Below are 57,514 nucleotides of genomic sequence, written 5' to 3' on the forward strand. Positions count from 1 at the left end.
CACTCGGTGCCGCCTACCTGGCCACATCGCTCGGCCAGACATCCCCGGTGATCGCGATCGCACGGGAGGTCCCCTGGGGCCAGACCATCACAGCCGCGGATCTGGTGGAAGCGCGCATACCGGTTGATGCCGCGTTGGAGCCCATCCCGCTGGCGCAACGCGACCAGGTGATCGGCCTGGTGGCGGCGACCACCCTGACGCGAGGGTCCCTGCTGACCCGTGACGCTCTGACCGATCAGCGGTTTCCGGCTCCAGGCCAGCAGCTGGTCGGGGTCGGCGTGTCACCGGTGCAGCTGCCGACTACCGCTCTGCGCCCGGGCGATGACGTGCTCCTGGTGCCCTTGGTTGCCGGCAGTGCGCCGACCGCCGGCGTGACAGGGGCGTCGCAGGTGGTGGAGGCAACCGTCGTGGAGACAGGCTCGCCGGGGACCGACGGCCTGCGCGTGGTCGATGTGCTCGTCGACTCGGCAGATGGGCCGGACGTCGCCGCCCGCGCGGCTGCGGGTCTGATCGCCGTCGTCGTCGTGGCCGGCGAGTAGGGGGCGGCTGCCGTGTTGATCGCGCTGTGCTCAGCCAAGGGCGCCCCCGGGGTGACCACCAGCGGGCTGGCCCTGGCGCTGACCTGGCCGCGACCGGTGGTGCTGGCCGAGTTGGACCCGGCCGGCGGCGACGTGCTGGCGGGCTACGGCCGAGGCGAGTTGTCCGCCGGCGGGCTGGCCGATCTGGTGCTCGCGGCGCGCCGCGGCGGGCTCGCTCGGGAACTGGACGCCCAGCTACTCCACCTCGACGCCGAGGGCCACACGCGACTCCTGCCGGGCCTGGCTGATCCCGCTGGCGCACGACACGTGGACTGGGACCGCCTCGCCACCCTGCTGACGACGATGGACGGCGGCACCGTCGACGTGCTGGCCGACTGCGGGCGGCTGCGCGCCGAGTACTTTCCGAGTCCGGTGGCACATCGGGCTGCCGCCGTGGTGCTGGTCACCGGCTCAACGCTGCGCGCCGTGCGCGCGGCGACACACGCGCTCACGGAGCTGCGAGAGCGGGACGGCGGCCCCGGTATGCAGGCCACGCTGGTGGTCGGGCCGGGGGAGCCGTACGGCGAGCGGGAGATCAGCGATGCGCTCGGCGTACCGGTCGTCGGTTCACTGCCGCGCGATGGAAAGGCGGCGGCGGTGCTCAGCGACGGCGCACCGGCCGGCCGACTGTTCGCTCAATCCGCGCTGCTGCGGGCCGCCCGAACCGTTGGTGCCCGATTGCTCGAGTCCGCCGCGGCCCACGAACTCCGGATGACGCCGCCAGCGATGCCGGCGTCTGCGTCGCCGGCCCCCGCTGGAGGTAGCGGTGTCCGCTGATCTCACCACCGACGGTCTTCGGGGCGGAGCGGCGTCTCGGAGTCCCGACGACTCACCGGTTCCGGTGGACTGGGCGCTGGTGCGGCGGCTGCACGAGGTGACGGCGTCCGGGCTGGCCGGAGAGCTCAAACGCCGTCCGTCGCTGAGTCCGGCAGCACAGCAGGAGCTGGCTCGCACGTTGATCCAAGACGGGATCGACGAGCTCGTCCGCGAGCGGATGCACGCGGGGCCAGCGGTGCCCTCGGCGGCCGAGGAGCGGGCGATCACAGAGGCCGTGTTCGCCGCCCAGTTCGGGCTCGGCCGACTGCAGCCCTACGTGGACAACCCGCTCGTGGAGAACATCGAGGCCCACGGACACGACAACGTCTGGATCGGCTACGCCGACGGCCGGGATGTCCGGGTCGCGCCGATCGCGGACTCCGACGAGGACCTGGTGCGGCAGTTGCAGCACATCGCCGCCCGGCTGGGTCGTGCGGAGCGCACGCTGACCACCGCCAGCCCCCTGCTGACCATGCGGCTGCCCGACGGGTCGCGGTTGGCCGCGGTGATCGAAACCGTGCCACGCCCGCAGCTGGTGATCCGCCGGCACCGGATACGCAACGTCGACCTCGACGACCTGGTGGAGCTGCGGGCGATCGACCAGCCGCTGGCAGAGTTCCTGCGGGCGGCGGTGCGGGCCCGCAAGAACATCGTGGTCACCGGGGGGCAGGGCGCCGGCAAGACGCTGCTGCTACGCGGGCTGGCCAACGAACTGCCGGTCGAAGAGAACCTGGCCACGATCGAGAAGCACTTCGAGCTGCTGCTCCACGAGCTGCCCGACAGGCATCCGCGGGTGGTGCCGTTCGAGGCCCGGGAGGGCACCGGCGAACGTGGTTCGGACGGCCGTCGGCTCGGCGAGGTGACGCTGACCGAGCTGGTCGAGCACGCGCTGGTGATGAACGTCAGCCGGGTGTGGCTGGGAGAGGTTCGCGGCGACGAGGCCTGGCCGCTGATCGAGGTCATGGAGGCCGGCGAGGGCGGCTCGTGCTGCACCCTGCACGCCCGCTCGGCCCACCACGCCTTCGAGCGGCTGGCCAACCTGTGCATGCGCGGACGCGCTGCTGTGAGCCCCGAGCACGCATACCGGTCATGCGCGTCGGCGATCGATCTGGTCGTCCACATCACCACCGTCGACGAACGGTGGATCGGCGGAGAGCGCCACCGGTTCGTCAGCCAAGTCGTCGAATGCAACGGTGTGGGCGAGGGCGGGCGCCCGGCTGTTACCGACGTGTTCGTTCCCGGCCCGGACGGCCGGGCCGTGCCTGACCACGACCCGGTGGCCCTGGCCGACTACGTCCGGGTCGGGTTCGACCCCGACTGGCTGCGCCCTGGTCGCGGCGGGCACTGGGCCGCCGCGGTCGGAGGAAGACGGTGACCGGCGCGGCCCTGCTGGCCGGCGTGTGTGGGGCGCTCCTGATCGGGGGCTTTCTGCTGGCCGTGCACGCGCTCACCAGCCAATCGGCACCGGCCCGGCCGCGGCGCCGCAGGCTCCGTCCGACAGCTCCAGCCGACCGCGCGACGCGGCGGCAACCGGCGGTATGGGTGGCCAGTGGAGTGGCGGCCGTCGTGGTGTGGCTGGCCTCCGGGTGGCCGGTCGGCGGCCTGCTGGCCGGCCTGGCGGTGGTCGGTGTGCCATGGCTGTTGGCGCAGTTCTCCGCCGGAAACGACGCGGTGGAACGGCTGGAGGCGCTACAGGAGTGGGTGCGGCGGACCTCCGACGTGCTCGCCGCTGGCGGGGGCCTGGAACAGACCCTGATCCGGTCGGCTGGCACAGCGCCGGGGCCGATCGAGGCGGACGTGGCCACGCTGGCGTCTCGGCTGCAGGCGCGTTGGCCGACGTCGCGGGCGCTGTTGGCGTTCGCCGACGACCTCGATGACGCCACCGGCGACCTCGTCGTCGCAGCGTTGCTGCTCGGCGCGGAGTTGCGCGGGCCGGGGCTGGCACGGGTGCTGACCGAGTTGGCGCACAGCCTCAGCGAAGAGGTCACCATGCTCCGCAAGGTCGAGGCCGACCGCGCCAAGCCCCGGGCCAATGCCCGCTGGCTGCTGCTGATCACCATCGCCGCCTCGGGGTTGGCCGCACTCAACGGCGACTACCTGGCTCCCTACGGCACCGGCATCGGGCAGCTGGTCTTAGCAGTCATCTCCGCGCTGATCGTGGGCTGTCTGCTGTGGATGCGCCGGCTCACCGTGCCGGCACCAAGTCCACGCTTCCTGATTGATCGGGAGGGCGGCCGGCGTGCGGAGCTCGAACCGGAAGAGGTGCCGGTTCGATGAGTGGCACTCAGGTGATGCTGGTTGGCTCGGGGGCGCTCGCCGGGCTCGGCGGGTTTCTGCTGCTGCGAGCGGTACTGGTGGTCGAGCAGCCGCAGCTGTCCGAGGCACTGGCTCGTCTGGATGGGCGCGCAGTGCACACGCCGGTCGCGCAGCAGGCGGCGGGCGACCAATGGGCGCGAGTGGCCGGGCGCGCGGGGGTATGGATTGGTGTCAGGCTGAGCGGCGCCGGGCTGCGGGTGCCAGGTCAGGCGCTGGCGCTGATCGGCTGGACGCCAGAGGGATACGCCGCCCGCAAGGTCGGGTTGGCTGCCTTCGGCGCGGTCTTCGTGCCGTTGCTCACCGCCGTCCTCGGCCTGGCGGGCCTCCGGTTGCCCGTAGTGGTGCCGGTAGCAGGGTCCCTGGCACTGGCCTTAGTCCTCTTCTTCGTCGTCGATCTCGTCGTCCGGGATCAGGCTGCCGAGGCGCGGGGTCAGATGCGTCGTGCTGTCTGTTCCTACCTGGATCTGGTCAGCCTGCGCCGCGACGCCAGTGAGGGCCCGACCATTGCCCTGGAGCGGGCCGCCGCGCTGGGCAACGGCTGGGTGTTCCGGCGGATCACCGAAGCACTTGTCGCCGCGCGGCTGGCCGGCCAGCCACCGTGGGACGGGCTGCGGCGACTGGCCGCGGACACCGGCGTCGGTGAGCTGACCGACGTCGCCGACATCGCGGCGGTCGCCGCACAAGAGGGCGCCTCCATCGCCCCGACGCTGCGGGCGCGCGCGCAGTCACTGCGCGTGCAGTTGTTGGCCGAGGATGAGGCGACAGCCAACACGGCCAGCGAAAAGCTGACCGCCCCGGTTGCCCTGCTGTCGATCGCCTTTTTGCTGCTGTTCCTCTATCCCGCCCTGGCCCGACTCATGGCCAGCTGACCGAACGCCCACCAGTTGGAGAGAAGACCGATGATGCAGCTGATCAGCACTCTGACAGTCCTGGGCGCAGTGCTGCGCGACCGGCTCCGTGCAGCCCGCGACGAGCCGGAGCGTGGCTCTCTGTCGGTCGAGCAGGTGATCATCACGGTCGCCCTGATCGGCATCGCCGTCGCCCTGGTGGTGGTGATCGCCAACGCGGTCACTTCCCGCTCCGCCCAGATCCAATAGCTGACTCATGGCCCGTCCAGTCCGCCCACGCGGTCCCACACCGCCGCCCCGAGGCCCTGCCCGTCGCGGCGGAGCCGAGGGCACGGCGTCGCGGCGGCTGTCCCGAGAGCGCGGCGCGGCGTCAGTGGAACTGGCAGTCGCCTTTCCCGTGGTGCTGCTGCTGATCATGACCCTGATCCAGGGGGCGCTGTGGTTCTACGCGCGCTCGATCGCTCTGGGGGCGGCGCAGGAAGGCGCCCGCGAAGGGCGGGTGCAGCCCGCATCCACCGACCGTGCCCAGTCTGCGGCCGATGGCTTTCTCGACCAGGCCGCACAGGACCTGCTGACCGGCCGAGACGTCGCGGTCACCGGCTCGCCGCCCAGCATCGAGGTCACCGTGACCGGTACGTCGCTCAGTCTTTTCCCCGGCCTGTCCGGTTGGTCAGTGACCCAGACAGCCGTCGGCCCGGTGGAACGGGCGACCCCATGAGCGTCCAGATGGGAGAGCGCGGTTCGGTGTCGGTCGAGCTGGCGCTGCTGGCGCCGGCGCTGCTCCTGCTCTTGTCTTTCGCCGTCGTCGCAGGACGAACCCAGGTGGCCGAGGGGGCCGTCGAGGAAGCCGCCCGCGCCGCCGCCCGGGAGGCCTCCCTTGCTCGCGATGCCGCCACGGCGACCGCCTCGGCCGTTGCACTGGCACAGGAGACGTTGGCCGCGCAGAACCTGCGCTGCCAGAGCATCACCGTCGACGTTGACACCGTCGGGTTCCAGGCAGCGCCCGGGCAGCCCGGCGACGTGACCGTCACCATCACCTGCGTCGTCGGCATGGCCGACGTGCTGGCCCCGGGCTTACCCGGAACGGTCACTGTGCAGGGCGAGTTCACCAGTCCCGTCGACGCCTACCGCGAACGATGAACCTCCGACAGCGGCTTTATGAGCCGGCCTCCGAGCGCGGCTCGATCAGCAGCTTCCTCGCGGTCCTTGTTCCCGGGCTACTGCTGATCATCGGATTGGCTGTCGACGGCGGCGCCAAAGTTGCCGCCACCCAGCGGGCCAACGCAATTGCAGACGAGGCCGCCCGCGCCGGCGGCCAAGCGCTCGACATCTCCGCAGCCCTCACCGGGACTGTGCAGGTCGACTCGGCGGCGGCGATGGCCGCGGCGCAGGGCTACCTCGATCGGAATGGCGTCGAGGGGCTGGTGACCCTCGTGGACGGCGACACACTGCAGGTGACCACGACGATCACCGAGCCCACCTCCTTCCTAGGCCTGGTCGGCATCTCGTCCCTGACTGTTGAGGGCTCGGGCACCGCTGACCTGATCACCGTCGCCGGCCAGAACGGGGGAGCGGGCCCATGACCAACTCACTGCGAACCTCCGACTTTCGGGTTCGATCACTGGCCATCCTCGTGCTGGTGTCAGCGGTCGCCGGCGTACCGACCGCACTGTGGCGACTCGGCGGCACCTACCTGCCCGACGAACTCCCGTCGTGGGCGCAGACCACCGCGGCGCTCAGCGGACCGGATACCGGCGCCGTCTTCCTGGGTCTGCTCGTAATCATCGGCTGGGCCGCGTGGGCAGTCTTCGCACTTTCCGTCGCCGTCGAGCTCGCCGCCCAGATCGGCGGCATACCCCCCATCAGATTGCCCGGTATGGGATCGCCGCAGCAGCTGGCAGGGCTGCTCGTGGCCGCCGTCGTCGGCATCGGCGGCGCACCGCTGCTTGCCGCCCCGGCGCATGCCGGTCCGCCCGTGGTCGCCGAGCAGCCATTCCCAGAGCTGCCGTCGGTGCCCGAGCCCGTACATGAGACCTCGCCGACCGCGCCCGCGGCGACGGGGCCGACCTACACCGTGCAGCGGCGCGACACCTTGGGCCGCATCGCCGCTCGGTACTTGGGCGACTGGACGCGCTTCGAAGAGATCCTCGACCTCAACCGGGGTCGGCTCCAGCCCGATAGGGGGATGCTCACCGACCCAGGGCTGATCCGGCCCGGCTGGGTTCTCGCCCTCCCGCCCGACGCCACACTCCGCGAGGCAAGGTCGACCGCCAGTGAGCTGATGGTGCAACCCGGCGACACCCTCGCGGACATCGCCGAGCAGCACGGACTGAGCAGCTGGAAGCCGATTTTCGACGTGAATGCCGGCGAACTACTGCCGGGCGGCGGCCGGTTCACCGACCCTGACCTGATTCGACCCGGACAGCTTCTCGACGTACCAGCCGAGGGTCCGTCAGCCCCCGCCCCGCTACCGCCGGTCGATCCCGAGCCACCAGGCGAGGAGGGATCGCCGTCGGCGCCGCGGCCGGAGGGGCCCCCCACCGCCCCCGCCGACCCCTCGCCGGTGCCGTCTCCGGCGTCACCGGAGAGCCCGTCCCAGGAAGCGGAGGAATCGGCAGCCGATGGCGATGACGCCGACGAGGACCAGTCACCGTCGGAGCTCGCAGCCGTCCTCGCCGGCAGCGGGGCGTTGCTCGCGGCTGGCCTTGGCACGGCTTGGCTCGCTCATCGTCGTCAGCGCCTGCGCCGCCGCCGTCCCGGCCGCAGACTTGCACCCCTTCCGCGGGAGTTGTCCGACACGCAGATGGCCGTGACGTCAGCTGCCTCTTCGGGCCAGGCCGACTACGTCGCACTCGATCGCGCCCTGCGAGAACTCGCCGTGCTGATCTCGGGGGACCCCGAGGGACAGCTGCCAGACATCGTCGCCGCCCGACTGGACAACAACCGCCTGGAGCTACGGCTGTACGTCCCCGCCGATCAACCCCCGCCCTCACCATGGACCAGCGACGACACCGGCCACTGGTGGTCTCGGCAGCTCCACGCGGACGCCGGCGTGCACGGCGGAACGGCTCGTGGCCGCCTGGCCCCCTTTCCGACGCTGGTCACGATCGGCAGCGCCCGGGGATGGCGCTGGCTGCTGGACCTCGAACGCGTGCGTGAGCTGTACATCAGTGGACCGGCTGACCGCCTCGAAGACTTCGCCCGGCACCTGGCCGCCGAGCTGGCGGTCAACAACTGGTCGGACCTGCTCACCGTCACCACCGTCGGCTTCGGCGAGGAACTCGTCGACCTGGCCCCCGACCGGGTCCACTCGGTCGCCGACCTCGCCGATTCTCGGCTTGAGGACGATCTGCGCGAGGCCACGGGGCGCCGCCCCGAGGACGTGCTGAACGCCCGCCTGCGCGCGGTGGCCGGGGACGGGTGGATGCCGCACATCGTTCTCGTCCCACACCCGCCGAAGGCCGCTGGGGAGCAGGACGGTCTCACCGCCGCCTTACGGGATCGCCGGGAGCGCGGCACCCTGGCAGCGGTGCTCGGCACCGACTCGACGCAGGGAACGGGCGGCTGGGCGCTCACGCTCACCGTGGACGGCTCGCTGCTCGTGCCCGCACTGGACTTGCAGGTCCTGGCACCGCAGCTGACCGCCCAGCAGGCGCGCGACATAGCCACGCTGCTGGCCTTCGAGCGCGACACCGATGACGAACCTATGCCCGCCGCCGAGGGCGACCGGACCTGGCAGGCCCACACGGACGCCGCCGGCGCCTTGCGTAGCGACGCCGGCGTGGGCCGATCGACTGAGCCTCAAGAGACGAGCTCCCCGCCGCGGCCGCGTCAACAGCGGCCACAGGCCGTGGAACCCACCCACGCGACTCTGCCGCACGTGGCCGGGGCCTCCACATTTACCGGCACCGTCGTTCGGACGGAGGGGGTTGTAACCGTCGACCGGGCCGTGGCGGCCGGCTTGCGCAAGCGGATAGAGGACGATCTCGAGCAACTCGACCGTGACCTCGCCGACTGGTGGGACCCCGGCTGTCGGCGGCCCCGGCTGACGTTGTTCGGGCCGGTCACCCTCCGCGCGCACGGCGACGAGGCCGCTGTCATCAAGTCGGGACTGCGCCGTCGCTACGAGGAAGTCGTGGCCTACCTGGCCACCCGCCCGCATGGCGCCACCGTGGAGGAAGCGGCCACCGCCCTGCAGCCCGCCCGGGGCGGCAAGACCGACCCGGTCAGCTCGCGCGCCTATGTGCACCGGATCACCGCCGGCGCCCGCGCTTGGCTCGGCACCGATCCCTCGACCGGTCACAAGCACCTCAGCTCCGGCCACCGCGGCCGGTACACCCTGACCAACGTCATGGTCGACGCCGACCTGTTCCGCGAGCTGCGCGCACGCGCCAGTGTGCGCGGCGACGACGGCATGCCCGATCTGCTGTCCGCTTTGGAGCTGGTTTCTGGCCCGCCGTTCGCTCAACGCCCCACCGGGTACGAATGGCTGGGCGGTCTGGAACTCACGCTCACGGCCGCCATTTGCGACGTCGCCCACCTGGTCGTCACGACAGCACTGGCCGACGACGACCTCGACGCAGCCCGCACAGCCGTCGCCACTGCGCTGCTTGTCGCCCCCGACGACGAGAACGTTCTGCTGGACGCGATGTGGGTCGCCTATCGCGAGGGCAACCGCGCCGAAGCCGAGACCTACGTCGCCCGCATCGTCGACGTCCACGACGGCGATGACGAAATGGATCTACCCATGAGCACCGCCGAGACCATCAACCGCGCCCGCCGGCACTACCTTGGCCGGGCCTCGTGATACTTGCTCGAATACTGAACGGCGGCGCGACCCGCCGCCCTCAATCCGTTGCCGGCGGTGCGGACTGGCGTGCGACTTTCGCCACCTCAATCCGGCGGTCTCCCGCAGACCATCGGTCCGCTTCATAACCCGCCCAGCTTGGTGGGTGACGCCTTGCATGGGCACAAGCTTCGAGAAGACCCCGCCGGTCAGGTGAGCAAGTCGACGGTGACCTGAACCGCGATGACGCCGGCGACGACGAGGACCAGCCAGGCGAACCAGCGGCGTAGCCAGTTGGTATCGAGGGTTGCTCCGAGTCGTCCTGCGGCGAGGGCGGACACGACGGCTGCGGCGGTGAAGGCGACAGTGACCGGCACGTCGAGGGTCATTTCTCCGGCGTGCGCGGCGAAGCCTGCCGCCGAGTTGAGGGACACGATGACCAGGGACGTGCCGATCGCGGTGGGCATCGGCAGGCCCAAGGCCAGGACCAGCACCGGGATGATGAGGAACCCGCCGCCGACGCCGAGCAGACCGGTGAGGAACCCGACCACGAGACCGCCGGCCAGCGTCCGTGGCAGGCAGCGGCGCCAGTTCACCCGTCCGCCGTCGATGGCACAGGCGGTGCCGGTGGCCGGCTTCTCCTGCAGCATCCGGACACCGGCCACGACCATCAGGACGGCGAACAGCGCCAGGGTCAGCTCATCGGGCAGCACCCGGTTCACCGCAGCCCCCGTGAAGGCGGTGGCCGCGCCTGCCGCGCCGAACAGCAGCCCGATCCGCCAATTGATCTGGCGCTCTCGCAGCCGGGGCAGGACCGCGACGACCGAGGTGACGCCGACCACCAGCAGCGACGTGGCGACCGCCTGCTGCAGATCCTGCCCGGCCAGGTAGACCAGCGCCGGCACCGCCAGGATCGAGCCACCCCCGCCCAGCAACCCGACGAGGGCGCCGATGACCAGGCCGCTGCCGATCGACAGGGCGATCATCGGGCTGCCGGCGCGGTGGCGGGTGGCATCAGCGGCGGCCGAGCAGCTTGCCCAGCCAGCTGCCGGACCGCTCGGGGCGGGGGTGGCCCGGGCACTGCTGGGCGCTGGGGACGCGGGCCATGACCTGGTCGACGTGCTGGCCGCAGCCGGTCCACGTGGTCTTGCCGCAGGTGCTGCAGGGGACTGCTCGGCACATGGTGGATCTCCTCGTGGTCGGTGGTGGCGGTGGCCGTACGGCCATCGGGTCAGTCGTGCGCGAAGCGGATGTTCGGCAGGATCCGGGTGAGCCACGCCGGGCTCCACCAGGCGGCCGCGCCGGTGAGCCGGAGCAGCACGGGCAGCAGTACGAGGCGGACGAGGAATGCGTCGAGCAGGACCGCGACGCCGAGGATGATCCCCATCTCCTTGGGCGGCAGCGGCCCGGACAGGGCGAAGGTGAAGAACACCGCGACCATGACCGCGCCGGCGGCGAAGATGACCCGGCCGGAGGAGGCAAGTGCGCCGATCATCGCCTCGCGCGGGTCGCCGGAACGCTCGTAGTGCTCCTTGGCGCTGGCGAGCAGGAAGACCGTGTAGTCCATCGCGATCGCGAAGATCATCGCGAAGAAGAACACCGGTGCCCAGGCGTCGAGGAAGCCCTGGCTCTCGAAGCCGAAGAAGCCGGCGCCGAAGCCCTCCTGGAAGATCAGGCGGGCGACGCCGAACGCGGCCGCGGTGGAGAGCAGGCTGGCCAGCGTGCCCAGGAGCGAGATCAGCGGCGCCTGCAGTGCGATGAGCAGCAGCAGGAAGCCCAGCACCAGCACGACCCCGATCACCAGGGGTGTGGACTCGTCCAACTGGGACTTGAGGTCGAGGTTCTCCACCGGTGCGCCGCCGACAAGGGCGGAGTCGGGCAGGTCCGCGCGCAGCCGGTCCACGAGCGTGGACAGCGCCGGGTCCGACGGGTCCATCGTCGGGACCGCCTGGATCATCGCTGGCTCGGCGCCGTCGGGGGCGGGCATCGCCGGCAGAACGCCGGCAACAGCGGGGTCCCCGGCGAGGACGGCGCCGGCGGCCGGGGCGTCGGCAGTGTCGACGACGATCTGCAGCGTGCCCGGCGCGCCCTCGCCGAACGCCTCCTGCACCTGGTCGTATCCGATCCGCGCGCTGGCGTCCTCGGGGAGAACCTTGATCGACGGCATCGCCGTCTTCAGGCCGACGATGGGGGCGGCGAGGGCGAGCAGGACGAGCAGCGAGCCGATGCCGTAGGCGAGTGGGCGCTTCCACAGCCGTTCCCCCCACGCGGCGAAGCGTGCGGAGCGGTGCTCGCCTGCGCGTGCCCAGGGCAGCGCGATTCGGTTGATCTTCAGGTCGAGCTTGTGGAGGACCAGGGGGAGCAGCGTGAGGGTGGCGGCGAGGACGAAGACGACGGCGAGCATGATGCCGCCGGCCATCGACCGGAACGACGGTGAGGGCACCAGCATCACCGCTGTCAGCGAGACGAGCACCGTGGCGCCCGAGAGCAGCACAGCCTTACCGGCGGTGTCCATGGTCTCGGCGATCGCGCGGACCGGGGACGCGCCCCCGCCCATCCGGGCCGCCCGGTAGCGCACCACCAGGAAGAGCGCGTAGTCGATGCCGAGTGCGAGGGCGAACATCATCGCGAAGTTCATGGCCCAGATGGAGACCGGGACGAGTTCGTTGATGAGGACCAGAGACCCCGCTGAGGCGACCAGGCCGGCCAGGGTGAGGAGCAGTGGCAGGCCGGCTGCGACCAGCGCGCCGAAGGCCAGCACGAGGATGCCGAGGGTCACCGGCCAGGACAGCATCTCCGACTTGAGCATCGCGTCGAGGTTGGCCTCGTTGAAGTCCGACCACAGCAGGGACGCCCCGGTGGGGTTGACCTCCACCGTTCCGGTGGACAGCGCCTGCAGGGGCGCCTTGAGGTCGTCGGCGACCCGGACCATCTCGTTGGTGTCGGCGCCCGCGCCGGCGAGCAGGACGGCGGTGGTGCCGTCCGGGCTGAGGGTCGCACCGGGCTGTGGCTGGACCACCGTGCCGATCCGTTCGTCGCCGGCGAGCAGATCGGTGGCCCGTGCGAGGACGTCGGCTCCGGCACCCTCCGTGACCGGCCCGTCGGAGCGCTGCACGACCACCTGGATGGCGGAGCTGGCGTTGCCCCCGAAGTGGTCGACCGCGAGCTCGCGGACCGCCACGGACTCCGAGCCGTCGGCCTGCCAGCCGGCGCCGGACAGCGCGGACTCGACGCGGGGCGCGAAGAAGCCGAGGCCGACGATCAGCAGCAGCCAGACGACGGTCGTCGTCCGGGCGTGTGCGGTGACCCAGACCCCCAACCGGCCGAGCGGGCCGGGGCGGAAGAGAGTGGAGTCGGGCTCTGGATGGCGGCTGGGAGCCGTCGTGCTCACTGGTCGGTCGCTTTCGTCGAGGGGCGGTGATGTGGCCGGGCGGTCAGCTGGTGGCGGAGTCGTCGTGCAGACCGGCGGCAGCCGCGCCGGAATCGGGGTCGCCGTAGCCGCCGTTCACCAGCACCGGGCGGCGGCCTGCGCGGGTGAGCAGCGAGGCCGCGATCGCAGCGCGATAGCCGGAGCCGCAGTACACCCAGACGTTTCCGTCGGGGACCTCATCGATGCTGCCGGGCAGGTCGTGGATCGGGACGTGCCGGGAGCCGCGCACCCCGCCTCCGGCGCGCTCGTCGGCGCGCCGGGCGTCGAGCACCACCAGGTCGGGGTCGGCGGCCATCGCCGCGGCCAGTCCGGTGAAGTCGCTGACCGGGTAGGAGCTCAGCTCCCGGCCGGCGGCCAGGGCCTCGGGGCTGCCGACCGCGGCGCCGGCGAGCCGGTCGATGCCGATGCGGACCAGCTCGCGGCGGGCGTCGGCGACCTGCTCCTCGGTTTCCCCGATCAGGGTGATCGGCGCGCCGAAGGGAACCAGCCAGCCGACGTAGGTGACGAAGTTGGCGAGGGCCAGCTCGAAGTTCAGCGCGCCGGGCAGGTGACCGGCCGCGAAGGCCGTCCGGCTGCGCAGGTCGATCACCCACTCGCCGGCCGCCAGCCGCTCGGCCAGCTCCGTGGGGTCCACCGGCCGCGGCATGGATAGGTCCACGGGCGTCGGGCCGACGGCGTTGCCGGGGCCCATGTGGCTGTACCAGGCCGGGATGACGGTCAGCCCGGCGATGAGCTGGTCGACGAAGGTCTGCTCGTCCTGGGTGAGGGCCGGGTTGACGGCGACCTGCTCGCCGACGGTGGAGGAGTCGCCGCTGGTCGGGGTGGCGGAGCAGAAGCTGCCGAAGCCGTGCGTGGGGAAGACCGGGGTGCCGTCCGGGAGCTCGTCGGCCAGCCGGCGCACGGAGTGGTACTGGGCGTGGGTGAGCTCGTCGGTGTGCTCGGGGCCGACCAGGTCGGTGCGGCCGGTGGAGCCGTAGAGCATGGAGCCGCCGGTGAACACGGCCTGCACGTTCCGGTCGGCGTCGGCGAGCACGTAGCTGACGTGGTGGTGGGTGTGCCCGGGGGTGTGCAGCACGCGCAGTCGCATCGATCCGGCCTCGAGCACGTCGCCGTCACCGGCGGGCACCCGCTCGTACTCGACCGTGTCGCCGGCGGGGACGACGTAGTCCGCGCCAACGGTGGTGGCGAGCTCCAGCCCGCCGGTGAGGTAGTCGTTGTGCAGGTGGGTCTCCACGACGAGCGCGATGTGGACGGCCCGCTTTTCGGCGAGCGCCAGCACGCGGTCGATGTCGCGCTGCGGGTCGACGACCACACCGACGCCGTCCTCGCTGATCAGGTAGCTGCGGTCGCCGAGGCCGGTGGTCTCGATGATGTCGATCTGCATAGGTGCTCCTAGGTACGGTACGGGGCAGGGGTATCTGCGAGACAAATGGATGGCTGTCGTCAGACGGTGGGGCGACCTTCGGCGAGCCACTGCGTCATGCCGCCGTCGAGGTCGGCCACGTCGTAGCCCTGGCCCGCGAGGAACTGGGCGGCCTGCGAGCTGCGCCCACCACTGCGGCACACGGTGATGACCGGACGGCTGCGATCGAGCTCGAAGGCGCGGGCGGACAACTGGCCCAGCGGGATGTGCGTGCTGCCGGCGATCCGGCCGTCGGCCAGCTCGCTCGCCTCGCGGACGTCGAGCAGGACGGCCTCGGTGCGGTCGGCGGCCTGGGCGGGGGTGAGCTGCGGGATCTGCGGGTTCATGACAACTCCAGGAGGGGTCAGGCGAGGGAGAGGAACAGGCGCTCGAGCTCGCGCAAGTCGACGTCGCGCGTCTCGCCGTCCTCGTTGGTCGAGCAGTAGCGCATCCCGGTGGAGACGACGGCGAAGCCGGCCTTGCTCAGCGCCTTGGAGGCGGCGGCGAGCTGGGTGACGACGGCCGAGCAGTCCCTGCCGTCCTCGATCATGCGGACGATGCCGCCGATCTGACCTTCGATGCGCTTGAGCCGCTTGACGACGTCGGCGAGTTCGCCCTGGGGGATGTCCACGATCTCAGGATACATACCCCCGGGGGTATGTATCACCAGTCAACGCAGCGGGACCACGACAAGGGCGAGGTTTGGTCACTTCGGCGACCCGGGCCCCCGCCCCTCGCGGGATGGAGACGGCGGATCTGGGGCCGCCCCCGGCGGGCCCGTGAGCGGCGGTAGCGGCGCCTCCTTCGGTGCCTCGACTGGCGCCGGGACTCGACGGACGCAGTCGTCGTCTGGGGCGCAGACGATCACGCGCCATCAGCAAGCCATCCGATGGCCGAGTTGGCCGAAGGCGCGCTGCCGATTCCAGCATCCCGCACTCACGGGTGAGCCATAAGCGGCACCTCCGGGGAGCGAGAACCTCCAGTAAGGCACCAGTACTCGAATCAGGGGCCGGTCCGCCGACTCTCTCGCAATCGAGACTGATCAAACGGGCAGCGGCCAGCTTGCGGGTTGATTACTGGAGAGCGACCGGGGGTCGTTCAACACAGTCGGCGGCATGAAGTTCAGGCAAGTGTCGCCGGCGAACGAAGCCGCATCCAGTTCGATCAATGGGCCCGGGCGCGGGGGCGTTGGCTTCGTTCCTCCAGGAGTGACGCGGTCGATGACAATCGAGGCGATGCGTGCGGCCGTCGTCGCGATTCGCGCTGGCGTCTTTGACGATATCGAAGCAACGGACATCGTCGCGGAGGCGTCGAGAGCCGTGGTCGTTGACGGAGTTGACCGGGAGGTTGGCGTCCACCGTCCCTGGTTGGACGGTACCGCGGGAGGGTCTGTCGCGTTGGTGCTGGCCGCTCACGGTGGAGCGGGCGCATCCACCGTCGCCCTGGCGGTCGCCGAGGCGCTGACGGACAGCGGTCGGGTGCACCTGCTCGACTTCGGCGAGCCCATCTGGTCGGGGTTGGCGGCGGCGGCGAGCATCGAGCTGGGTTCGGAGGGCGCATTCTGGTGGCGCGGCCGTCGTGGACGCCTCGACCTCTCCCGTCTCGCTCGACACCGAACCGACGGAGGACTGCCGTCCCCGCCAGAGCTCGACGGAGGGGCACGGCGACTGGTTGTCGACGCCGGATGGGCGCTAACCACAGCGCTGCTGCAAGCCTGCTCGAACCAGGTGATCTTGCTCGGCGAGCAGGTGGTCGTGGTGACCCGGGTGACGGTCCCGGCAGTTCGGCAGACCGAACGCGCATTGACCGCCGTCGGCAACGAAGCGGTAGTGGCGGCAGTGGGGCCGGCGCGCTGGCCCAGGGCGGTCGAGGCGAGCTGCGGACCACGGCTGGCTGAACTGCGGGCGCTCGGTCGCGTCGTACGGGTACCGATTGACCGGCGGCTGGAAGTTTCGGGCCTCACCGGTGATCGGTTGCCCGCGGCGGTAGCGGCGGCCGGCCGCTCGCTGGCCGTCCTGCTGGCGCCCGCGACGTCGCGCGCTGAGCAGCGCCGTCGGGCGGCCTCGCCGCAGACGGAAGCGGCGGGGGAGACCCGATGACGCTTCGGTGTCGCGGAACCGCAGTGGCGGCACTGCGGGCTGCCTCGATCGTCGCGCTTGCTGTCTGCGGGCTGGTTTGGCTGAGCGCGGGGCCTGCAACAGCTGCACCGGTGGACCTGACGGCGGCGGTCTGCCCGGAGGCGCCACCCGGGATGCAGACTTTTGCCGACGACGTGACCGCCTGGGTGAAGTGGGGCGTGCTGGCGCTGATCGGGATCGGCGCCGTCATTTCGCTGGGGTCCATCCTGGTCGGCCGGATCTTCTCCCACCCCCACGCTTCCCGGTACGGGGCGATGGGCGTCGCGGTGGTCGTGATGGTGGCCATCACCTACACGGTCATCCTCGTGATCCTAGATTCGATCACCGGCAGCGGGTGCACCTGATGCGCGGCCGGAGAGAGATCCAGGTTGGCGGAGTTCCGCCGGCGTGGAGTCCCAGAAAGTTGCTCTCGGTCCTGGCCGCCTGCGCGGTGGCGGGACTACTCGTGCTGGCCGGGCTTGTGTTCACGCTGGTCGGAGCCCTGAGAGGCGACGATCCGACGCGGCCACAGGCTCAGCCCGACTCGAGGACAACGTCGTCTGCAGCCGTCACGGAAGGAGACGCCCTCGCCGCCGCTCCCATGCCAAGCGCCGCCCCGGAGGCGGCTCTGCCCGGCCCGGTGTCGAACCAGGTCGCGGCGGTCATCGAGGTGCCGCGAGCCACCGCCGTCGGTCCGGCCGACGTGCCCACCGGCTTCCCTCGCACGCCGGAGGGGGCACTGGCGCAACTCGCGGCGATCGACGTGACGGCGATGCAGTCCGGCTCGATGGACGGCGTGCGTCAGGTGATCGCCGAGTGGGCCCTTCCAGGTGGACCCACTTCCGAGTCGTGGACCGGCGTCGACGGAATGGCGAGCCTGTTGTCGGCGGCCGGCCTGTCCGGTGCCGGCTCCCCTCAGCTCGCGATCGTCGTCCGCCCGGTGATGGGACTCGTCAAAGGGATGAGCGGCCCGGAGTTCGCAGTGGTGTGCGTGAACTTCGAGTTCACCGTCACGGTGGAGCAGACCTCGCGAATCGCCATCGCCGACTGCCAGCGCATGGCTTGGACCGGAGGCCGTTGGCGTATTGGGGCGGGAGCCGAACCGGCCCCCGCGGCGGCAGCCTGGCCAGGCACTGACGCAGCGATCGCCGTTGGTTGGCGGGATCTGCGCGATGCCTAGGGTCCGACTCGGGCGACGCCGCTGGTGGCCGCGCGTGCGCGGACTGGTTGTCGTCCTGGCGCTCGCGGCGGTGGCGTGGCTGGTGATGGCTGCTCCGGCCTCGGCCGACCAAACGGCGGTGGCGTTTCCCGCGGCTCCGGCGGCAGGGTTCAACGCTCTGCCGTGTCTGCCGATCAACCCGTTCTGCGTGGTCGGCGAGGCAGCCGGTGCTGTCGTCGCCGATGTGTGGACCGACGCCATGTTGGCACTGTGGGACGCCGGCTTGTGGATGCTGAGCCTGGCTTTCTCCGTGGTCGATGCCCTGGCCACCCCTGACTTGTCCGCCGGCGGTCCGTTGGCGGGGGTCTATCCGGTGACCTTCGGCATCGGTGCCACCGTGGCGGCGCTCATGGCGCTGGTCCAGCTGGGCGTTGCGGCTGTGCGCCGAGACGGGCAGACGCTCGGCCGCCTGTTGATCGGCCTGCTGCAGTTCGGTCTGGTTTGGGCCGGCTACGTCGGCGTGGCGGCGCTGCTGGTCACTGGCGTCTCCGGGCTGACCACCGCGCTGCTGCGCAGCCTGCTGGACATCGAGAACATGGCCTCCTTCGACCCGTCGATCAGCGTGAGCCGTGACCTGGTCGACGGCACGGTCGCCACGGTGCTCGGCGTCTCATCGGTCTTTCTGCTGGTGCCCGCAAGCGTGGGCTACCTGCTTCTGATGCTGGTCCGCGAAGCAGCGCTGATCGTGCTGGCGGCGACATCGGCGATCTCAGCCGGTGGCCTGCTGGCACAGACCTCGAGCGCCTGGTTCTGGCGGAGCCTGCGCTGGTTCCTCGCGGCGCTGCTCGTCTCCCCGGTCGCGGTCCTGGTTCTCGGTGTCGGTGTGACCATCACGGAGGGCGTCATTACCGGTGCCGAGGAGACGAGCACCGAGGCCGCGGTCGGCCTGGCCGTGGTCGGTTGCCTCCTGATCCTGCTCGGTGCGATCTGCCCGCTGGCACTGTTCCGGCTGCTGGCGTTCGTCGATCCCGGCACCTCCAGCGGAGCGGCTCTGCGTTCCTCGCTGGCCGCCTCCGGCGGAGTCATGGGCGCGCTGCAGAAGGCCGGTGGCGGGCGAGCGGCCGTGGCCACCGCGGCGGCGGGTGGCGCATCCGGTGGGGTGGCCGCCTCGGGGGCGGCCGTCCGAATGGCCGGGGACCGGGCGCAGGGGGAGTCGACCGCCGACACCGCGACGCAGGGCAGATTTGCCGGCGCGCTGCGTGCGCTGAGCACCGGCACCTCAGGGGCGGGGCGGCTGGCAGCGGGCGTGGCGGCTTCGGCGGCAGACGTGCTGTCGGGCGCCGGAGTCGGACACGCACACCCTTACTACGGGCCGCCGCTGCCCGCCCGGGTACCTGCGCGCGGCAACGGCCACCCCGGAGGGACGGTGCCCCCCGGCGAGCACGGCCGAGGGCCCGGTCCCGATGACGGCGGACCCGGGCAGCCTGGCCCGGGCGGGACGACCGAGAACGGGCACGCTCAGTACCCCGGAGGTGGCCCTTCTGCGCACTGGCCCGCCGAACGCCTCGACGGTTTGGCACCTGACCGACCCGGTGAGAGCGGCCCGACCGGCCCAAGTCAGGACGACGCCCGATGAACGCCGTTCGCTACGGCGACTACTCCCGCGACGTCTCGGGCTGGTTCCTCGGCATGACCGGTGCCCAGCTGGCCCTGGTCACTCTCGCCGGCGTTCCGGCGCTGTTGGCCCTGAACGCGCAGGCATGGGGGCTGTTCGTGCTTTGGCTTCCGGTGTGGGCGCTGCTGGCCGCCGTGCTGCTGGTCCCCATCCGGGGCCGCGCGGCCGGCCGCTGGTTCGGCGATCTCTGTCTGTACGCGATCGGAGGAGCGATGGGCTGGACGGTGTTCGGCGCTCGAGCCGCGTCAGGGACGGCCGAGGACTTGTCCGCGGCGGACCTGCCGGGGGTGCTGGCCGCCATCCGCACCCACGATGGGCCGCCCTACGGCCAGCTGTTCACCCGCCCGGTGATCGTGCAGGACTGCGCGGCGAGGACCTGGGCGGCGGTGGCCCAGATCGCCCATCCTGGGATAGGACTGGCCGAGCCGGACGAGCGAGACCGGATGGGTGCCGGGCTGGCGGAGCTGTGCGAGCTCGCCGCGCGCACCGAACTGGTCGACGTCCTCGCCCTGCAGGTCCGCACCGTGCCCGACGACGGCGCCGAGCGTGCCGCCTGGGAACGAGCCCACACCCGCACGGACTCTTCGCCTCTGGCCGTCCGGGTGAACGCGCTGTTGGGTGCCACCCTCACCCCGGCTGCGGTGCGCACGGAGGCCTTTGTGACCGTCGTCGTCGGCGAGGTACGGATCAGCCGGGCTGCGAAGGAGTCCGGCGGCGGGGTGGACGGCCGCGCCCGGGTTTTGCACGGCGTGATGGCCGAGGTCGAGAGCGCACTGCGCGGCCCGGTTGGCTGCACCACGGTGACTTGGTTGGACTCGGCCGCGCTGGCCGCCGTGGTGCGCACCGGCTTCGCCCCCGGCGACCGCGGCGAACTGATCGCCGCCGACCTCGCTGCCGACGACGGCGCCCAGCTGGCAACCGGGGTGCCGATGGCCGCAGCCGGACCCACCCAGGCCCGGGCCGGGGTACGGCACTACGTGCACGACGCGTGGGCATCGGTCACCGACACCATCCTGCTGCCCGACTCCGGGGCAGTGCTCGGCGCACTGGCCCCTGTGCTGGTGCCCGCGACGGCAGGGGAGCGGCGCTGCCTGACGGTGTTCCTCGCCCCGCTGCCGCTGCACCGGGCCACCCGGCTGGTCGGCCGGGAGGAGATGAGCGCCACCACGGGCAACGAACTCCGCGCCCGCATGGGCTTCCGCCAACGGGCCCGGCAGCGAAGAGATGCAGAGCGGATCGGCGCCGCCGACGAGAAGCTGGCCGCCGGGCGAGCGCTGGTCCGCCCGGCCGTCGCGGCCTGCGTCACCGTGCCCGCCACCTGGCCGGTGGACGAGCACGGCCGCCGACTGGACGCCTCGATCCGTGCCGCCGGTTACGTACCTCTGCGGCTGGACCTGGCACAGGACTCCGGCTTTGCCGCAGCCGCCATCCCGCTCGGCGTGGGGCTGCCCGACCGCAGGGGCCGACGATGAACCGCCGCATTCACCGCGAGGGCCGGGACATCGCCGTCCTGCTTGACGACTTCGGCCACCGACTGCCCGCCGCACCTGACACACCGACGGCGGTGCGGGAGCGCGGGCCGTTCACGGCGTTGGTGCCCCGCCGCGGCCCGCGCGGCCGCGGCCGGGGCCGCGCTGCGACACCGGCGCCGCTGTCGGTGTGGCGGATGACATCGGAGCAGACACCAGTGGTGTGGCCCCTGATCGCCAGCAGTGGACTGCCACCCACTGGAGCGCAGATGGGCATCGATCTGCTGTCGGGCGGAGCGTTCTACTGCGACCCGGTCGGCTGGGTCACCGACGACGACATCCCGGTCACCAACCCCAACGTCGTCGTCTTCGGCAAGCCCGGCCGCGGCAAGTCGGCGACGGTCAAAGCCTTTGCTCTGCGGATGCTCGGCTACGGCTACCGCACTCTCGTCCTGGGTGACACCAAGGACGAGTACGAGCCGCTGTGCCGAGCGCTGGGCGTGGAGCCGTTCGTCATCGGCCACGGACTGTCGGCGCGGGTCAACCCGCTGGCCTTCGGCCCGCTCGGGCACGGCTGGGACCGGCTCGACGCCGCTGAGGCACGCCGCCGTGAGGCCATCATGTTCGCCCGGTGGATCGTGCTGATCCGCGGCCTGGTCGGCTCCCAGCACGTGCCGTTCGGCCCGACCGAGGAGACGGCGGTCGGAGAGGCGCTGCGGCTGCTCACCGGCTACCGCAGCGGCGCCACCCGCCTCACGGAGATCACCATCCCGCAGCTGTGGCAGGCACTGGATGAGCCCCCGGACGAGCTCGTCGCCTGCTGCCGCTACGCCGACCGCCGGCACTTCCTCGATGCCACGCGCGCCCTGCGGGACGCACTCGGCAGCCTGGTCAAGGGCTCGCTGGCCGGGCTGTTCGACGACCACACGTCGATCGAGGTCGACTGGCGCGCACCCATCCAGTCGCTGTCATTGTCCCGGCTGGAGCCGCTGGGGGACGAGGCCGTCGGTATCGCGCTGACCTGCCTGAACTCGTGGGGGCAGGCGATGCGGGAGATCGCCGAACCCGGGGACCTGCGCATCGTCATCCGCGACGAGACCTGGCGGCAGATGCGCCTGGGTGCCGAGGCGATGAAGAGCCTCGACGCCAACCTGCGGCTGTCCCGCCGCGACGCCGACGTGCAGATCCTGCTGGCTCACAAGCCCTCCGACATGCTCACCGCTGGCGACGCCTCATCTCAGGCCGTGGCGATCGCCCGCGACCTGCTGCACCTGTGCGACTGCAAAGTGCTCCACGGCCAGGACCAGGCGGTCGGCGATGAGCTCGGCACCTTGCTCGGCCTGGCTCCTATCGCCCAACGCGTCGTCACGAGCTGGGCGATCGCCGGCAAGGGACGAGCCCTGTGGCTGGTCGGCGACCGGGCGTTCAAGGTTCAGACGGTCCTCACCGAGCCCGAACTGCGGCTGACCTTCACCAACGAAGCCCTCACCGCCGGACGGCCGGCATGAGGGGCACAGCAGAGTCCATCGCACGGGCGTACGCGAGGAGATGGCTGTGGAAGGCCGTTGCACCCGCCGCCGTCCCGCTGTTCGTCGCGCTGACCCTGCTCCTCATCCCGCTGGCGCTCATCGCGGCCCCCGAGGCTCGGACCGAGAGCGCCTCGTCGGCTTGCTCGATCGGTGGCACTGGCGCCACCGTCGCCGGCATCGAGCTGGATGCCGTCCAGATGGGTGCGGCGCAGACCATCGTCACCGTCGCCGCGGCACAAGAGCTCGACCCGTACGCGGCCACCGTGGCGCTGGCCACCGCGTATCAGGAGTCGCGGATCCGAATGCTGGCCAACGACGGCAGTAGCCCGCGACTGACCGCAGAGCAGGCGGCGGTGACCGCGACCAGTTTGACCTACCCGCACGACGGGCTCGGCTCCGATCACGACAGCGTCAACACCTTCCAGCAACGCTGGATCGCCGGCTGGGGCACCGTCGCCCAGCTGATGGACCCGGTCTACGCCGCCGAGGCATTCTTCACCCGGCTCGTCGAGGTTCCGGAGTGGCAAAACGTCCCGCTCACCCAGGCCGCCCAGGCCGTGCAGATCTCGGCGGCAGGCGGCGCATACGCACAGTGGGGGCCGCTGGCCCGTGAGCTGACGGGCATGCTGTGGCCGGCCGCCCAGTCCACCGCGGCCGGGCCAGCCGGCGCGGCGCCCGGCGTCTGCCCTGGGCTGCCCGTGGCAGCTGGGTCGTGGATACGGCCCACCACCGGCACAGTCACCTCCGGCTACGGGTCTCGCCAAGGCGCCCTGCACGCCGGTGTCGACATCGCTGGTCCCCGCGGCAGCCCCGTCTACGCCGCTGCTGAAGGCACTGTGCTGACCGCCGCCTGCACCAGCGCCTACTGCGACCGCGACGGCAGCCTGAGTCTGGCCGGCTACGGCAACCTCATCGAACTCGACCACAGCGCCGGTGTGACGACCCGCTACGCGCACCTCTCCGGCTACACCGTCATTGCCGGGCAGCAGGTTCTGGCCGGGACGCTGATCGGCTTCCAGGGCTCCACCGGCAACAGCACCGGCGTCCACCTGCACTTCGAGGTCCGCACCGATGGCGCCGCGGTTGACCCGGTGCCGTGGTTGGCCGGCCACGGCGTCGACCTGCAGACACCCCACCCCGGATGAGCTCCCCGAGCACGAAAGGCGAAGTAGCCATGCAACGACCTGAGTGGGGACGGCGGCGGTGAGCGCCGGCCGATCGCAACCCGACGTCGGCCCGGCCGGCTGGGAGATCCCCGCAGCCGCTGCGCTGGTGTGGCTGGTGGCCGCGGCGCTGCTCCTGCCTGCAGGCCGCGCCGCTGCCGCGCTCCTGACCAGTGGGGGCTGGGCGTGGCCCGACGGGTCGGCCGCCCTGGTTGCCTCCGTCAACGGGCTGCTCACCGGCGATCGCACCGCAGGCCTCAAGGACACGCAGCTTGCGGCGGTGCCGTCGTCCGCCGCCGTGTACGCGGTCATCGCAGCGGGGCTCGGACTGTTCCTGGCCGGAACTGGAGGAGCGGCATGGGCTTGCCACCGATGGCTGGGTGCAGGGTCTGGCATGGCCTCCTGTGGCCAGGTCGCTGACGTGCTCGGCCGGTCACGTCTACAAGGGGTCGCCTCGGTGGTCCGCCCCGACCTGAACCACGCGCGCCGGCACCGGGCCCGTCGCACCGCACCGACCGACGTGGGCTGGCGGCTGGGGCGCGCTGCCGTCCCGGAAGCGGGGGAGTTGTGGGTGCCCTTCGACCGGGCCACCGGCGTCTACGGCCCCCAGGGGTCCGGCAAGACGCTCGACCTGCTTGCGCCGGCATTGCTCGACGCGCCGGGCGCCGCCCTGGTGACCCTCACCAAGGCGGAGGACCTTCTTCTCACTTGCGACGCCCGCGCCGTAGGCGGCCGCCCGGTTGCGGTGCTCGACCCATTCGGGGCTGTCCCCGGTCTGCCCGAGCTGGTGTGGGACCCGGTTGCCGGCTGCGCCGACTCGATGGTCGCCGAGCGTCGCGCCAAGGCCTTCACCGCCGGCACGCTGACCGGGGCAGTCACCGGTGGTAGCAGCGACAGCGCCGCCCGGTTCTACGCATTCGAGGCGGCCAAAGTGCTGCAGGCCTACCTCCACGCCGCCGCGCTCAGCGGACGCACCATCGAAGACGTCCTGAGTTGGGCCGCCCACCCGCAGGCGACCACACAACCGGCCGACATCCTGCGCAGCCACCCGGACGCCGCGCCGTTCTGGGACGGGCTGCTGCACGGCGCTCTCCAAGGGGATTCCCGCACGGCCGGCAACACCGCCACCACCGTCCAGCAGGCGCTGACGTTGTTCTTCCAGGAAGACATCCGCCGCCGCTGCATCCCCGGTCCCGGTCGCCCGGCCACCGACATCGCCGCGTTGTTGGCCGCGGGCGGCACCATCTATCTGCTCGGCCGCGAAGATCCGTACGCCTCGGCGTCCCCACTGATGACCGCCCTGGCCGAGTACGTCCTCGACACCGCCCTACACCTTGCGGGTGCTGCTCCTACCGGACGGTTGTGCCCGCCTCTGCTGGCCTGCCTGGACGAGCTGCCCTCCACCGCCCCGCTGCCCACCCTGCGCACCCGGATGGCCAACGACCGGGCGCTCGGGATCAGCTTCCTCTACGCCGCCCAGACCTGGCGGCAACTGGTGCTGATCTACGGCGAGGACGAATCCCGCGCCCTGTTCGGGCTCACCAACGTTCTTGTCGCCTTCGGTGGTGGCAAGGACGGCGCCTTCTACCGCGAGCTGGCCGACCTGCTCGGCACCACCCGGGCGCGCCGGACCTCCTACAGCTACCGGGGGACCGGATGGTCGCGGTCCACTCACGGCGAGACGGTGCCAGTGCTGCGACCGGAGGAGATCCGCCAACTGCCAGCCGGCCAGGCTCTGGTCATTGCGGAGAACGCCCCGCCGCTGATCGCGCGGCTCACCCGCTGTCTCGCCGGGCGCCGGGGCGCAGACCTGCGCGCCGCTCAGACCGCGGCCCGCGACCGCGTTGCCGCCGCCCGCGACCGGAACACCGCCCTGATCGACCGGCGGGATGCGGACGCCGTCCGCACGGACTTGCCCCCGACCGAGGGACCTACGCGATGACCGCCCCTGACACCGCTATCCGGTTTCCGACGCCTCCGCGGGAAATCCGTCGGGCCTTCGAGCAGCTCGGGAAGGCCGAGGAGGCCGGCCTTGCGCCGACCGCCGTCCATCTCCTCGACCGCCCCTGGGACCCGGCGACGTGCTCGACGCACGTGCGGGCTCAGCTGTGGCCCTGGCTCGACGAGGTCGCTGCCTGGCTCAACTACGCGTACGCCTGGCAGACCGTGCACACGGTTCCCTCCTGCTGGCCCGCCCACCCCCACCTCGTCCATGAACTGGCTGTGCTCGCCTGCCTGCGCGTCACCGCTGCCGGCGCCACAGGTCCACATCCCCTGGAGGAGTGGCACCGCTACGCGCTGCCTGCCTTCCACGCCCGCATGGCCGAGCGGCTCGGCATCGGTTGCCCACCCGGCCGGCACACGGACTGGCCGGCTCGCTCCTGGGCTGCCGACTACAGCAACACGCAAGCGACCGCGTGGCGACGGGCGTTGTTTGACAGCGACCTCTGCCGCACCTCGAGCACGGGCCACATCCGTGGACTGGCAGAGGGCCGTTCATGAGCGGCAAGCGTCGTTCCGACCGGGGCGATTGGGTGTCGCTGCTCGACGGAGTGCGGGTCAGCCGCGGCTGGATGAGCCGGCACGTCCCGAATTTGCTGGCCGCCTGGCGTGACGCACGCACTACCGAGGCCCGACGTGCGATCGCCAAGCGGATCCTGAAGGTCGCCGCCCACCTGGAGAGCGAGGACATCGCCGACGCAGCCAGTGAGCCGGCCTTGCGAGAGCTCGTGATCCGGATCGATGCTCGACTCGTCCGCGGCCCCGACTGGCTTCCGCTGGCCGCCGCGCTCAGCCGCGCCGCTTTCGCCGGCTACGACGTGGCCGCGAGGCTGCCAGTGCTGGCCGCCGCCGCGCCGCTGCCCGCTCGGCACCCCGCCCGGGAGCTGCACTGGCGGCTGCTCGGCGATTGTGCAGCCGCCCTCCTGACGCTTGCCGCCGCCGATTACCACGCGATGCCCGCCCACGGCTCCTTGGTCGTCCACAGCCGGGTCGGTTCTCCACAGATCTGCCGCGGAGCTTCACCGGCCGGCCGCGGCGACGCAAGCTTCGGCACCACCGGCCCCGGAGGAAGGGACACGCGATGACCGTCGACGCGGCCAGCGACCCGCTCAGCTATGCCGCATCCCTGCTCGACGCCGTCGGCGCCGACCGCGAGCAGGTGCCTGCCGACATAGCCCTGGACTGCCTGTACGCGGCGGAACTACTGGAACTCGCCGGCGGACGCGCCCGAACGACCCCGCTCGTCGACGGGGACCCGGCCGCCAGCATCCGTGCCGCCATGGGAGCACTGAGTCTCCTGGACGACGACACCTTCGCCGCCGGTCCGGTCCTCGACGCTGCGCGCGCTGCCCGGCAGGCCCTGCGACGGCTGGGCTGACCCGTGGCGACCACCTTGCAACAGCTTCTCGACGGCCTGACCCAGCGGGCCACCATGCCTTCACCCTCGGCGACGATCGCGGACATCACAGGCTCGCTGGACCACCTGGGCCGAGCGCTCACTGGTCTGGCCCAAGACGGGATCACCCCAGGCGACAGCTCGCGGCAGCGCACCACCGCTGAACTCGGCGCCGCCTGCCTCACCGCCGGCCGGCTGTGGCCGCACACCGGCGGACCACTCACCGACCTCGCTGGAGCCGCCGCCGACCTCGTCGGTCGCGACCGCGACATCATGGGTCGCTCCCACCGGTGGGCGGTCACCGTGGAGGTCGCCGAGGCGGCCGACCACTGCGCGCGCCTAGGTCGCCATGTGCTGCCGGAAGCGGCGGCGCCGGAGCTGGCCACCGTCCGCGAGCTGGCCGTCACCGTCGAGCGGATCGCGCAGGTCGAGCCCCCGACCGCCTCGGCCTTCGTCGTGCTCGACCGCCTGGTTGCGCAACCCTGGACACCGGGCAACGCATCCGAGACAACCGCCCTCGACGCATCCGCCGCCCTCGTCGGGGCAATTGAGCGATCTCGACGCACCGATGATCTGTCCTTGCGCGACTTCCGTGCCGCCGTCGCGGCCGCCGAGATCATCAGCCGCAGCGCCGGTGCCGTCACCGCGGCTGCAAGCGGCGACGATGCGGGACCGTTCCTGGTGACGGGGCTGGCCTGGCAAGTGGCCGGCCGAGCCAGCACGGTGTTCGACGACGGGCGGGGAGCAGGACCGATCGATGCCCGAGGCGTCGTTGCCTGTGCACGAACGCTCGCTGAGGCGGTGCGCCGGGATGCTGGCCATCTCTCCGACGCCGGGGCCCTCGAGGAGGATCGCGACCTCCCGAGCGTGGCAGCCAGCGTCCAGCCGGTCACCGGACAGCTGCCGGTCCTGGCCAACCACCTCACCGCGGCCGTCGACCGCTGGTCCCTCACCGGACGGCTATACGCCTCGGCCCGGGACCTGCCACCCGTGAACAACATGCCGGAGGACCGGGTGCAGGCAGTGATTGTTGGGCGTCATGTACAGGCCGTAGGCGCCGACCTCGACCATCTCCGGCAGACCGTCGTCAGAGCCACAGAACTGTCCACCGGACTTGCCGACGCTTTTCACCGCGCCGCCGTGGCCGGCCCGCCGGCTCAACGACATCAGGCCGCCCTCTACGTCCGGGAAGTGCGAGCGTCCGGCGTCCCCGAGCGCCTACTCCGCCACGCCCAGGCCGTTGAACGGGACATCGCTACGATCCGGTCCCCGCATCAGGTGCCGTGGAATGCCTCGCCGTCCCGGTAGCCGATCGCCTATTGAGACGTCGCCAGAACTTTCGGCCAGCCGGGCGTGGGGAGAGGCCATTGCCTTGTGTCAGTCATCCTCGCCTGGTGCTTCCGCACTTCAGCCGCCGAAGTCCGCGCCGTGCCCGTGGGCAGGGATCTAGGACCTGTGGACGCGATGGCCGCAATCCCCGGTCCCGAGCTTGAGCGAACTCAATCTGGCCCTCAGCTCGGTGCGTCCGCGGGAATAGCGGGACGTAGGCGCGCGATGAGGTGGGCATGGCCGCCTACCTCATCCTGACCTACGACGTCACCGACCAGGACCGCCTTCTGCGGTACCGGAATGCGGCCACTCCGGCGCTGCTGGGTCCGGACGGCGGCGAGCTGGTCGTGAGCACGTCGCAGACGCTGCACCTGCCCGAGGCGCCGTCCAGCGGAACCCACACGGTCATCCTCCGGTTCGACGACGCCGACCACGCCCGTCGCGTCTACGAGTCCGGCTCCTACCAGGCGGTCATAGAGGAGCGCCTCGCTGCCACGACGCCCCGGATCGCGATGATCGTTCCCGGCGTCCCGTAGAGCCCTGCGCATCCGTAGCGGATGCGCCTTCGGTCCCCGGCGCCCTCTAGGGGCACGCTGACGGCAGCGAGCGCCGCTCGCGTAGGCGGCGCCCTCGTCGCTCCGCCACGGAGTCGTCGGCAGCGCGCCCTATTCTCGCCCGGTGGTGACACAGACTTGGGGCGTGCCGATCGAGGCCGACCGAGCGCTCAACCTGCCGGTCGAGCAGGTAGCCCTGCATCTGCTGCGGCGCTTCCAGAGAGGGGGAGACCAAAACCGTCGCAATTTCCTAATCGGTGCTGGCAATTCCTACAGGGAGAACGGTCTCAAGGGAGACCAGGCCGACGCGGTCCTGCGCGCACTGGCGGAGGCGTACGACTGGCTGATCCTTCACGGGTTGCTGTCCGGGAAGCCTCCTCAGCAAGACTGGCTGTTCATCACGCGCAAGGGCATCGCGATCCTTGGGGCGCCGGACGGCCTTGCGCTGCTCCGAGCCGAGGCCAGGCTCGAGGTCGATCTGCACCCGAGCATCGCTGCCCGCGTACGCGCCCAGTTCCTGCTCGGCGAGTACGAGCTGGCTGCCTTCGCTGCGATGCGGCAGGTGGAGATTCGCGTCCGCGAACTGGCTAGTGCGGATGCCGGCGATCTTGGCGTGCCGCTGATGGCCAAGGCGTTCCGGGACGGTGGCCCGCTCGCGGACACCAACAGCGAGCGTGGTGAACAGGTGGCCATGATGAACCTGTTCCAGGGTGCGATTGGGGTGTTCAAGAACCCGTCGAGTCATCGGCAGGTCGACTACAGCGACCCCACCCTCGCCTCGGAAGTGGTCCTGCTGGCCGACCTGTTACTCCGGATGCTGGACGCGAGGTCCGAGCTTCGTGGCTGAGTGGTGGACGCTTGACGAAGGGCCCAAGCAGACTGCTGAGCTGTTCAGCCCCCTCGACCCCGACGACGACGAGATGCCCACCTACATCGGTGGTGAGTTGGAGAAGCCCTGGCGCCTGGCCAACTCTTTCCTACTGGCGGCCGACACGCTGGCTGACGCGTGGCGCGTGGCCGTGCAACAGGATGGGCGGGAGCCCGAAACCGCGCTCCCGATCATCCACAACTACCGCCACGCGATCGAGCTGAGCCTCAAGTCGCATTGCCTGCGAACCAGGAACCTTCTCAGGTTCGGAGGAAGCATGGGCATTGGGACGGACGCCGCACCGGCAAACCTTGAAAAGCAGCTCAACACCCACTCCATTGCGGGACTGGTCAAGATTCTCGAGTCGTTGTTGGAGGGCTTCGCCGTAGGCGAAGAGGGACGCAGGCTTCCCGAGCAAACCGCTCGAATCCTGACTTACTTGCACGACCTTGATGCCGGAGGGATGGCTTTCCGCTATGCGACCCAGCCGGTGCGGGGCAGCAAGATGCTCGAGTGGGAGCCCATCCGCCCGGAACCGACTCCCATCTATCTGGGTAGTGCAATGACACGGCTGCATGGGGCTGCGCAAATGCTTGCCTGGGGTGTCGATGGCTACCTCGATGCGTACGAGGACCATCTGCAAGACAGGTGGCGGGAGTATCAGCAGAACATGGAGGACTACGGGCCATGACTCCGAACCCCACCTGCCAGACCACCCCGATGGACGGAACGTTCGCCCAACGGTCTAGGGGGTTGATGACGAAACTGCGTCGGCCCCACTCTCAACGGCGGCGCCAAGCGGGTGACGCGGGAAGCCCGGAACGTTCCGGTACTTGGCAAGCGCGCTGAAGGCATTCAACGGCAGACCTCCACCCTCGAATCAGCATGATTTGACGCGTCCTCGTCCCTGACGCCCGGCTCGAAAGACCGACTGCAAGTGGGTCACCTGCCGACGGATCGGCCCTGTAGCCGCCTCCAGAGACAGGTCCGACGCCTCGGTCCGCCGTCACGCACCTGAAACCCCTAGCGGGAGTGCGGCAGCCCAAGCGGTGTGGCATGCGACAACTGTCTCGCATGACCTGTCCGGTGAGGATTCTCGGAAGGGGACGTCAACCGGGACACCCGCCCCGGACTGGCCGTGGTCACGGCGTTCATCGGTTCGGTGTTCAGCACGGCCCTGTGGACGCTGCCCACGGGCACACCAAGGGTTTCAGTGACTCGATCGATATGTGCCAGCCGCCGGGCTGGTGGTGCCGCGACGATGACGGCTGCCGCGTCGAGCACTGCCGCCTGGAGGGCCGAAGCATCTCCTTCGCTCTGGGGCCGGGCGAGGCGGACGTCAAGAAGGGCGTCGGCGAGACTTTCCGAGGTCTCGATGGCCGCGCGCAGCGCGACGGCGCCGTGGCGGAAAAGGACGTCAGCCGGGTCGAGGCCGTCCGGCACGGCCAGCCGGCGTGGGTCGTCGCCGCGGGCGGTCAGTTGCCAGTAGATGCGCTCGGCGGCCCGGTGCCCGGCGGCATCATGGTCAGTAGCCACGAGAATGCCGGGATTGCTCTGGCAGATGTGGGGGAGGAGCAGGTCCGCCTGGCGGTCGGTGAGGGCTGTGCCGAGGACGGCGACGCCGACGGTCCGTCCGTCGCCAGCGAGGGTGACGGCGAGGGCATCCAGCGGTCCTTCGACAAGAGCGGGGATAGCGCCGGTGCTGAGTGCAGCCCGGTTCTCGTGGAGCCCGAGCAGGTGCTCGCCCTTGCGGTAGAGGTCGGTGGCGGGGGTGTTGAGGTACTTCGGTCCGGCGTGGTCGTGGTCGGTGGCGGTGGGGTTGCGCCGGGCGATGAACCCGACGACCGCGCCGCCGAGGTCGTGGATAGGGAACACCAGCCGATCGCGGAACCGGTCGATCAGCGTCCCGGTGCGGGCGCGCTGGGCGAGGCCGGCGGCGAGCAGCTCGGTGTCGGTGGCGCCGGACGCGCGCAGGAAATCGGCGAGGGCGGTCCAAGCAGCGGGGGCGTAGCCGGGGATGAATCGCTGGTCTTCGATGAGGTCGGTGGCCAGCCGCTGGCGTAGGTAGTCCGGCGCCCACGAGTTGGGGTAGCGGTCGGCGTAGAAGGCGGCCGCTTGGGTGTTCAGCTCGACCAGGCGTTCACGGCCGACGACTGCGGTGGCCCAAAAGTGCTGCTCGAGCAGGTAGTCCGTCTCATCGACGGCTGGCTCGCCGAGTGCGAAGGGGTCGGGGGTGAAGTACCGCGCTTCGGTTGGCGACGGTTCGTCGTCGGGGTCCAGGGGTTCTGCGTCGACGTCGGACGCGCCGGTCCAGACGGTGCCGGTGAGGGCTGTGGTGTCCGCGGCCGGGGGGAGCAGGTGCGCGTCCTCGGGTGGCTGCAGGTCGGCCGCTAGCGGCTCGGGTGCCTGCACGGGCTCAGGGTCGGTGAGGGCGGCGATCCGGAAGACCAGCGCTTCGGCAAGTTCGATTCCGGTCCGATCGTGGGCAGCGGACGGCGAGCCGGCGACCGCGGCCGTGAGCAGGTCGGTGGGGGACCAGCCGTCGCGGATGCCGTTGGTGACCGCAGCCACCAGGGCCGGCCAGGCGGGGGTGGTCAACAAGCGGTGCCCGAGTCCGCCAGGCAGCAGATCCAGCAGGGTGGCGCACCAGTCCGGGCGCAGCACAGTCCTGTCCTGTCCGGCGGCGACGGTCGCCGGGGCGAGGTGCGGGGTGAGTCGCCACCACAGGGCCGCGGCCGGCAGCTCGTCGGGCAGCGCTCGCTGTGCGGCCACCGCGGCGAGCAGCCCGGCGGCGTCGAAGCCGGCGCGGTCGGTCGCGGTAAGCCGCTCGGACAGGGCAGGCCAGTGCGGATCACGGCGCACGCGGGGGTCGATGCTGTCGGCCAGCCTTACCCACACCGAACCGCCGACCGCGGGGACGGCGGCGGCCACCGCGTCCTCGAGCCGCTGCTGGTACCGGCCTTCGGCGGTTGCGGGCTGAGGCGGGCCGGTCGGGCGCCGGTCGCTGTCGGGGACGGCGAGCGCAGCGCGCCAGACGGCGAGCTCGGCTCGCAGGGCACCGTGGTGGGGGATCAGCAGCTGACAAGCCCAGCGGGGTGCGTTGGCGGATGTCATCGCGGCGGCGGTGTCGGCAACCCGGGTCGCGCAGGCGGTGACGTGGCTGGCGCGGGCGGCGAGGTAGGGCCCCCATTGCGGATCGTCGGCCAGCGTCGTCGGCGTGCCGGGCAACCACGGCAACGGCCCCGCCGGCCCGGAGCCGGGGATGTCCAGCCGCCAGTCCAGGACGGCGGCGGGATCCCGGGCGCCGGTCAGTGCCCGGTCGGCTGCCGCCGTCCCCAAGGCGGCGATGGGGTCCGCGCCGCCGACGGCGAGCAGCGCGAGATGCCCGTGCAGCGTGGGCCAAGCCGGGGCCGCGGTGAGCCCGGGATGGAGCTGCTCGGCGGCGTCCTTCAGTGCCTCTGCAGCCGTTGCGCCCAGGCGGTGCGCGGCGGCGAACCGCAGCGCGTCGGCATATCGGGCAGCTGCGAAGTGCAGTTGTTCGGCCGGGTCGGCCAGCGCACGGCGGGCGCCAGTGGCCGAGGTCTGGGCGCCGTCGCGGTCGAGCATGGCGATCAGCAGATCGGCGGCCGTCGGTGGGGAGACCCCAGCAGGGGTGACGATGCTGTGCGGATCGCCGTCCCCGACGGTGGCCAGGTACAGGTGGTTCGCGGTGCGGCCGCGGGAGATTGAGACGTAGAGCAGCTGTCGGCTCTCGCTGCCGGTGAGGACGGTGTGGCAAGTGTCGGCGGTGACGCCCTGAGCGCCGTGCACGGTGGTGGCGTACCCCAATTGCACGTGCTCGGCGACGTAGTCGACGGGGAGGATGGTGCGCCGCCCGCTGCCGGTGTGGGTGACGGCAAGGGCGCCACCCTCGCGCACGGCGGTGATTGTCCAGCGGTCGCCGTTCTTCACCCAGTCCGCGGCGCCCAGCGGCAGTCGTCGGTCATTGGCGCGGGTGATGATCCGGTCCCCGGCGCTCGCCCGGGTGCCGTCGGCCAGTGCCACCTCTTGGCCAACCGGTTCACTGAGGGAGGCAAGTCGGTCGCTACGGGCCCGCACGTTGAGTGCAGCAACGCTCTCGCGGGAGGCGGCCAGCAGCAGTGCGTCGACGCCGCGGACCCGGTTGGCGGCCCAGGCGGCGTAGGCCTGCTCCTCGCACGTGGCGGCGTCGCCGACGTGCACCCGCCCGGCGTCGAGGTAGAAGCCGACGGCGGTGCTGTCACCGTCGCGGACAGCGACGGTGGCCGCGGCCTCGGCCGGATCGGTGAAGCGGACCAGCTGAGTGAGGCTGACGGCTCCGTGGGTGGCGGCAATCTCGGCCAGCACGCCGCCGGCGGCGACCGCCGCCAGCTGCCGGTCGTCACCGACCAGCCGTACTGACCCGCCCCTCCCCAGAACGTGGTCGACGGCGGCGGCGAGGTCGAGAGTGCCGGCCATCCCCGCCTCGTCGACGATCACCAGCGTGTCTGGGCCAATCTCGGCGACCCAGTTTGGCTGGCCTCCGGAGTTCAGCGCCCACACCAGTTTGGCCACGGTGTCGCAGGGGCCGCCGACGGCCTCACGGAGCTGGGCAGTGGCCACCGCCGACGGCGCCAGACCGAGCACCCTGCCGCCGCTGGCAGTCCAGGCCCTGGCCGTTGCGGCCAGCGCGGTGGTCTTGCCCGTACCGGCCGGGGCGATAGCCAGCTGCACCCGCATGCCGCTGCCAGCGAGGTCCCGCACGAGCTGAGCCTGGCCGGGGTTGAGTTTCGTGCCGTTGGCGACGGCTTCCAGCAGCGCCAGCTCGACAAGGGCCGGGTCGGCACGGCGACCGTCGTGGTGGCCGGCGGCGGTCACCAGCCGCGCTTCGGCGTCCAGGACCGCGCGGGAGGTGTAGAGCTCCGCGCCGGCGACCGAGTACACGCTGGCCCCGTCCGAGCGGCGCAACTCCAGCGGTTCAACGATGGGATTCAGTTGGCCCAGCGGGGTCGACAGGGCGGGGGAGAGCGCCCAGGCGGTAACTCGGGTGACGGCCGTGTCGACGTCGTCCGGGGCGAGCGCGGCGGCTCGCGCCACCCTCTCGGCCTCAGCGCGCACGTGCCAGTACTGCCAGGTCGCACGCTGTCCGCTCACGGTGCTCAGCACCTGGGCCGCGGCCGACTGGACCCACGTCGTCGTGAGCCCCTGTACGGGGGGCGACGGCGGGGGCGCCAGGGCGCGGTCGAGCATGCCGGACAGGCGCAGCCCGTCACCGAGGACGGCGAGCGCCTCGCGCCGCCACGTCGCCCGCTGCTCGGCCAGTGAGCGCGGCTCGTGTTTGGCCTCCCTGGTTTCCAGCGTCGCCCGCTGCGCCAGAGCGATGGCCTCGGTCGTGGTGGGTGGCCGGTGGTGCTCACGTTGAAAGTCGGCGGCCAATGCGCCGCGGCGGACGTCGATCGCTCGCCGCCGGGACGACCACATCATCAGCAGCGCGGAGTCGATGCCGACGATCTCGCGGACCGGCCGCTTGCCGACCTCTCTATTTGGGCGCTCGGCGAACCCGACCCCGAGGCGGGCAATCAACTCGACCTCCAGCCGGGTGTTGTACCGCTCCGACGCAGCAACGTTGGCCTTGTGCAGCACCCGCCCGTCCAGCGCCCGCCACTGACCTTCGCGGGTCTGCACCTTGTTACTGACCGCCACGTGCGTGTGCAGGTCCGGGTCGCCGGAGCGGGAGTCGCGATGGGTGAACACCGCCGCAACGAGTCCGGTGGTCTCCACCTGGCGTACCCCACCGGCTCCTAGCCGGGTGAAGGCAGCCCGCTTCTCGAGCCAGCGCAGGGCATCGGCGACCGCCGCTGCGTGCGCAGCCTCAACCCGTTCGGCGACCCCACGGGGCGCGAGCGCCCACAGCGTCGACACCGACTTAACCGGGGAGAACGTCAGGTCCCACCCGGCCACCGCCTGGGTCGCCGGCCGTGAGGCCTGGGCAACGAAGCCCGACAGCTCACGGGCGTCCGCCGGCGGACGCCCATACGCGGCGGCGAACAGTTCGCGGGCGATTTCGCTGCGGACCCGGGCCCGTTCCGCCGCCGGCAAGGGGACGTCGCGCTGCAGCCCGCGCTCGGCGTTGACGACGGCGAACGCCTGCGCGCACTGCGCCCGGAAGCCGTCAGGGGAAATGGCGTAGACCAGGAACGGCAGTCCTAGCGCGCCGGCGGCCCGGGCCTCGGCCGGCGCCGCGCCGGCAGCCAACGCCTCCCTTTCCAAGCGTGCCGCGTTGGGATGGCGGCCCTCGCCGAAGAGAGCCGTCATCTGCTCCTCGCCGACGGCCTGCCCGGTCACGAGCCCGGGGAGCCCGGCCAAGCCTTCGCCGGCCCACACACCGGGCGACTCGCCACGCTGGGAGTAGTAATCACCCAGCCCCACCGAGCCCCGCTCGGTGGCGTCCAGCGCTGCTACCTGGCGCGTGAGGTAGGTGTAGCCGTCGCCCGCTGTCAGCTTGTGCAGGGACATCACAGCTGCGGACGCTAGAAACGCGGCCCCCAGTGCCGGTTGCGGAGTTCTCTAGTCGTTGAGGCCTCCCACTGAGGCCTTCGCGTCGCGGGGACCGCGTTCGATCGCTCCGCGTTCTTCGCGGCGACTCGGCTCTTGCTGGGCCACCCGCCGGAGATGACCGGCGACGGACGCCCCAGCTAGTGCGTTTCCGCGCTCCGGACAGGACGGTTCTCGGGGGCTACGCCGACAGTGCATGAGGTGTGATGCTCCGTGATCTTGGAGTCTCCGGTGGTTCCGGCCCTGGGGCCGTCGCTCCGCGAAGGCGTAAAGCGAGCGACGCCTTGCTGGAGAGCCGGCCCAGGTCGGCTTCTCGGTGTCCCTGATGGCGGCTTAGGGGACACCCGCGGCGCCACGACCGGGCGCTCGTCTGCGGGGACGTGTTCCTTCCTGAGTCAAGCCCACTACACGTTCGACCGGGATGTTCAGTGGCGGCGTCGTTAACCTCCGTCAGTGACCACAACGGAGGAGTGGCTGGAGGCGCAGGCCGATCGCGTGCTCGCGCGCCAACGAGCTGCGGTCGACACGACCAAACTGGTGAGTACGTTTGCCACCGGCGTCGCGGGGGCAGTCGTCGCATCAGCGTTACAGACCGGGACGGAAACGTCTGCATGGGACTGGGTGGCCTCATGGAGCCTTGCTGGCGCATTCCTGCTCACTGTGGCAGTCATCGTTGCTGACCGGCTCAAGGAGCCAGACCACAGTCGCGTACTGGAATCGGCTGCGCTGGGACGTTGGGGTCAAGGCCGCACGTTGTTCGAGTTGCGGCAGGCGGCGCTGTGGGCCACCTACTCCAACGAGGGCAACGTACGGACTGTTCGAGCTTTGATGTGGCTGCAGTTGCTTGCTTCGGTGTTCACTGGAAGTGCGGCTGCCTACTCCATGCTGAGCGGCCAGGGAGGTTCGTGATGACACGGGAGTCGAAGATCCGCGTCGTTGGGTGGGGGCCGTTCCGACTTCCCGGGGAACGGCGGCGCGATGAGCGCGCCTTCCATCGGGCCCGTGCCGACATGCTTCGCGCTCGCGGATCGTTCGATGAGCAAGGGACCCCGGTCGCCGTCGACTGGGATGCGCCCGCAGCCACACGGACGACTCACCCGACCAGGGAGGAGGCCGTGCGCGCCATCAGGGAGATGTATGGCCGTGCGGTAGTAGTTGACGTCGTTGACACCGTGGTAGTGATGGAGCCAAACCTCACCGCAACCTCCGGAGGGACAGAGCGGAACCCCGTCGGTCCGCCGGTCCCTGGCGCGGCGGCCCCATCGACCGCTGAGGCGGGCCCGTCAGGCGCTGTGAGAGTCGTCGGCAAGGACGTCGTCGATCAAAAGGGCGCGAAAATTGGCTCGGCTTCAGAGGTATATCTCGACGACGAGACTGGTCAGCCTGAGTGGGTGACCGTCCGGACCGGACTCCTTGGTACACGCGAATCCTTCGTCCCACTAGGGAACGCCAATCTGTTGGAGGATGATCTGCATGTACCTGTAACTGGCGCGCAGGTTAAGCGCGCGCCCCGAATCGACACGGCGGGGCACCTGACGCCGGAAGAAGAAGAAGAACTCCACCGATACTACGGCATGACATCTGGGCCCAGTCAGCAATCCCGTCGTGATCGACCGCGAGCGCGATTGCGGCGTTACGTGGTCAGCACGAACGTGGAGGAGGCGGATCTGTGGAGGCATCTCGCCGAAAAAAAGGCGTCCGCTGAACCTGGGCGCGAAGGCGAGACGGACGAGGAAGTCAGGGCAATCGTGGAGGGATTTAGGCGAGCACGCGCCGACGAGACTTCGATGCCGGACGAGGGGGAAAGCCAAAGCCCGTAAGACCTGTATCGCCGGACGTAGAGAAACACTGAAGTGCTCCTCGGCCGCGTCAGCTCACCTTAGGCGCCGACGGGGTGCCCATTAGTGAGCCGCGTAGAAACATGCCGTCTCTGGAGCGAGCGACGGGCCCGTACGGATGCCGGTCACATTGATGCCCATTCCGCAAGCACGCTCGTGTTGAGTCGCTCGCTAAATCGGAGGCGCTTGCCGGCGTTGAGTTGCTTGGCTAGGTCCGCCAGTTCCAAGGGGCTTGTTCCTGGCCATCCGTGGCGGATGGCTTCGACGGCGAGCTGGTCTGGAAAGAGTGTGTGACCGTGGCTGCGCATGTAGGTGAGTGCCTGCACCGCCATGGATCGCTCCCGGGAGTCAATAAGTCCCTGGTTGAGCGCCGGCAGCAGCGAGATCCCATCGACCATGGCTTTGATGGCGGGACTAGCCTCGGGGACCCGCGCAACCGGCTCACCGCCCAGAAGATCGGCATCATGGGCGGTAATCCATGGCGAATGACTCTTGTGGCCACGGACCACGACGAGTCCGCTGAGCTCGGAGCGACGCTCGATGTTGAGGATCTCAACCAGGTCCAGGCACCAAGCGATGAGGATGCCCGTTCGGGCTTGTGCGGTGTACCGACTGTGCCGGTTGCTGGTGGTGCCCATAGGCAGGCCGGTCTGGGCGAGCCACGGTGATGCCTCGAGCGCGCTCGTGTTTGAGCCGACGATGGTGATCTTGGAATCGCTACCCGCCCACGCTTTGGCGAGGCGATAGGACGTCTGGAGATCCACGTGGGGAGAAATGTAGGCGCGGCGCATGCGATGAAACGTAGTTCCGACCTCCGACAGTCCCGCTTCATCAGCGCTCGCAGGCAGCGCACATTTCCGGTGAATGTCCTCAGTGGGCCGCTCAGGGACACCGACGCCAGGCCTGCTTGCCCCGCGCCCACAGGGCGGCCTATCGGGCAGCTCTGGCCGCGGAACTCGCTCGGGTGAACGCCTCTCCCGCGGGAGGCCACCGAGCCCATCCACCCTCTACTTTCGGCGACGTGGCTGCCCGCAACCCAGTCCGGCGAGACGTCAACCGCCGATGGGTGCTCTGGGGAGCCTTTCTGTTTGACCTGGTCCTGATCGCCGGTCTCGCCGGCCTGGCATACGCATTCGGGCTCGACGTCTGGGTCGCCATCTCAGGTGGAGTGGGCGGGTTCATCGGCTTCCTCTTGCTTCAGACTCCACCCATGCAGCGCTGGCTCCACCACGTGCGTGAGGGCCGCTCGGGTAGCGATCAGCCTAGGTCTGACGCTCCGTAGAGATCTCCCGCCGGTGCCCCAAAGTGGGCCGCTCAGAGACACATAAGGCGGGTGCCCGCATCGTCGTCACCGACGGCACCACCGTCCCCGCCGGCTGAATCCCGACCAGCTTCGGTGTCGTCGCCGGGCGTCGTCGAGGACCCCACCTGGACCCCCGCCCACCACTAACCGGCCACCCATACAGTCGTTCGCCGTGGACAGAGGTTGGCTCCTGGCAAGGCTCGGCACCTACGTGGCGATGGTCGACCGCTACCTGGCTCTGCCGCTAGACAGCTACGTCGACACGGTGCGCCGGCGGGAGGAAGCGATGGATTTGATTCACCGACAGCACTACACGGCCGCGACCATCGTGAGCCGGGTCAGCCGAGAGCAACTCTCCTCGAATCCGACGCACGAGGCTGTGTATGACAACCGTGTCGCCGTCCTGCGGGTCATCGGCATGCTCCGAGACCAAGAGGAGCTCGAGGTGCGCCTCGGGCCCGACATGCCGCGGATCCCGCTCGGCGACATGCACCCGTGGGTCTGGGGCGCCGCCCAGCAGTTCTGGGAGACCACGCACTACCGCGAGGCCGTGCACGCTGCAGCCAAGTCCATCAACAGTCGGGTGCAGCAGCTCGTCGACCGGCGCGACGTTGCCGACAACGACCTGATGAATCAGGCGCTCAGCACCAACGACCCCGCCCCCGGCAACGCCCGACTCCGACTGCCCGGCGACCAATCCAAGGGCATGGTCAAGGGCCAGCAGCAGGCGCTGAGGGACTACGCCGCCGGCTGCTTCGGCGTCATCCGCAACCCCGCCGTGCACGACGCCGATGATTGGTTAGAGCAGTACGCGCTCGAACGCCTCGCCGCCCTCAGCGTCCTTGCCAGCATGATCGAGACCACCACCGTCGTCCGTGCCGCCGAGCCGGTTGTGGGCCCCAACAGTGCACCTGGTGGGCGGTAGCCCGAGAGGCTGACGCCCGAGGCCATGACCAGCTGTGACGCCGCGTCGCCAATGATCGTGCGTTGGCCAGCTACTTCGCGACGACGTCGCTCCAGTACTGGGACGACGGCCGGCCGACACGCGGAACGTCCGCGGGCTTGCGCAAGGTGTAGCAGACCGGGTAAAAATTTCCACGTGATCGCACACCGCTTCCGCGCTCCGGAGTCCGGGCTCGCTGAGGTGCTCCGGATCGTCCCGGAGCTGCCCTCCTTGGTCGAACACGCCGTGCACCGCTCGAACGAGCTCCAGACCGGGATGATGCCGGAGATCGCCGACGCCAGCCTCCCTGACGTGTTCCGCGCACAGCTCGGCCAGGCTCTGGTGGACGCGGGCGTCGGAGGCGAGGAGTGCCGCTTCGAGCTGGGCATCCGCAACAGCGTGCAGCTCCGGCTCGGTGCCGCCGGCGACGTCGTGGTGCGGGTGCTCAAGAAGCCCAGGGGTGCGTGCACGCCCCAGCCCCGCAGCCAGGCGAGGGCTCTCGAGTATCACCAGGAGTCCCTCTTCGCGGAAGAGCTGCCAGAGTCCGACGTGGTCACCGTGGTGTGGACCTGGGGTATGACCCGCACCGGTGACATCGTCCAGCACCTCTTGATGCCGCAGGCTGGATCTGACGAGAGCGACCAGAACGCCACGGCGGTCTGGCGGATCGCCGTCATTGACTCGGCGGCCGCCCTCGATGACATCACCGCTGCCGAGGACATTGCCGTCCAGGACGACCTCGATGAGGAGTTCCGCCTGCGCACCGACGACGCGCGGGAAGAGGACGGGGACGATCCCTCATGATCTACGGCTCCCGTGTTCGCCAGGCGAGGGAGCTGCGAGGGATGCCCCAGGGAGAGCTTGCTGCGGCGCTCGGGAAGAGCCCCAGCTGGTTGACCAAGCTGGAGACGAGCGACTCGTCTGCCACGGTCAACCATGACGCCCTGGATGTCCTCTCAGCTCGTCTGCTCATGCCCGCGGATTTCTTCACTGCCCCCATCCCCGAGGAGCTCGGCGACGGTTCCATGCGCTTCCGTGCTCGCAAGCGCATGACAAAGGGCTCCCTCGCTGCGGTGCGACGACGGGCGGAGTTGGCGCACGAGATAGCGCACGTCGTGCTCCAGCACGTTGACGCACCCAGCGCCCGCGTGCCCTCCCTTCGGGCGACCACCAACATCGAGGAAGCGGCTCAGCAGACACGCGCAGCTCTGTCGATTCCTCCGGACGCCGTGATCCCCAGGCTGTGGAACAGCATCGAGCGGGCCGGGATCTTCGTCTATGCGATGGAGGACGCGGCCGATGGACTGCTCGACGCGTTCAGCACCTGGACTGGACCAGCTTTGGAACGGCCGATCATCGCCATCAGCGAGCACCGCAGCTGGGATCGCGTGCGTCACACGGCCGCCCATGAGCTCGGTCACCTGGTGCTACATCGCAGCGCCAGCTACGACCCAAGTGGTGGGCTGGACGTGGAGCAAGACGCCAATCGGTTCGCTGGCGCCTTCCTCTTCCCTCGGGATGCCGCGCTCGAGGAGCTTCCTCGACCCCTCACTCTCGCTCGACTGGCTCCTCTGAAGCTGCGTTGGGGCATGTCGCTGGGCGCACTGGTGTTCCGGGCACTCGAGCTCGGAGTCATTGACTCCGGCCGTGCAGCGTCGCTGCATCGTCAAATTGGCGTGCGTGGCTGGCGCACCCGGGAGCCGGGCGCCGACGCCAGAGAACCCGAGAAGCCGCGTGCCCTGCGAAAAATGGTCGAGTTGGTCTACGGGACGCCCCCAGATGCGCGCGGGCTCGCACGCCACGTGAGGCGGTACACCGCTGACGTCACCCGAGAGCTGGACCGATACGCCACGCCACCGGTAGGGCGCCGACCCGCGCCGCGAGTGCCAGATGGACCGGCACACAGCGGGGGCCGGGTGGTGTTCCTCAGCTCACGAAAGACCTAGTCGGGTCGACGCAACGAGCAGTGTTACGACGTAGCTGAGCGCATGGCCAGGACCGGCGAGCTCCCCAGCTAGCCAGAACGCGCCGCGGGAACCTCACCTCGATGGCACCCGTTGGGTGCGCTTCGCCGAGCGAGGTGTGAACTGGGAGTCCTGCCCCGGCTGCGACGGTCTCGTGGCGGTGGGATGGGTGGGGCGGAGCATCACCGAGATCGACTGCGCGTCCGCGTGCCAGCTGAGCGGCGGTGATCGGCTAGCTGGCCGGCCGCCTTGCCGCCTCCCTGCCCCACTGGGATCGCCGCGGCGGGGGCGTGGAACTCCCGACCCGTTGCGATGAAGGCCTGAAGGTCTATCCCGGGCCGTGTCCGGCGCACGGCTCCCAGGTGCCGGCTGATCTACCTGCCGGAGGTTTCCTCTCGCGGCCGCGTCAAGCATCGCAACAGCCAGTACGCGCTCTACGCCGCCGCCTGCATGCGCGGCGGCCTACAGCCTGTCCTGCTGAGCGATGCCGGCTGGTGGTAGACCTCACTGTGGCAGTACGCCGTCTACGCCGTTGTTACCTACAGTCGCGCGGCGGCAGAGCGGCTCGCGGCGCCGGTCGAGGAGATCGCTCGGCGAATCGCCGCCCGGCACAACCTTGAGCTCACCACGTGACCCGTCGTGGTCACGGGGCACGCCCGTCCGAGGGGTCGAACGGGGGCTCACCTGGCCGTATGGAGCCGCCCGGCGTGACCCATTCATGACCCACGCAGTGGAAATCAGGGGTCAGAATGGAGTCATATCGGGCCTTCCGGAGGGTCCTCCAGGACTCTTTCAGGACGCCTAACGGGCGGTCCGAGCTGCGGTTTCGCGTGGAGCGGGTGACCGGGATCGAACCGGCATGGCCCGCTTAGAAGTCTGGGCGGTCTCCCCGCCCAGGCGCGCACCAGGTCGACCGCAACGGTGACCAGTAGCGGTCACGCCGCAGTCGGCGGGTCAGCTGCCTGTGCACTCGAGCCGTTGGGTGCCCGCGCCGGTCAACGGCCCGCCGCCGCGTCCGACGCCAGCTCGGTTACTGGCGCCCGTCGCTGCAGCAAGTCCGTGATTCGGTTGACGGCCCGGGCTCCGCCGACACCGACAGCCGCCACGAGGCGGCCGTCAGCGTCGTGCAGCGCGACGGCGAACCGCTCGTCCTCCGGGGTACCGAGCAGGGGCACCTCCCCAGTAGCGAGCTGCGGCCATCCCAGGATGGTCAGCTTCGTGCCGTGCACGTAGGTGCTGTAGCTGGGCAGCTCGGGCGGCACCGCGTTGTCCGGCTCGCGCAGGCCGAGGTCGGCCAGCACCGCATGGGCCGCCTTCCTGCCCTGGGCGAGCGCCGCGCCCCAGTGCTCGATCCGGACCCGCGCGCCGTCGGGGCCGGGGAAGGCGGCGCTGTCGCCGGCGGCGTACAGGCCCGGCCAGCCGGTGACCCGATGCTGATCGTCCACGTTCACCGCCCCGGCGGCGGCGTCATCCAACACGCCGATCCCGGTCAACCAGCCGGTGTCCGGAGCCGCGCCAAGCGCGGCCAGGACCACTTCGGCGGCCACCTGGGTCTCGTCCGAGAGCGCGAGCGACAGGCTCTGGTCCGCCTGCTCCGACAGGGTCTGCAGCGTTGTCCCGACGCGGACGTCCACGCCGGCCGCGCGGTGCGCCTGCAGGATCCACTTCGCCACCGTCGGTCCGACCAGCGGCGCCATGGGGGCCGCAGCGGTGTCGAGCAGAACGACGCGGTGGCCGGCCTGGCGCAGCACGCCGGCGGTTTCGGTGCCAATGAGCCCGGCACCGACGATGGCCACCGCCGCCCCCGGGGTCAGCGCCGCGCGCAGCTGCGCGGTGTCGGCCGCCGACCGCAGTGTCAAGATCCGATCAGCAGCCGGCCCCAGCCCCGGCACGGGCCGCGGGGAGGCCCCGACGGCGAGCACGATCGCGTCGGCCGTGAGCTGCTCACCACCGGCCAGACGCACGGAGCGGTCCACCGGATCCAGGTGCACGACGCGTTCACCCAGCCGCCACGTCACCCCGGGTAGGTCCATGCCGGGCAGGGCGATGCTCGCGTCGTCGACCGCGCCGGACAGCAGCCCCTTGTTGACCGTCGTGCGGTTGTACGGCAGCCGGTCCTCCGCACTGACGACCACCACCTCCAGCTCGCCCGCGGCCTGCGCCAGCACCGTGGCAGCCGCGCTGCCCGCTGCCCCCGCACCCACCACAAGCACTCGTGTCATCCCCATCACCGATCGCCTCCTTGCGGCTCGTCAAATACCCCCGTACGGTACAAGACGTACGGCATACCGCCAGGGGGTACTCTGGCATCGAGAAGGAGAGTTTGCGTGAGCAGCACCGACTACACCGTCCGCGGCATGACCTGCGACCACTGCGCCGGATCAGTGACCGCCGAGATCACCAAGATCCCGGGCGTCACCGGGGTCCAGGTTGACGTGCCCGCCGGCCGGGTGACCGTCGAGTCCGAGCAGCCGGTGTCCACCGACGCGGTCTCCGAGGCGGTCGAGGAGGCCGGCTACGAGGTCGTTTCGGCCTGAGGCCTGCCCGGGGTGGGTGTCGGCCGCAGCCGGCGCCCACCCTGGCACTCCCGACTGCAATCCCATCCCCACCCACGAGGAGGACGACATGGCCGGCTACACCCACGCGAAGGACGAGCACCTGAAGCGGCTGCGCCGGATCGAGGGGCAGATGCGCGGGCTGCAGCGCATGGTCGAAGAGGACAAGTACTGCATCGACATCCTGACCCAGGTGTCGGCAGCCACGCGCGCCCTGCAGTCGTTCTCCCTGGGCCTGCTGGACGAGCACCTGGCCCACTGCGTGGTCGAAGCGGCACAGAAGGGCGGCCCCGGGGCCGATGAGAAGGTCCGCGAGGCCTCCGAGGCGATCGCCCGACTCGTGCGCTCCTAACTGTCTGAGCATCCCACCGCCGACGCCCCAGCCGGGCACCCGCGGCGCCGACCGGCGCCGGCTCCAGGAAGGCAACAGAGATGAACACACCCACCAAGCTCGGGACCTACGCGCTCGGTCTGGTCGCCGTGTTCGGCGCCGCAGCCGGTATCGGCAACGCCGTCGGCCCGGTCGGCCCGGCCGCGCCCGCCCACGACACCGCCACGCATGACGATCCGGACACCGAGTCCTCCATGGACATGACCCAGCAGTCCTCCGCCGCTAATGGTGCGCACGCGCCCGGCGGCCTGCAGATCTCCGAGAACGGCTACACCCTTCAGCTGGACCGGCCCGACCTGCCAGTCGGGGGGGTCACCCCCGTCTCGTTCCGGATCCTCGGCCCGGACGAGGAGCCGGTGACCGCTTACGACACCGCGCACGACGAAGACCTGCACCTGATCGCAGTCCGCCGGGACCTGTCCGGCTATCAGCACGTCCACCCGGAGCTGTCGCCGGAGGGCACCTGGTCGATCCCGCTGAACCTGACGGCAGGCATGTGGCGGCTGTTCGCCGACTTCGATCCCGCCGGGGAGGACGCCGCGCTCGTCCTGGGCGCCGACGTCGCCGTCGCCGGAGGATTCACTCCCGTGCCGCTGGGCGAGGCGTCGACAACGGCCGAGGTGGACGGGTACACCGTCACCCTCGACGGGGACCTGGTGCCCGGGCAGGAATCGGAGCTGACCCTGTCGGTCAGCCGGGACGGTCAGCCGGTTACCGACCTGCAGCCCTATTTGGCCGCCTACGGCCATCTGGTCGCGCTGCGCGACGGCGACCTGGCCTACCTGCACGTGCACCCGGCCGGCGAACCCGGGGACGGGGTCACAAAGCCGGGCCCGGACATCACGTTCTACGCCACCGCGCCCTCCGCCGGCGACTACCGGCTGTTCCTGGACTTCAAGCACGGCGACGTCGTGCGCACCGCCGAGTTCACCGGCTCCGCGGGCGCCCCCGCCCCGTCCGTGCCCGACCGTGACGAACCGGCCGCCGAGGGCGCCGGCGAGCACGACGACGGCGGCCACGCCCACGGCTGACCGGCCTGCTCCACCCACCGCGAGCACGTTCAAAGGAAGACGACGATGAGCTCCACACCCGACACTGCAGGATCGGCCACGGCGGCCGACAACCAGATCGAACTGGCGATCGGTGGGATGACCTGCGCTTCCTGCGCCGCGCGTATCGAGAAGAAGCTGAACAAGCTCGAGGGCGTGACCGCCACGGTCAACTACTCGACCGAGAAGGCGAAGGTCACCTTCACCGGTGACATCACACCGGCGGATCTGGTCGCGACGGTGGAGAAGACGGGCTACAGCGCCCGGCTGCCCCAGCCGCCGAAGGCCGACGCCGACGGCGGGCAGCCGGAGAGCGCCGAGGCCGACGACCATGTCCGCATCCTGCGCCAGCGGCTGGCCGTCTCCACGATTCTGACCGTCCCGGTCATCGCGATGGCCATGATCCCTGCGCTGCAGTTCCAGTACTGGCAGTGGCTCTCGCTCACCTTGGCCGCGCCGGTGGTCGTCTGGGGCGCCCTGCCCTTCCACAAGGCGGCCTGGACCAACCTGCGCCACGGTGCCTCCACGATGGACACCCTCATCTCGATGGGCACCATTGCCGCGCTGGCCTGGTCGCTGTACGCCCTCTTCTGGGGCACCGCCGGCGAGCCTGGCATGACCCACGCGTTCGAGCTGACCATCGCCCGCACCGACGGGACGGGCAACATCTACCTCGAGGCCGCCGCCGGGGTGACCACGTTCATCCTCGCCGGCCGGTACTTCGAGGCCCGCTCCAAGCGCCGCGCCGGCGCCGCTCTACGCGCCCTGCTCGAGCTCGGCGCGAAGGAGGTGTCGGTGCTTCGCGGGGGTGTCGAGACCCGCATCCCGGCCGACCAGCTTGCTGCCGACGACCTGTTCGTCGTCCGCCCCGGCGAGAAGATCGCCACTGACGGCACCATCGTCGAGGGCTCCTCGGCCGTGGACGCCTCGATGCTCACCGGCGAGTCCGTGCCGGTCGAGGTCGGCCCCGGCGATGCAGTCGTCGGCGCCACCGTCAACGCCGGTGGCCGGTTGGTCGTCCGCGCCACCCGCATCGGGGCGGACACCCAGCTGGCTCAGATGGCGCGCCTCGTCGAGGACGCCCAGAACGGCAAGGCCCAGGTGCAGCGCCTGGCCGACCAGATCTCGGGCATCTTCGTGCCGATCGTCATCGCCTTGGCCCTGGGCACCCTCGGCTTCTGGCTGGGCAGCGGCAGTGGGCTGGCGGCCGCGTTCACCGCCGCGGTCGCGGTGCTGATCATCGCCTGCCCCTGCGCCCTGGGCCTGGCGACGCCGACCGCGCTGATGGTCGGCACCGGCCGCGGCGCTCAGCTGGGCATCCTCATCAAGGGACCGGAGGTGCTCGAGAGCACCCGCAAGGTTGACACCGTCGTCCTAGACAAGACCGGCACCGTCACCACCGGCCGGATGACCCTGCTGGACGTCGTGGTCGCTTCCGGCGAGGACCGCGAGCAGCTGCTTCGGCTGGCCGGCGCACTGGAAGACGCCTCCGAGCACCCGATCGCCCAGGCCATCGCCAAGGGCGCCACCGAGCGCGTCGGCATCCTGCCGCCGGTGGAGGGCTTCACGAACGTTGAGGGACTCGGCGTGCAAGGCGTTGTCGACGGGCACGCGGTGCTCGTCGGGCGCGCCCGGCTACTGGCCGAGTGGTCGCAGCACCTGAGCGCCGACCTGGAGCGTGCCATGGCCGCCGCCGAGGCTGAGGGCAGGACCGCTGTCGCGGTCGGATGGGACGGCGCCGCCCGCGGCGTCCTGGTCGTCGCCGATGCCATCAAGGAGACCTCCGCCGAGGCGATCCGCCAGCTGCGTGATCTGGGTCTGACCCCGATCCTGCTGACCGGTGACAACACCACCGTCGCCCGCTCGGTCGCCGCCGCCGTCGGTATCGAAGAGGTCATCGCCGAGGTGCTGCCGGCCGACAAGGTGGACGTCGTCAAGCGGTTGCAGAGCGAGGGCAAGGTCGTGGCGATGGTCGGCGACGGCATCAACGACGCCGCCGCGCTCGCCCAGGCCGACCTCGGCCTCGCCATGGGCACCGGCACCGACGTGGCGATTGAGGCCAGCGATCTCACCCTGGTCCGCGGAGACCTGCGGGCGGCTGCGGATGCCATCCGGCTGTCGCGGAAGACGCTGGGAACCATCAAGGGCAACCTGTTCTGGGCCTTCGCCTACAACGTGGCGGCCCTCCCGCTGGCCGCCGCCGGGCTGCTTAACCCGATGCTCGCCGGCGCGGCCATGGCGTTCAGCTCAGTGTTCGTGGTTTCCAACAGCCTGCGGCTGCGCCGCTTTCAGCCGCTGGTCTCCAACCGGGCCGACGGCCGCGCCCGAGCGGGCCACCTGGCCGGAGCGCAGCCAGCCGATGGCGCGCTCAGCGGTAGCAACACCAGGTGATACCGGTCCGTCCTGCCACACCGCGGCAGGACGGACCTTCCAGGGCGGCGCCGATCCCTCCATCCCCCGTCACGAGGGGGCGGCGCCGTTCTCCATCCACTGACGGGAGCTGCGATGTCCACCCGGCCAGGCTCCGGGGTCTCGACCCCGGGCGGTGCCACCCACGGGCCACCGACAGCCCTCATCTGGCACTTGCGCCAGTGGCTTGGGGGCTGGCCGCCAGCTAGCGACCTGGAGGTTGTTGGCGCCTCCCAGCGGACGGACCCCGGCTGGGACGGACAGCTTCACCCAGTTCTCGGCGTCGCTGACCCGATGACCGGAGCAGTCCTCTCCGTGCCCCCGGCGGCAGCCGACGATGTCCGCCGCCTGGCTTCCTCCGGGCTGGACCCCCTGCTCGAGAAGGTGCCCGAGCTCGTAGGGGAGTCCGACCGGTCGACCTATCGGGCGGTGTTCCGCTGGACCACCGACCCCGCCGACCTGCCTGAGCCGGGGGAGTGGGTTCTGGCTGACACCCCCGGCCTTCCGGCCTGGTTACGTCCCTTCGGTGGCCACGTGCTCGTCGCCGCCGACCCGGACGGCACCCACCTGGCCGGCGTCGGCGTTAAACGCCACGACCTCGCCGGCCACGAGCTTGCCGTCGTCACAGCCCCACCGGCTCGCGGCCGCGGTCTGGCCCGAGCCCTGGTCGCCCAGGCCGCCCGCCGACTACTCCGCACCGGGGCGCTCCCCACCTACATGCACGACCCGGCCAATACCGCATCCGCCCGCGTCGCCGAGGCCGCCGGGTTTCAGGACCGCGGTTGGACCGCCTTCGGCCTCGGTGAGCGTCCCCCCGAGCCCACCGGGGATCAGGGGACGCCGTGATGGAGTGGTGCGAGATCTCCGACCTTGACGCCTTCGCCCGGCTGGTCCTGCAGGCCCGCAAACCCGTAATCGTCGCCTTCGAGACCGATGACTGCGAGCACTGCCGCCAACAGCGCATCCTCCTTGCGTTCGCCTGGAGACACCTCGGCTGGACAGCGCCAACACTCCGGCTGAACGCCGCTCGGCTGCCGCAACCTGCCGAGGACTACCGCATAGCCGGCTACCCGACCATCGCCATCTTCGACGAAGGCCGGCTGGTCGAGCGTTTTCCGGGCCGTCGCGATCCCGCCAGCCTCACCCGGAGGCTGACCACCCTGCTTGGCGCAAGTCATGGCCGCGGTGGGCAAACGACGACGACCCGGCACTCACCCTGACTGGTCGACTGAATGCCCGGCTCACCGTCTCGGTGGCCACGCGCGTCTGTCCGGCGCACGGCCGGCGGACTCCTCGCACACCAACCACACTCCGACCGACGAGGAACTGCCGTGAACCCGACCACCCAGACCGGCCACGCCAGCGATGAACTTGTCGTCTACGGCACCGGCTGGTGCCCCGACGTCCGCCGCAGCCGTGCGGTGCTCGACTCAGCAGGCATCGCCTACCGCTACATCGACCTCGAGGCCGACCCCACTGCGACCCGCCTCGTGCGTCGGCTGCAAAAGGGACGACGGCGCATCCCCACCATCGTGTGGCCCGACGGGTCCCACCTGGTCGAGCCCACTGACGGCGAACTGCAGGCGCGGCTCGACCAGCCATGAGCCGATCGAGCGCTGCCGGCGATCGGTCCCTGCCTGGCGCGAACCTCCCACGGGACGCGACGACGGCGATGGCCTCCCCGCCACGGGCTAGCCGACCGGCCGAGGCGGCCTGGCGGGTATGGGCGGCGCTGCTGGCCGTCGGCGTCCTGTGGGGCAGCGCCTTTCCGCTGATCCGTGTCAACGCTTCCGCTCTCGGCCCCGTCGGCGTCACCTTCGCCCGCGTCGCACTGGGCGCGCTGGTGCTGACGCTGCTCGTCACTGCGGCCGGTGCACTCCGACGAGGCACAACATGGCGCGCGATCGGCACCCAATTACCCGCGTTGCTCCTGCTGGCCGCGCTCAATGTCGCCATCCCGCTGACCCTCGTCGCCGCGGCGATCGTCGGTCTCAACGCCTCGGTCGCCGCGGTGCTCAACGCCACCACCCCCATGGCCACACTCGTCGTGGCAGCCGTCTGGCTGCGCGAGCCAGTGAGGACTCGACAGATGGTCGGCGTGCTCGCGGGCCTGGCCGGGGTCGCCGTCGTGGTCGGGGGCGCGCCGCTGGACCTGAACACCTCCACTCTGTTCGCCGTGGGCGCGTCCCTCGCTGCCGCATTGAGCTACGCATTCGGCGGCGTCTACACCCGTAGGCGCTTCCCGGACACGTCGCCGACCACGCTCGCACTGGGTCAACAGCTGTGTGCCACGGTCCTGCTCCTGCCGTTAGCGGTGATCACGCCACCTCCAGGCCCTGTCACCGCCGCCGTCGCTGCGCCGCTGCTGGTGCTGGGCGTCGGGTCCATGGCAGTGGCCTACCTCCTCTACTTCTGGATCCTCCGCACCGCAGGGCCCGTCGTTGCGTCCACCGTCACCCTGTTGGTGCCCCTGGTCGGTTCCGCGATCGGGGTGGGCTGGCTCGGCGAGCCGCTCTCTCTCGGCCTGGTTGCCGGCCTGGTCATCGTGCTGTCCAGCGTCGCCTTGATCACCCATCCGGGACCACGCGACTTTGGCTGAAGTCAGCCGGAATAGGACACGCCCCTCCCGGATTCTTCGCTATACCCGCCTGGGGTATCCAGGTCATCGTCATGAGAGGAAGCCGGTCGTGTCTCACATCGTGCGCAAACCGGGAGTGCTGGCCGGGACGCGCGTCGCGGTGTTCCTGGCCCTTGTCCACGCGGTCAACGACGTCCTCACCGCCATCCTCGGTGCCCTGCTGCCCACGCTGCAGGCGCGATTTGCGGCGAGCACCACCACCTTGGCGGTGCTCGTCGCCGCGTTCAGCATCAGCTCGTCGGTCACTCAACCATTCCTCGGCGCAGTCGCCGACCGCGTCGGTCTCCGTCAGGTCGCCGGGATAGGCGTCGCGCTGGCCGCTGTCTCCCTGAGTCTGGTGGGCGTGGCCGGCAGTATGGCGCTGCTGCTGGCTCTGCTGATCCTGGGCGGAATCGGTTCGGCTGCACTGCACCCGGTGGCCACGAGCATCGTCGGCGGGCCGTCAGCCAAGAACCCCGGACTGGCCGTCGGCCAATTCACCGCCGGGGGCATGGTCGGCTTCGCCGCGGGGCCGGTCCTCGTGCTGTTCCTGATCTCCCGCTGGGGCACCGATGCCACCCCGTGGCTGATGATTCCGGGTCTTCTGCTGGCCGTCGGCGTGCTGACCCTGCTGCCTGTGTGGGAGCCGCACAGCACCGGTCACTTGCGGAGGGTGTTCGACCGCCGTCTGCTCGCCAGCGGACCGATTCTGAAGCTGACCTCTGCCGCCGTCTTGATCAGCTTGACCTTCATCACCGTCACCAGTGCGGTGCCGCTGTGGCTGGTCGCCGACCAGGGCTTGGCCACCGATGCGCCCCTGCTCGGCTGGACCCTTGGGGTCTTTTCGCTGATGGCCGGACTGGGCGCGGTGGTCGGCGGCGCCATCGCCGCGCGGGTCGGCTATGGCCGGACGACCGCGCTCTCGCTGACCGCGGCGGTGCCCGCACTGATTGCCGTCCTGCTGGTCCCGCCTGGGGCCTGGACCCTCGTCACCGCAGCAGTCGCAGGCCTGTTCATCTACGCCAGCCAGCCGTTGCTGATCGTGGCAGCGCAGAACCACGCCCCGCAGGCTCCGGCCGCTGCTGCGGGGATCGTGATCGGCGTCGGTCATGCCGTCGCTGGCCTGCTGTACGTGGGCGTGGGTGCCCTGCAAGGAGCGTTCGGACTGGCGCCGACCATGGCGGTGACCTTCACGCTCCTCATCCCCGCCGCAGTGATCGCGACACGGGCGTTGCGGGGCCGTGACGGGAGTGACATGGGGCCGAGCCCGGCCTCGATGCTGCCGACCGAAGGCAACGCCGGGCGAGGCGATGGGTTGTCAACGACGCCGCCACCAGCCCAGCAGGATCTGGCTCTGCGATCGGTCCGGCGCTGACGTGGCCACCGAGACCGGCGATGACCCACTCATCGTGCACAGGGAGAAGTCGCGCAGCGTCACCCGAAGGCACGCCACCTTTGTCACACCTCCCGTACGTCACTCCGCCCTCCGGGGATGCCGGATACCCCGGATCTGGCAGCGGGACAGCGTCGGCGACGCGGTCGCGTGATCGCCCCCTGTCATCGCGGCCGATGATGACGGCTCATGTACGTCTCTGCGGGGGCGTCGACGGCATCACACCGATGCCGGAGGAACCGCACTTGGTTCAGAACCCCACGATCGTCGGCAGCTGGCTCGAGCTGGCCGCACGCCTGGACGGCGACGCCGCCCGCGTCCGCTGAGCAGACACGGAACCTGCCCTGGCTGGGCTGAGGAGCGTCCATGACCTGCTTGCAGACTCGGCCAATGGCGGGGGCGACCGCCCGACGTCGTGCTTGCGCACTCGTCCGGCTGGCAGCTTTGGACGGTGGTCGCGACGACGACGCGCTCCTCCTGACGCTTCGCGTGTTTTATGCGAGAACCCGCTGGAGAGGACCCTTCTCCCGGTGATCGGCGGTGCAGGCCCGGTTCGCCGCCACGTCAGCCGCAACCAGCTCGCCCAGCGGGCAGGCTCGCTCGCGGCCGACCGCATCCGAAACGGGGAGCGGGGCGCACGCACGCACGCGCGGTACGTCTCGCGGCTCGCGGCTGTCCTCAGCATTGACCCGGTCGCTCCGCACGACGTCGACGCGGCACGGCCTTCCCTGCGGGTGTACTGCGCTTGGGTTCGCGGCGTGTCCCTACAGCAGACGGTTGAGCTGGCCGGCGTGCCGGTCATGACTCGCCAGCGGCACGCACAAAGCCGCGGCAACCGGCACCACTCGACGGTGCAGCCGGGGACGGGACTTCGCGGCATCCCTGCCTGCTGGACGGGGTCGCACGGCGCGACCGGGACTCAAGACGCCGCGCCTAGCGCAACCGCGGTGCTCGCGCCCGGCCGGCAGCGACGCCCCGTGTCACGGTCGGGCGCCGGCGGATCACCCACTCCGCGACGGCGAGGTTGATCACCCAGCCAGCGCCGGCGAGGAGCGCGCTGCTGGTGTCGCCCTTGCCGACGATTGCCTCCCCGATGCCGAGCGTGAACACCTGGGCACCGGCGGCCAACGCGATCGCATACGCGCGGATCATCCAGGCCCGGTGTCGGATCACGTCCTGGCGCCGGATGGCTCGGAAGCCCAGAGCGATGCTGAGCAACATCGTCGACCCGAAGAACAGCCGGAACAGGTGGTAGACCTCGCCGGAACCGTCTGGGCGGGGGGTGAACGCGGTCAGCCAGAGGGCCGACAGCGCCACGGCCAGACCGAACACCACCAGGAGCCGTCCAGCAGCGCGATGCCAGCCGGGCCGGCGGCGTCGGAAGCCGGCAGCAAACTGGAACGCGCCCAGCACGGAGTACACGCTCGCGGTGACGATGTGCACGGCCAGCGGTAGCGGCGACGCGAGCTCGGCCGGCAGGATTGCCGCGCCGCCCGACAGTTCGACCAGGCGGAGCGAGCCGGCGAGGATCGGAACGGCGCTCAGCGCGATCAGTCCGAGGGGCACGAGCCAGGGTCCGCGGCGGGCTCGAAGTCGCGCGCTGCCGTCTTGCGAGGCAGGTGACACCTGTACGTGGCGCAGCGGCTCCTCGGCCGGTGACCTGCGGACTTCGGTCACCGGGTTGGGACCGAGGCGCCGGGGGAGTTGTGGGGTTGCGCCGCGGACGGCGCGGCCGGCGTGCGCTGCTCGGACCAGAGCGACCAACCCAACCAGACCATCGCTAGTCCCACCGGTACGGCCGCATACCTGCCCACGCTGTGCGGTAGCACTGCCGCGGCGAGGGAGAGCACTGTCCCCACTGCGAGCAGGGCGGCCGCCCCGCGCTGCAGGATGCGGGCGCGGTAGACGGCGATTCCGAACACAAGGCCGCCTACCAGGTACAGCACGCTGACAGCCGTGAAGAGCAGAGGCAGGGAGCCCACGTCGCCCTGGGGGGAGACGCCTGCGGGCACACCCAGAAAGTCGTCTACGAACCGCGGTGCGTCGTCGGCGATCTGCGGCAGGACGAACGCCTCCACGAAGGTCCAGGCGGTCGTCACGAGATAGAAACCCCCGAGCATCACGTAGCCGAGCAGGCCGAGCGGCCCAGACTCGCGCACCTGGCGGAAGTAGATCCCCGTCAGGCCCGCCAGGCCCAGGACGGCCATCGCGATGGTCATCAGCGCGATCACGACCCAGGCGGTGCCGGTGACCGCGGCGACGTTCTCCGGTGGATGGATCGGCTGGATCAGGATGAACAGCAGTCCCGACAGCACGGCAGAAACACCGGCTCCCCGTGTGAGCGCGGACGTCGTGATGGTCATTGCAACTCCTCGTTCGTAGCCGGGCCACCGGCGCCTGCCGCGGCAGGCGCCGGTGGCCCTGCAAGCACGCCTTCCCGCCTATTGCCGACAGGCAGCAACGGCCGACCTCGATGTCGCCCTCGCCCGCGCGTCGTGTTCGCACGCTCCGCGCCGACGCTGTCGAGTTCCTGTCGGGGTCCTTGCGGAGTCGGGTCGTCAGTCGCCCGGCGGGGGTGGCGTCAAGATCCACCGCCAGCGCATGCGGCTCTTCGGCGCCGGCGCAGTAGGCCGCCCGATAGGCGTCATCGCCGAGAAGCTAGCGGGCGCGGGGTTTCGGCCCGTTGGACGTCCACCCGCTCCAGCCGTGTAAGCGGGCGGTCGCCGGCCGACGAGCGCGGAAGTGCCCGATATGGTCAGTGCCGATCTGCGTCTCGAAGCCATTCCGGGTCGTGCCGGGCGGAACCGCCATCACGCCCGCGTTGCAGACCAGCACGTCGAGTGCGGCCTACACCCCAGCGGCCGGAGTGCCGCGCGACGGACGACAGGTCTGCCAGATCAGGAGCTGCAGCTCCGCGTCCCTCCCGGTCGCCTCGCGCACCGTCGCCCGCGCCGACTTCCGCGGCGGGGTCTCGGCGTGCCAGCACGTCATCAGCCCCGTCGCTCGATCAGTTCGTACAGGTGGCCGTCTGGTGCCGTGAAATGCACGTAGCGTTCCCGCTGGTTGCCGGAGATGTACCCGTCCACCGGAACCCCCGCCGAGGCGAGGTCCGCCACCGCTAGATCGAGATCATCGACCAGGAAGCCGAGGGTTCGCTCCGTGTCGCCCATCCCCCCTGGTGACGCGATCGCGAAGGAGGAGCCGTCCGGCAGGTCGAACAGGTCCGCCTCGACACCTTCCACTCGGGAGGGCGTCATCCCGAGCACCTCCATCGCGAACGTCCGCATCGCGGGGCGAGCATCCGTCGCTGTCCCGGCGAAGACGATTCCCTTGACGTTCATCGGTCAGCGCCAGCGGTCGCCCTTGGCGGTGACGTACCGCTGCCAGACGTATCGCCACGGGACGACGGCCACGATGATCACGACTATCGAACAGCTGGCGATGACATCACTCATGGCCGCGTCCGCGTCGCCGGCAACCACCGCGGGTAGGGCTACGACGGGCAGCCAGATGAGCTTCCACAGGGCCTCGAACAACAGGATGGGCAGCAGCCGGACGGGATAGCGCAGCCCCAGCAGAGCCAGGAGTCCCATTGCGGTCAGGAGGATGTGGACGACGCCCTCGAACAGGGGCGTGGAGCTGTCGTAGCCGATGACGAGCGGCCACTTCACGATGGCGAGACCAACGCCCATCACGGCGTATCCGACTCGCATCGCGTTCAGGCGCCAGAGCGGCAAGTCCGCCACGACGCCTCGGTCGGCGGCGCGGGTGAGCTTGGTGGGGGTGACGGTCATGACCTACTACCTCGTATCGAGTAACCGTGGCGGGCGCCGCGGGGTTGGGCCCTTCGACGGATGCCGAGACGGACAGCGCTGCCCGCCCGGCCGGCGTAATCCCGGAGCGGCCGGGAGATCAACGCGCACAGCGCCCGCGGGAGAGGGGCCCAGCGGCGCGTCGGCGAGCACGGGTAGACGAGCGGCTGCGCGTCATTCCGGTCCGCTCGACGGTGGTCTCGCCGCACGGCGGGACGGGACATGGATGACCACCTTGCCGCTCGCCCGACCGTCCAGTACGTGGCGGATGGCTGCGGCCGCCTCGGCGAGCGGGTATGTCCGGTCGATGGCCGGAGCGATCGCGCCGTCTTCGAGCAGCCCGGCGAGGGCGAGCAGATCGTCGGCGTTCTCCGAGGCGACGAAGGTGCCAAGCTGCTGGCCGATGAACGGAGAGAGCAGCGTCGCCCGGATCTGCCGGTCGCTGCCGCCGAGCCACCGTCCATCGGTCTCGCCCCCGATGATGACCAGCCGTCCGCGAGGGGTGAGTGCGCGCCGGAGCTGGGACAGCCGACGGTTGCCGCCGATGTCGAGGATCACGTCGTAGCGGTGCTGGGCGTCGGTGACGTCCTCGCGGGTGTAGTCGACGACGTGGTCCGCGCCGAGGGCGCGGACCACGTCGACCTTCGCGGTGCTGGCCACGCCGGTGACCTCGGCTCCGGACTCCTTGGCCAGTTGCACGGCGAAGCTGCCGACGCCTCCTGATGCGCCGACGATCAGCACTGTCTCGCCGGCCTGGACCCGTGCGTGGTCGCGGACGGCCTGCAGCGCGGTGAGGCCGGAGATCGGGACGGCAGCCGCCTGCGCGAAGGTCAAGTTCGCCGGCTTGCGGGCGAGCTTGTCGGCACGGGCGCGTGCGAATTCAGCGAACGTGCCGTCTCCGACTCCGAACACCTCATCGCCCGGCTGCAAGCCCTTCTCGTCAGGGCCGACCGCCTCCACCGTGCCCGCCAGGCTCCGGCCAGGATTGGCGTACTTCGGCCGGCGGAGCCCGAATCCGGCGAGCCGGATGGGATAGGGCAAACCCGCCATGATGTGCCAGGTGCCCCGGTCCACGCTCGCGGCGTGCACGCGCACGAGCACCTCGTGGTCCCCGATGCTGGGCCTGCTGATCTCGGCGAGACGCAGAACGTCCTCCGGTGCCGCGCCGTACCGGTCCTGGACGACCGCTCTCATGGTTCGTCCACCGGCCATCGTCAGCGGTGCTGTCACGTCGTCGAACTGAGTCGTCTCC

At 70.7% G+C, this 57,514-nt stretch carries 53 protein-coding genes (2 of these 53 cut by a window edge); 39 read left to right on the forward strand and 14 right to left on the reverse strand.

The window, feature by feature from the left end; translation table 11 throughout:
* The 10 genes from BLS70_RS18695 to BLS70_RS18740 all read left to right on the forward strand — a co-directional run.
* On the forward strand, positions 1–539 hold the 3' portion of the coding sequence (locus BLS70_RS18695; RefSeq protein ID WP_091771022.1) for an SAF domain-containing protein. Its footprint begins 154 nt before the window's first position; 539 of the gene's 693 nt are visible here — the last part of the coding sequence; the start codon falls outside the window, past its left edge; the stop codon is at positions 537–539.
* Positions 540–551: 12 nt separating this feature from the next.
* Entirely contained in the window at positions 552–1,355 is an 804-nt protein-coding gene (locus BLS70_RS18700) for a CpaE/TadZ family protein (RefSeq protein WP_091771023.1), read from the forward strand.
* Between the two features lie 64 nt (positions 1,356–1,419).
* The gene (locus tag BLS70_RS18705; protein ID WP_255362577.1) at positions 1,420–2,769 is read left to right on the forward strand and encodes a TadA family conjugal transfer-associated ATPase; all 1,350 of its coding nucleotides are present in this window, start codon (positions 1,420–1,422) and stop codon (positions 2,767–2,769) included.
* Positions 2,766–3,671, forward strand: coding sequence for a type II secretion system F family protein (locus tag BLS70_RS18710; RefSeq protein WP_091771027.1), 906 nt, complete (start codon positions 2,766–2,768; stop codon positions 3,669–3,671). The genes BLS70_RS18705 and BLS70_RS18710 overlap by 4 nt, the downstream gene beginning before the upstream one ends.
* The gene (locus BLS70_RS18715) at positions 3,668–4,579 is read left to right on the forward strand and encodes a type II secretion system F family protein (RefSeq protein ID WP_091771029.1); all 912 of its coding nucleotides are present in this window, start codon (positions 3,668–3,670) and stop codon (positions 4,577–4,579) included. The genes BLS70_RS18710 and BLS70_RS18715 overlap by 4 nt, the downstream gene beginning before the upstream one ends.
* Positions 4,580–4,609: 30 nt before the next feature.
* Positions 4,610–4,807 carry a hypothetical protein gene (locus BLS70_RS18720; protein WP_091771031.1) on the forward strand — a complete coding sequence of 66 codons (198 nt, stop codon included), beginning with the start codon at positions 4,610–4,612 and terminating at the stop codon, positions 4,805–4,807.
* 124 nt (positions 4,808–4,931) lie between these two features.
* Positions 4,932–5,276 (forward strand): TadE family protein, encoded by a 345-nt coding sequence (locus BLS70_RS18725; protein ID WP_091771033.1) that lies wholly within the window; start codon positions 4,932–4,934, stop codon positions 5,274–5,276.
* Positions 5,273–5,698 carry a TadE/TadG family type IV pilus assembly protein gene (locus BLS70_RS18730; protein WP_091771035.1) on the forward strand — a complete coding sequence of 142 codons (426 nt, stop codon included), beginning with the start codon at positions 5,273–5,275 and terminating at the stop codon, positions 5,696–5,698. Before BLS70_RS18725 ends, BLS70_RS18730 begins: the two co-directional genes overlap by 4 nt.
* Positions 5,695–6,141 carry a Tad domain-containing protein gene (locus tag BLS70_RS18735; RefSeq protein WP_091771037.1) on the forward strand — a complete coding sequence of 149 codons (447 nt, stop codon included), beginning with the start codon at positions 5,695–5,697 and terminating at the stop codon, positions 6,139–6,141. The genes BLS70_RS18730 and BLS70_RS18735 overlap by 4 nt, the downstream gene beginning before the upstream one ends.
* Entirely contained in the window at positions 6,138–9,365 is a 3,228-nt protein-coding gene (locus BLS70_RS18740; RefSeq protein ID WP_091771039.1) for a LysM peptidoglycan-binding domain-containing protein, read from the forward strand. The genes BLS70_RS18735 and BLS70_RS18740 overlap by 4 nt, the downstream gene beginning before the upstream one ends.
* Before the next feature lie 188 nt (positions 9,366–9,553).
* On the opposite strand, the gene BLS70_RS18745 is transcribed toward BLS70_RS18740, so the two are convergent.
* The 6 genes from BLS70_RS18745 to BLS70_RS18770 are packed head-to-tail and all read right to left on the reverse strand — an operon-like array spanning position 9,554 to position 14,807.
* On the reverse strand, positions 9,554–10,330 hold the full coding sequence (locus BLS70_RS18745; RefSeq protein ID WP_091771041.1) for a sulfite exporter TauE/SafE family protein: 777 nt from the start codon (positions 10,328–10,330) through the stop codon (positions 9,554–9,556).
* A gap of 28 nt (positions 10,331–10,358) precedes the next feature.
* Complete coding sequence (locus BLS70_RS20925) at positions 10,359–10,526, reverse strand: DUF8730 family Cys-rich protein (protein ID WP_091771043.1); 168 nt, start codon at positions 10,524–10,526, stop codon at positions 10,359–10,361.
* A gap of 49 nt (positions 10,527–10,575) precedes the next feature.
* A complete protein-coding gene (locus BLS70_RS18755) occupies positions 10,576–12,735 on the reverse strand; it encodes an MMPL family transporter (RefSeq protein ID WP_091771045.1) in 2,160 nt (719 codons plus the stop codon).
* A 43-nt stretch (positions 12,736–12,778) separates the two neighbouring features.
* Positions 12,779–14,158 (reverse strand): MBL fold metallo-hydrolase, encoded by a 1,380-nt coding sequence (locus BLS70_RS18760; RefSeq protein ID WP_091771047.1) that lies wholly within the window; start codon positions 14,156–14,158, stop codon positions 12,779–12,781.
* A 59-nt stretch (positions 14,159–14,217) separates the two neighbouring features.
* Entirely contained in the window at positions 14,218–14,523 is a 306-nt protein-coding gene (locus BLS70_RS18765) for a rhodanese-like domain-containing protein (RefSeq protein WP_091771049.1), read from the reverse strand.
* A gap of 17 nt (positions 14,524–14,540) precedes the next feature.
* Positions 14,541–14,807: a metal-sensitive transcriptional regulator gene (locus tag BLS70_RS18770; protein ID WP_218122501.1), complete on the reverse strand. Its 267-nt coding sequence runs from the start codon at positions 14,805–14,807 to the stop codon at positions 14,541–14,543.
* Between the two features lie 589 nt (positions 14,808–15,396).
* On the opposite strand from BLS70_RS18770, the gene BLS70_RS18775 reads away from it, so the two are divergent.
* The 15 genes from BLS70_RS18775 to BLS70_RS18845 all read left to right on the forward strand — a co-directional run bounded on the left by BLS70_RS18775 (position 15,397) and on the right by BLS70_RS18845 (position 30,127).
* Positions 15,397–16,275: a hypothetical protein gene (locus BLS70_RS18775; protein ID WP_091771053.1), complete on the forward strand. Its 879-nt coding sequence runs from the start codon at positions 15,397–15,399 to the stop codon at positions 16,273–16,275.
* 23 nt (positions 16,276–16,298) lie between these two features.
* Positions 16,299–16,658, forward strand: a complete 360-nt coding sequence (locus tag BLS70_RS18780) for a hypothetical protein (protein WP_255362578.1) — start codon at positions 16,299–16,301, stop codon at positions 16,656–16,658.
* Between the two features lie 275 nt (positions 16,659–16,933).
* Positions 16,934–17,473 (forward strand): hypothetical protein, encoded by a 540-nt coding sequence (locus BLS70_RS18785; protein ID WP_255362579.1) that lies wholly within the window; start codon positions 16,934–16,936, stop codon positions 17,471–17,473.
* Between the two features lie 34 nt (positions 17,474–17,507).
* Positions 17,508–19,088 (forward strand): hypothetical protein, encoded by a 1,581-nt coding sequence (locus BLS70_RS18790; RefSeq protein ID WP_255362587.1) that lies wholly within the window; start codon positions 17,508–17,510, stop codon positions 19,086–19,088.
* Complete coding sequence (locus BLS70_RS18795) at positions 19,085–20,599, forward strand: SCO6880 family protein (RefSeq protein WP_091771059.1); 1,515 nt, start codon at positions 19,085–19,087, stop codon at positions 20,597–20,599. The genes BLS70_RS18790 and BLS70_RS18795 overlap by 4 nt, the downstream gene beginning before the upstream one ends.
* Positions 20,596–22,104, forward strand: a complete 1,509-nt coding sequence (locus BLS70_RS18800; protein WP_091771061.1) for a putative type IV secretion/conjugal transfer ATPase — start codon at positions 20,596–20,598, stop codon at positions 22,102–22,104. The genes BLS70_RS18795 and BLS70_RS18800 overlap by 4 nt, the downstream gene beginning before the upstream one ends.
* Entirely contained in the window at positions 22,101–23,270 is a 1,170-nt protein-coding gene (locus BLS70_RS18805; protein WP_091771063.1) for a M23 family metallopeptidase, read from the forward strand. The genes BLS70_RS18800 and BLS70_RS18805 overlap by 4 nt, the downstream gene beginning before the upstream one ends.
* 136 nt (positions 23,271–23,406) lie before the next feature.
* Complete coding sequence (locus BLS70_RS18810) at positions 23,407–25,230, forward strand: type IV secretory system conjugative DNA transfer family protein (RefSeq protein ID WP_255362580.1); 1,824 nt, start codon at positions 23,407–23,409, stop codon at positions 25,228–25,230.
* Positions 25,227–25,790 (forward strand): hypothetical protein, encoded by a 564-nt coding sequence (locus BLS70_RS18815; protein ID WP_091771065.1) that lies wholly within the window; start codon positions 25,227–25,229, stop codon positions 25,788–25,790. Before BLS70_RS18810 ends, BLS70_RS18815 begins: the two co-directional genes overlap by 4 nt.
* Positions 25,787–26,374 carry a hypothetical protein gene (locus BLS70_RS18820; RefSeq protein WP_091771067.1) on the forward strand — a complete coding sequence of 196 codons (588 nt, stop codon included), beginning with the start codon at positions 25,787–25,789 and terminating at the stop codon, positions 26,372–26,374. Before BLS70_RS18815 ends, BLS70_RS18820 begins: the two co-directional genes overlap by 4 nt.
* Positions 26,371–26,667: a hypothetical protein gene (locus tag BLS70_RS18825; protein WP_091771069.1), complete on the forward strand. Its 297-nt coding sequence runs from the start codon at positions 26,371–26,373 to the stop codon at positions 26,665–26,667. Before BLS70_RS18820 ends, BLS70_RS18825 begins: the two co-directional genes overlap by 4 nt.
* A gap of 3 nt (positions 26,668–26,670) precedes the next feature.
* The gene (locus tag BLS70_RS18830; protein ID WP_091771071.1) at positions 26,671–27,993 is read left to right on the forward strand and encodes a hypothetical protein; all 1,323 of its coding nucleotides are present in this window, start codon (positions 26,671–26,673) and stop codon (positions 27,991–27,993) included.
* A gap of 257 nt (positions 27,994–28,250) precedes the next feature.
* Positions 28,251–28,550, forward strand: a complete 300-nt coding sequence (locus BLS70_RS18835; RefSeq protein ID WP_091771073.1) for a DUF1330 domain-containing protein — start codon at positions 28,251–28,253, stop codon at positions 28,548–28,550.
* A 163-nt stretch (positions 28,551–28,713) separates the two neighbouring features.
* On the forward strand, positions 28,714–29,415 hold the full coding sequence (locus tag BLS70_RS18840) for a TIGR02391 family protein (protein WP_176946490.1): 702 nt from the start codon (positions 28,714–28,716) through the stop codon (positions 29,413–29,415).
* The gene (locus tag BLS70_RS18845; protein WP_091771077.1) at positions 29,408–30,127 is read left to right on the forward strand and encodes a hypothetical protein; all 720 of its coding nucleotides are present in this window, start codon (positions 29,408–29,410) and stop codon (positions 30,125–30,127) included. Before BLS70_RS18840 ends, BLS70_RS18845 begins: the two co-directional genes overlap by 8 nt.
* A 332-nt stretch (positions 30,128–30,459) precedes the next feature.
* Here the strand turns inward: BLS70_RS18845 and mobF are convergent, their stop codons facing one another.
* The gene (gene mobF, locus BLS70_RS18850) at positions 30,460–35,949 is read right to left on the reverse strand and encodes a MobF family relaxase (RefSeq protein ID WP_091771200.1); all 5,490 of its coding nucleotides are present in this window, start codon (positions 35,947–35,949) and stop codon (positions 30,460–30,462) included.
* 492 nt (positions 35,950–36,441) lie between these two features.
* On the opposite strand from mobF, the gene BLS70_RS20585 reads away from it, so the two are divergent.
* Together BLS70_RS20585 and BLS70_RS18855 are read left to right on the forward strand one after the other, a co-directional pair.
* Complete coding sequence (locus tag BLS70_RS20585; RefSeq protein ID WP_143030457.1) at positions 36,442–36,897, forward strand: hypothetical protein; 456 nt, start codon at positions 36,442–36,444, stop codon at positions 36,895–36,897.
* A gap of 206 nt (positions 36,898–37,103) precedes the next feature.
* Positions 37,104–37,808 (forward strand): PRC-barrel domain-containing protein, encoded by a 705-nt coding sequence (locus BLS70_RS18855; RefSeq protein WP_255362581.1) that lies wholly within the window; start codon positions 37,104–37,106, stop codon positions 37,806–37,808.
* 143 nt (positions 37,809–37,951) lie between these two features.
* Here BLS70_RS18855 and BLS70_RS18860 read toward each other — a convergent pair whose 3' ends face one another.
* The gene (locus BLS70_RS18860) at positions 37,952–38,617 is read right to left on the reverse strand and encodes a DUF1889 family protein (RefSeq protein ID WP_091771079.1); all 666 of its coding nucleotides are present in this window, start codon (positions 38,615–38,617) and stop codon (positions 37,952–37,954) included.
* Positions 38,618–39,346: 729 nt separating this feature from the next.
* Between BLS70_RS18860 and BLS70_RS18870 the strand changes: the two genes are divergently transcribed.
* From BLS70_RS18870 to BLS70_RS18880, 3 genes are all read left to right on the forward strand, one after another.
* Entirely contained in the window at positions 39,347–40,054 is a 708-nt protein-coding gene (locus BLS70_RS18870) for a TIGR02391 family protein (RefSeq protein WP_255362586.1), read from the forward strand.
* Positions 40,055–40,348: 294 nt separating this feature from the next.
* Entirely contained in the window at positions 40,349–40,876 is a 528-nt protein-coding gene (locus BLS70_RS18875) for a hypothetical protein (protein ID WP_143030459.1), read from the forward strand.
* Positions 40,873–42,018, forward strand: a complete 1,146-nt coding sequence (locus BLS70_RS18880; RefSeq protein WP_091771087.1) for an XRE family transcriptional regulator — start codon at positions 40,873–40,875, stop codon at positions 42,016–42,018. Before BLS70_RS18875 ends, BLS70_RS18880 begins: the two co-directional genes overlap by 4 nt.
* A gap of 1,013 nt (positions 42,019–43,031) precedes the next feature.
* On the opposite strand, the gene BLS70_RS18885 is transcribed toward BLS70_RS18880, so the two are convergent.
* Positions 43,032–44,264: an NAD(P)/FAD-dependent oxidoreductase gene (locus BLS70_RS18885; protein WP_091771089.1), complete on the reverse strand. Its 1,233-nt coding sequence runs from the start codon at positions 44,262–44,264 to the stop codon at positions 43,032–43,034.
* A gap of 99 nt (positions 44,265–44,363) precedes the next feature.
* Between BLS70_RS18885 and BLS70_RS18890 the strand changes: the two genes are divergently transcribed.
* The 9 genes from BLS70_RS18890 (at position 44,364) to BLS70_RS18930 (ending at position 52,432) form a co-directional block, all read left to right on the forward strand.
* Complete coding sequence (locus BLS70_RS18890) at positions 44,364–44,573, forward strand: heavy-metal-associated domain-containing protein (RefSeq protein ID WP_176946492.1); 210 nt, start codon at positions 44,364–44,366, stop codon at positions 44,571–44,573.
* Positions 44,574–44,661: 88 nt separating this feature from the next.
* The gene (locus tag BLS70_RS18895) at positions 44,662–44,943 is read left to right on the forward strand and encodes a metal-sensitive transcriptional regulator (protein ID WP_091771091.1); all 282 of its coding nucleotides are present in this window, start codon (positions 44,662–44,664) and stop codon (positions 44,941–44,943) included.
* 80 nt (positions 44,944–45,023) lie between these two features.
* Positions 45,024–46,013: a DUF8832 domain-containing protein gene (locus BLS70_RS18900; protein ID WP_091771093.1), complete on the forward strand. Its 990-nt coding sequence runs from the start codon at positions 45,024–45,026 to the stop codon at positions 46,011–46,013.
* A gap of 45 nt (positions 46,014–46,058) precedes the next feature.
* Positions 46,059–48,422, forward strand: a complete 2,364-nt coding sequence (locus BLS70_RS18905) for a heavy metal translocating P-type ATPase (protein ID WP_091771095.1) — start codon at positions 46,059–46,061, stop codon at positions 48,420–48,422.
* A 312-nt stretch (positions 48,423–48,734) separates the two neighbouring features.
* Positions 48,735–49,286, forward strand: a complete 552-nt coding sequence (locus BLS70_RS18910) for a GNAT family N-acetyltransferase (protein WP_218122502.1) — start codon at positions 48,735–48,737, stop codon at positions 49,284–49,286.
* The gene (locus tag BLS70_RS18915; RefSeq protein WP_091771099.1) at positions 49,286–49,660 is read left to right on the forward strand and encodes a thioredoxin family protein; all 375 of its coding nucleotides are present in this window, start codon (positions 49,286–49,288) and stop codon (positions 49,658–49,660) included. Before BLS70_RS18910 ends, BLS70_RS18915 begins: the two co-directional genes overlap by 1 nt.
* Positions 49,661–49,771: 111 nt before the next feature.
* On the forward strand, positions 49,772–50,044 hold the full coding sequence (locus tag BLS70_RS18920) for a glutaredoxin family protein (protein WP_218122503.1): 273 nt from the start codon (positions 49,772–49,774) through the stop codon (positions 50,042–50,044).
* Positions 50,041–51,039 carry a DMT family transporter gene (locus BLS70_RS18925; RefSeq protein ID WP_218122504.1) on the forward strand — a complete coding sequence of 333 codons (999 nt, stop codon included), beginning with the start codon at positions 50,041–50,043 and terminating at the stop codon, positions 51,037–51,039. The genes BLS70_RS18920 and BLS70_RS18925 overlap by 4 nt, the downstream gene beginning before the upstream one ends.
* 88 nt (positions 51,040–51,127) lie before the next feature.
* The gene (locus BLS70_RS18930) at positions 51,128–52,432 is read left to right on the forward strand and encodes an MFS transporter (RefSeq protein WP_176946493.1); all 1,305 of its coding nucleotides are present in this window, start codon (positions 51,128–51,130) and stop codon (positions 52,430–52,432) included.
* Positions 52,433–53,383: 951 nt separating this feature from the next.
* Here BLS70_RS18930 and BLS70_RS18935 read toward each other — a convergent pair.
* The 5 genes from BLS70_RS18935 to BLS70_RS18955 form a co-directional block, all read right to left on the reverse strand.
* Positions 53,384–54,016, reverse strand: coding sequence for a DUF2306 domain-containing protein (locus BLS70_RS18935; protein WP_091771109.1), 633 nt, complete (start codon positions 54,014–54,016; stop codon positions 53,384–53,386).
* A 107-nt stretch (positions 54,017–54,123) separates the two neighbouring features.
* Entirely contained in the window at positions 54,124–54,813 is a 690-nt protein-coding gene (locus BLS70_RS18940) for a hypothetical protein (protein WP_218122505.1), read from the reverse strand.
* Positions 54,814–55,440: 627 nt separating this feature from the next.
* Positions 55,441–55,791, reverse strand: a complete 351-nt coding sequence (locus tag BLS70_RS18945) for a VOC family protein (RefSeq protein ID WP_091771111.1) — start codon at positions 55,789–55,791, stop codon at positions 55,441–55,443.
* 3 nt (positions 55,792–55,794) lie between these two features.
* Positions 55,795–56,244, reverse strand: coding sequence for a hypothetical protein (locus BLS70_RS18950; protein WP_091771113.1), 450 nt, complete (start codon positions 56,242–56,244; stop codon positions 55,795–55,797).
* Positions 56,245–56,436: 192 nt separating this feature from the next.
* Positions 56,437–57,514, reverse strand: partial view of an NAD(P)-dependent alcohol dehydrogenase gene (locus BLS70_RS18955; protein WP_255362582.1) — the 3' portion only. The gene runs 104 nt beyond the window's last position; 1,078 of the gene's 1,182 nt are visible here — the last part of the coding sequence; its start codon lies off the right edge, out of view; its stop codon occupies positions 56,437–56,439.

Origin of the sequence: Blastococcus aurantiacus, from assembly GCF_900102425.1 — a bacterium.
GTDB classification, from domain to species: Bacteria; Actinomycetota; Actinomycetes; order Mycobacteriales; family Geodermatophilaceae; genus Blastococcus; species Blastococcus aurantiacus.

What these genes read in the sequence shown, in the direction of transcription:
- BLS70_RS18820 (WP_091771067.1), top strand. Translation starts at nt 25,787, where the DNA reads ATGAGCGGCAAGCGTCGTTCCGACCGGGGCGATTGGGTGTCGCTGCTC.
- BLS70_RS18835 (WP_091771073.1), top strand. Translation starts at nt 28,251, where the DNA reads ATGGCCGCCTACCTCATCCTGACCTACGACGTCACCGACCAGGACCGC.
- BLS70_RS18805 (WP_091771063.1), top strand. Translation starts at nt 22,101, where the DNA reads ATGAGGGGCACAGCAGAGTCCATCGCACGGGCGTACGCGAGGAGATGG.
- BLS70_RS18825 (WP_091771069.1), top strand. Translation starts at nt 26,371, where the DNA reads ATGACCGTCGACGCGGCCAGCGACCCGCTCAGCTATGCCGCATCCCTG.
- BLS70_RS18940 (WP_218122505.1), bottom strand. Translation starts at nt 54,813, where the DNA reads ATGACCATCACGACGTCCGCGCTCACACGGGGAGCCGGTGTTTCTGCC.
- BLS70_RS18815 (WP_091771065.1), top strand. Translation starts at nt 25,227, where the DNA reads ATGACCGCCCCTGACACCGCTATCCGGTTTCCGACGCCTCCGCGGGAA.
- BLS70_RS18880 (WP_091771087.1), top strand. Translation starts at nt 40,873, where the DNA reads ATGATCTACGGCTCCCGTGTTCGCCAGGCGAGGGAGCTGCGAGGGATG.
- BLS70_RS18735 (WP_091771037.1), top strand. Translation starts at nt 5,695, where the DNA reads ATGAACCTCCGACAGCGGCTTTATGAGCCGGCCTCCGAGCGCGGCTCG.
- BLS70_RS18905 (WP_091771095.1), top strand. Translation starts at nt 46,059, where the DNA reads ATGAGCTCCACACCCGACACTGCAGGATCGGCCACGGCGGCCGACAAC.
- BLS70_RS18925 (WP_218122504.1), top strand. Translation starts at nt 50,041, where the DNA reads ATGAGCCGATCGAGCGCTGCCGGCGATCGGTCCCTGCCTGGCGCGAAC.
- BLS70_RS18915 (WP_091771099.1), top strand. Translation starts at nt 49,286, where the DNA reads ATGGAGTGGTGCGAGATCTCCGACCTTGACGCCTTCGCCCGGCTGGTC.
- BLS70_RS18720 (WP_091771031.1), top strand. Translation starts at nt 4,610, where the DNA reads ATGATGCAGCTGATCAGCACTCTGACAGTCCTGGGCGCAGTGCTGCGC.
- BLS70_RS18875 (WP_143030459.1), top strand. Translation starts at nt 40,349, where the DNA reads ATGATGCCGGAGATCGCCGACGCCAGCCTCCCTGACGTGTTCCGCGCA.
- BLS70_RS18795 (WP_091771059.1), top strand. Translation starts at nt 19,085, where the DNA reads ATGAACGCCGTTCGCTACGGCGACTACTCCCGCGACGTCTCGGGCTGG.
- BLS70_RS18945 (WP_091771111.1), bottom strand. Translation starts at nt 55,791, where the DNA reads ATGAACGTCAAGGGAATCGTCTTCGCCGGGACAGCGACGGATGCTCGC.
- BLS70_RS18715 (WP_091771029.1), top strand. Translation starts at nt 3,668, where the DNA reads ATGAGTGGCACTCAGGTGATGCTGGTTGGCTCGGGGGCGCTCGCCGGG.
- BLS70_RS20925 (WP_091771043.1), bottom strand. Translation starts at nt 10,526, where the DNA reads ATGTGCCGAGCAGTCCCCTGCAGCACCTGCGGCAAGACCACGTGGACC.
- BLS70_RS18950 (WP_091771113.1), bottom strand. Translation starts at nt 56,244, where the DNA reads ATGACCGTCACCCCCACCAAGCTCACCCGCGCCGCCGACCGAGGCGTC.
- BLS70_RS18910 (WP_218122502.1), top strand. Translation starts at nt 48,735, where the DNA reads ATGACCGGAGCAGTCCTCTCCGTGCCCCCGGCGGCAGCCGACGATGTC.
- BLS70_RS18885 (WP_091771089.1), bottom strand. Translation starts at nt 44,264, where the DNA reads ATGGGGATGACACGAGTGCTTGTGGTGGGTGCGGGGGCAGCGGGCAGC.
- BLS70_RS18800 (WP_091771061.1), top strand. Translation starts at nt 20,596, where the DNA reads ATGAACCGCCGCATTCACCGCGAGGGCCGGGACATCGCCGTCCTGCTT.
- BLS70_RS18775 (WP_091771053.1), top strand. Translation starts at nt 15,397, where the DNA reads ATGACAATCGAGGCGATGCGTGCGGCCGTCGTCGCGATTCGCGCTGGC.
- BLS70_RS18860 (WP_091771079.1), bottom strand. Translation starts at nt 38,617, where the DNA reads ATGCGCCGCGCCTACATTTCTCCCCACGTGGATCTCCAGACGTCCTAT.
- BLS70_RS18730 (WP_091771035.1), top strand. Translation starts at nt 5,273, where the DNA reads ATGAGCGTCCAGATGGGAGAGCGCGGTTCGGTGTCGGTCGAGCTGGCG.
- BLS70_RS18765 (WP_091771049.1), bottom strand. Translation starts at nt 14,523, where the DNA reads ATGAACCCGCAGATCCCGCAGCTCACCCCCGCCCAGGCCGCCGACCGC.
- BLS70_RS18900 (WP_091771093.1), top strand. Translation starts at nt 45,024, where the DNA reads ATGAACACACCCACCAAGCTCGGGACCTACGCGCTCGGTCTGGTCGCC.
- BLS70_RS18745 (WP_091771041.1), bottom strand. Translation starts at nt 10,330, where the DNA reads ATGATCGCCCTGTCGATCGGCAGCGGCCTGGTCATCGGCGCCCTCGTC.
- BLS70_RS18760 (WP_091771047.1), bottom strand. Translation starts at nt 14,158, where the DNA reads ATGCAGATCGACATCATCGAGACCACCGGCCTCGGCGACCGCAGCTAC.
- BLS70_RS18740 (WP_091771039.1), top strand. Translation starts at nt 6,138, where the DNA reads ATGACCAACTCACTGCGAACCTCCGACTTTCGGGTTCGATCACTGGCC.
- mobF (WP_091771200.1), bottom strand. Translation starts at nt 35,949, where the DNA reads ATGTCCCTGCACAAGCTGACAGCGGGCGACGGCTACACCTACCTCACG.
- BLS70_RS18895 (WP_091771091.1), top strand. Translation starts at nt 44,662, where the DNA reads ATGGCCGGCTACACCCACGCGAAGGACGAGCACCTGAAGCGGCTGCGC.
- BLS70_RS18870 (WP_255362586.1), top strand. Translation starts at nt 39,347, where the DNA reads ATGGTCGACCGCTACCTGGCTCTGCCGCTAGACAGCTACGTCGACACG.